Source organism: Klebsiella sp. D5A, assembly GCF_001620885.1.
GTDB classification, from domain to species: domain Bacteria; phylum Pseudomonadota; class Gammaproteobacteria; order Enterobacterales; family Enterobacteriaceae; genus Klebsiella; species Klebsiella variicola.
Genome location: NZ_KV407481.1, coordinates 596,007 through 651,930 on the forward strand (window position 1 = coordinate 596,007; position 55,924 = coordinate 651,930).

Here is a 55,924-nt window from a genome sequence, read left to right on the forward strand (position 1 = left end):
CTATTGTCTGCTCAACCAGCATCACCGCGCCTTGCAGTAGATCAAGCGGTTCGAAACCAGCGACCACTAAAGGACGATGATAGTCGCTGGCGATAAAGCCGTAGGCTTCGGTGCCGATCACCATACTGACGTGGCCCGGGGCGAGAAAGGCGTCGATACTGTTGTCCGGCTGATCCAGCAGGCTGCGCAGGGTCGGCAGCAGGGTGATGTGCTGGCAAAAAAAGTAGAAGTTATCGACGTTGCGCTCCCGCGCCTGACGCAGGGTGAGGGCGGTGGCGGGCATGGTGGTTTCGAAACCGAGGCCGAAAAAGACCACCTCACGCTGCGGGTTTTGCTGCGCCAGCCGCAGGGCGTCCATCGGCGAGTAAACGATGCGGACATCGGCGCCGCGGGATTTCGCCTGCAGCAGCGAGCCGTTTTTACCTGGCACGCGCATGGCGTCGCCGAAGGTGCAGAAGATGACCCCCGGACGGCTGGCAATCTCAATGCAGGCATCGATGCGCCCCATCGGCAGGACGCACACCGGGCAGCCTGGCCCATGAATAAATTCGATATTCTCCGGCAACAGCTGGTCGAGCCCGAATTTAAAAATGGCATGAGTATGGCCGCCGCAGACCTCCATGATGCGTAGCGGTCGCGCGGCGGTGTGCGGCAGCAGACGCGCACGCTGCTGAAGATGCGCCACCAGCTGCATCACCTGTTCGGGGGCGCGGTATTCGTCAACGTAACGCATTATCGCTCCTCGCCATACAGCAGCGCGCCGACGTCCGGCTCCACATCGAACATATTTTGCAGCGCCTCGAGAGTGTCGCGCGCTTCGGCTTCATTGATCACGCTCATGGCGAACCCAACGTGCACCAGCACCCACTGGCCGAGACGCGTCTGACCCTGCTCGTCAACGGCGCCCACCAGCGTCAGGTCGACGTCGCGCTGAATGCCACAGACTTCCACCTTCGCCAGCACGCCGTCGATGGCGCAAATTTGTCCCGGAATGCCTATGCACATCGCTGCGTCTCCAGCCAGGTGAGCCACTGCTCCATGCCTTCGCCGCTGGTGGCCGAGAGGAGAATAATCTCAATATGCGGATTGACCTCACGGGCGCAGGCCAGGCACTTCTCAACGTCGAAATTGAGATACGGCAGCAGGTCGACTTTGTTGAGCAGCATCAGGCTGGCGGCGGCAAACATATGTGGATATTTCAGCGGCTTGTCTTCGCCTTCGGTGACCGACAGCACTGCCACCTTATGGCGTTCGCCAAGATCAAAGCTGGCCGGGCAGACCAGGTTGCCGACGTTTTCGATAAACAGAATGCCGTGGTCAGCCAGCGGCAGGCGCGGGGCGGCGTCGGCGATCATCTGGGCATCGAGATGGCAGCCTTTCCCGGTATTGACCTGAATCGCCGGGGTGCCGGTGGCGCGAATGCGGGCGGCGTCATTGACCGTTTGCTGATCGCCTTCAATCACCGCGCAGTCGGCGCGTCCTTTCAGCCGGGTGAGGGTTTCGGTCAGCAGGGTGGTTTTACCGGAGCCGGGGCTGGAAACCAGATTCAGCACCAGCTGCTGTTTCGCCGCAAAGCGTGCGCGGTTGCGCGCCGCCAGACGGTTGTTTTTATCCAGCACGTCGATCTCCACTTCCAGCATCCGCCGCTGGCTCTGCCCCGGGGCGTGAGTCCCAGCTTCGCCATGGCCGTAATGCAGGTCGCCCTCTGGCGTGCGGGTGGGGGCGAAGTGATCGGTTTTGACACCGGTGATGGTCATCGTCTGGCGTGGGGCGGGCGCGAAGGGGGCGCTGCGGAACGCGGAATGCGGGTTTCGTTCGTCTCCTTCAATATAGAGGTTGCCTTCGCCACAGCCGCATGTTGTACACATAGTTTACTCCAGTTCTAAACGCTGAATCTGTAAGCCGTCATCCGCCACGATCTGTAGCTGGTCGTTATTGCAGAGCGGGCAGCGGCGGACGTGCTGCGAGACAAGATGGACGTACTGCTGGCAGCGTTCGCACCAGCATTCAGCCTGTTGTTCGGCGATATGCAGTTCGCACCCCTCCGCCAGCGTGCCCCGGCAGACCAGCTCAAAGCAGAAGGTCAGGGCGCTGGCTTCCACACAGGAAAATGCGCCGACCTTGAGCCACACGCCGGTCACCCGTCGCGCGCCGGCCTGCTGCGCCTGTTGTTCAATAATTTCCAGCGCCCGCTGGCTGAGGGTGATTTCGTGCATAGTCGCCTCCGTATCGCAATGCGCCTTGTATGCAATAACGATGCCAGAATGAAATCGTCGTGGCCGTCGATGTCGATGTCGACGCCCCGGGGCTGTCATCGACATGTCGCGTCGGCAGGGATGAATACAAAAACATAGTTAAATCAATTAAATAAAACCTGGCATGAAAAATGCTTAGAGGGTGCATCTCATGCAACGGAGAAACCGATATGACTATTTGGGAAATAAGTGAAAAGGCGGATTACATCGCCGACCGCCACCGGCAGCAGCAGGAGCAGTGGCACATCTACTGTAACTCGCTGGTTCAGGGGATCACCTTGTCGAAGGCCCGCCTGCATCACGCGATGAGCTGCGCGCCGGATAAAGAGCTGTGCTTCGTGCTGTTCGGCCATTTTCAGGTGTTTGTCGCGCTGGCGGAAGGCTTTAACAGCCACACCATCGAATACTACGTCGAAAACAAAGGCGGCGGTGATAAGTACCTGATTGCTCAGGCCACGCTGGCGGCAGATGGCACGGTGGACGGGCGGATCAGCAACCGCTCCCGCGACCAGGTGCTGGAGCACTATCTGGCGATTATCGCCACCGTCTATGACCGTCTGTATGACGCCATGGAGCAAGACCAACCGGTGGATTTAAGCCATCTGGCCCTGACCCACTGATCGCGAGGTGTCGACACGTGTCGAAAATGACACCTGCGCAACCTGATTTCGTCAAAAATGACTTTCACCCGAGGATGACCCGGTGAACCGTTTTGTAATTGCTGACTCCACTGTCTGTATCGGCTGCCGCACCTGCGAAGCCGCCTGCTCTGAGACGCATCGCCAGCACGGCCTGCAGGCTATGCCGCGGCTGCAGGTGATGCGTAATGAAAAAGAATCGGCACCGCAGATGTGCCACCACTGCGAAGATGCCCCCTGCGCCACCGTCTGCCCGGTTAACGCCATCCAGCGCGTCGATGGCGCCGTCCAGCTCAACGAGAGCCTGTGCGTAAGCTGCAAACTGTGCGGCATCGCCTGCCCGTTTGGCGCCATCGAATTTTCCGGCAGCCGTCCGCTGGATATTCCGGCCAATGCCAATACCCGACTGGCGCCCCCCGCGCCGCCGGCGCCGGCCCGTGTCAGCTCGCTGCTCGACTGGGTGCCCGGCGTGCGCGCCATTGCCGTGAAATGCGACCTCTGCCACTTCGATGACCAGGGCCCGGCCTGCGTGCGGACCTGCCCGACCAACGCGCTGCTGTTGGTGGATAGCCGGGATATCGCCCAGGCCAGCAAGCGTAAACGCCAGCTGACCTTTAATACCGACCTTGGCGACTTGTCGCTGTTCCAGGCGCAACAGGGGGAGAGGGAATGAGTGTAATGGGATTAGTCAATCAGGCGGTAATGTGGTACGCCGCCAGCGCCGTGCTGGCCTTTGTGTTTGCCATGCGTAAACCGCTCAGCGGCGCTATTGCCGGGATCGGCGGCGCGGTGGCCAGCGCCATGCTGGTGGTTGCCGGCGGCGCAGCGCTCTTGATGCCGGAACGGATCCACGGCGGCATGCTGCAGTTTCTGCATCTGACGATGCGGGTGGGCGGTGTCAACGCGCTGTGGCTGCTGGCCATCGGCCTGTCGGCGCTGCCGGTGTCATTGTTCAATATTAGCTGGCATCGCCATCCGCAGGTGAAGGCCAACGGCCTGCTGGTCAACCTGCTGCTGGCCGCCGCCACCTGCGCGGTGGTGGTGACCAATATCGGTTCGCTGGTGGTGATGGCGGAGATCATGGCGCTCTGCGCGGCGTTTCTCACCGGCTGCGCCGCCTCCGGTAAGCTGTGGTTTGCCCTGGGGCGTCTCGGCACGTTGCTGATGGCCTGGACCTGCTGGCTGGTGTGGTCGACCTACGGCACCCTCGAGCTGGCGCAGATCAACCTGCAGGCGGTGGATATGATGCAGAACCCGCTGCTGTGGCTACCGGGGCTGGTGGGTTTCGCCCTGCTGGCCGGGGCGATCCCGCTGCACGGCTGGGCGCCGCAGGCTCACGCCGGGGCCAGCGCGCCAGCCGCCGCGCTGTTTTCCACCGTGGTGATGAAGGTCGGTCTCTACGGCATGCTGACCGTCTCGCTGGCCGGCGGTGTGCCGCCGCTGTGGTGGGGCGTCATGCTGCTGGCGCTGGGGATGATCACCGCCTTTATCGGCGGGCTGTATGCCCTGATGGAGCATAACATTCAGCGTCTGCTGGCCTATCACACCCTCGAGAACATCGGCATCATCCTGCTGGGGCTGGGCGCCTTTGTTACCGGCGTGGCAACCCGCAACAGCACGCTGATGGTGCTGGGTTTTATCGGCGGTATGTATCACCTGATTAACCACAGCCTGTTCAAAACCACGCTGTTCCTCGGCGCCGGGGCGGTGTGGTTCCGTACCGGCCATCGCGATATCGAGAAGCTGGGCGGCATCGGTAAAAAAATGCCGTTGATCTCCCTCGCCATGCTGGTAGGACTGATGGCAATGGCGGCCCTGCCGCCGCTGAACGGCTTCGCCGGCGAGTGGGTTATCTACCAGTCCTTCTTCAAAATGAGCACCGGCGACCTGTTTATTGGCCGTCTGCTGGGGCCGCTGCTGGCCGTCGGCCTGGCGATCACCGGCGCACTGGCGGTGATGTGTATGGCGAAAGTCTATGGCGTGACCTTCCTCGGCGCGCCGCGGACGAAAGAGGCGGAAAACGCCACCTGCGCCCCCTGGCTGATGACCCTGAGCGTAATACTGGCGGCGGTCTTCTGCCTCGTTGGCGGCATCGCCGCGCCGTGGCTGCTGCCGCTGGTGAGCGGCGCCTTCCCGGTGCAGGCTCAGGTATCGAGCGTGGTATCGCAGCCGATGATCGCGCTGCTGCTTATCGCCTGCCCGCTGCTGCCGTTCCTGCTGATGATCTTCTTTAAAGGCGATCGCCTGTCGGCGCGCTCGCGCGGCGCGGCGTGGGTCTGCGGTTACGACCACGAGCAGTCGATGGTGGTAACGGCCCACGGCTTTGCCATGCCGGTGAAAGAGGCCTTTGCGCCGTTGCTGAAGCTGCGTCACTGGCTGAACCCGGTGCGTCTGGTGCCGGGCTGGCAATCGGCCTCGGCGCCGGCGCTGCTGCGCGGGATCGCGCTGGTTGAGCTGGCGGTGCTGGTGGTGATTGTCATTTCGCGAGGAGCCTGAGAATGAGTCTGTTAATTGCATTGCTACAGGCGCTGGTGCTGTTTGCCGTCGCGCCGCTGTTGTCCGGGATCGTTCGCGTCGCCCGCGCGCGGCTGCATAACCGCCGTGGACCGGGGGTACTGCAGGAGTATCGCGATATCCTGAAACTGCTGAGCCGCCAGAGCGTGGGCCCTGACGCCTCGGGCTGGGTGTTTCGCCTGACGCCGTACGTCATGGTGGGCGTGATGCTGACCATCGCCACCGCGCTGCCGGTGGTGACGGTGGACTCCCCGCTACCGGTGCTCGGGGATCTCATCACCCTGATCTACCTGTTCGCCATCGCCCGTTTCTTCTTTGCTATTTCCGGTCTGGACACCGGCAGCCCGTTTACCGCGCTGGGCAGCAGTCGCGAAGCGATGCTCGGCGTGCTGGTGGAGCCGATCCTGCTGCTGGGCCTGTGGGTGGCGGCGCAGGTCGCCGCCTCGACCCATATCAGCACCATCACCGATACCCTTTACCACTGGCCGGCGGCGCACAGCATTCCACTGATTCTGGCGCTGTGCGCCTGCGCCTTCGCCACCTTTATCGAGATGGGCAAACTGCCGTTCGATCTGGCGGAAGCGGAGCAGGAGCTGCAGGAGGGCCCCCTGTCGGAATACAGCGGCAGCGGCTTTGGCATCCTGAAGTGGGGCATCAGCCTCAAACAGCTGGTGGTGCTGCAGATGTTTGTTGGGGTCTTTTTCCCGTGGGGCCAGATGACCAGCTTCAGCGTCGGCGGCCTGCTGTTGGCGCTGGTGGTCGCTGTCGTCAAGCTGGTAGTCGGGGTGCTGATTATCGCGTTGTTTGAAAACAGCATGGCGCGTTTGCGTTTTTGTGCCACCTCCCGCGTCACCTGGGCCGGGTTTGGTTTCGCCTTTTTAGCTTTCGTCTCCTTGCTGGTGGCGTGATTAAGAGAGTTTGAGCATGTCTGAAGAAAAAATCGGTCAACACTATCTTGCGGCGCTGCACCAGGCCTTTCCGGGCGTGGTGCTGGACGAAGCCTGGCAGACCAAAGACCAGTTAACTATCACCGTGAAGGTCAACTACCTGCCGGAAGTGGTGGAGTTTCTCTACTACCAGCAGGGTGGCTGGCTGTCGGTGCTGTTCGGCAACGATGAACGTAAGCTCAACGGCCACTACGCGGTCTATTACGTGCTGTCGATGGAGCAGGGCACCAAATGCTGGATCACCGTGCGCGTGGAAGTGGACGCCAACAAACCGGAATACCCGTCGGTGACGCCGCGCGTCCCGGCGGCGGTGTGGGGCGAGCGCGAAGTGCGCGATATGTACGGCCTGGTGCCGGTCGGCCTGCCGGACGAACGTCGTCTGGTGCTACCGGACGACTGGCCGGACGAACTCTATCCGCTGCGCAAAGACAGCATGGACTACCGCCAGCGCCCGGCGCCGACCACCGACGCGGAAACCTACGAGTTCATTAACGAGCTCGGCAGCAAGAAAAACAACGTGGTGCCGATCGGCCCGCTGCACGTCACCTCTGATGAACCTGGCCACTTCCGCCTGTTCGTTGACGGCGAGAACATTATCGATGCCGACTACCGCCTGTTCTACGTCCATCGCGGGATGGAAAAGCTGGCGGAAACCCGCATGGGCTATAACGAAGTGACCTTCCTGTCGGACCGGGTGTGCGGCATCTGCGGCTTCGCCCACAGTACCGCTTACACCACCTCGGTGGAGAACGCGATGGGCATCGTGGTGCCGGAGCGGGCGCAGATGATCCGCGCCATTCTGCTGGAGGTGGAACGCCTGCACTCGCACCTGCTGAACCTCGGTCTGGCCTGCCACTTTACCGGCTTTGACTCCGGCTTTATGCAGTTCTTCCGCGTGCGCGAAACCTCAATGAAGATGGCGGAAATTCTCACCGGCGCGCGTAAAACCTACGGCCTGAACCTGATCGGCGGGATCCGCCGCGACCTGCTGAAAGAGGACATGATCCAGACCCGTCAGCTGGCGCAGCAGATGCGCCGCGACGTGCAGGAGCTGGTGGATATGCTGCTCAGCACGCCGAATATGGAACAGCGTACCGTCGGTATTGGCCGTCTGGATCCGGAAATCGCCCGCGACTTTAGTAACGTCGGCCCGATGGTGCGCGCCAGCGGCCACGCCCGCGACACCCGCGCCGACCACCCGTTTGTCGGCTACGGCCTGCTGCCGATGGAAGTCCACAGCGAGCAGGGTTGCGACGTAATATCTCGCCTCAAGGTGCGGATCAACGAGGTTTATACCGCGCTGAATATGATTGATTTCGGTCTCGATAACCTGCCGGGCGGCCCGCTGATGGTGGAAGGGTTCACCTATATTCCGCACCGCTTCGCACTGGGCTTCTCCGAGGCGCCGCGCGGCGACGATATCCACTGGAGCATGACCGGCGACAACCAGAAACTGTACCGCTGGCGCTGCCGGGCGGCGACCTATGCCAACTGGCCGACCCTGCGCTATATGCTGCGCGGCAACACCGTTTCCGATGCGCCGCTGATCATCGGCAGCCTCGACCCGTGCTACTCCTGTACCGACCGCATGACCGTTGTCGACGTACGCAAGAAGAAGAGCAAAGTGGTGCCGTACAAAGAGCTGGAGCGCTACAGCATCGAGCGTAAAAACTCGCCGCTGAAATAAGGAATCGCCATGTTTACCTTTATTAAAAAAGTTATTAAGACCGGCACCGCGACGCACGCCTACCCGCTGGAGCCGATGCCGGTAGACAAAAACTTTCGCGGCAAGCCGGAGCATACGCCGCAGCAGTGTATCGGCTGCGCGGCCTGCGTGAATGCCTGCCCGTCGAACGCCCTGATGGTCGAGACCGATCTGACCACTAATCAGCTGGCGTGGCAGTTCAACCTCGGGCGCTGCATCTTCTGCGGCCGCTGTGAAGAGGTGTGCCCGACGGCGGCGATTAAGCTGTCGCCGGAGTATGAGCTGGCGGTGTGGAAGAAAGAGGATTTCCTCCAGCAGTCGCGCTTCGCTATCTGCCACTGCCGGGAGTGCCAGCGTCCGTTCGCGGTGCAGAAGGAGATCGACTACGCCATCGCGCTGCTCAAGCATAACGGCGATACCCGCGCCGAGCTGCACCGTGAAAGCTTCGAAACCTGCCCGGAATGCAAGCGCCAGAAATGCCTGGTGCCGTCCGATCGTATTGAACTGACCCGCCATATGAGGGAGGCCAGCTGATGAGTACTTTACTTGGCCCGCGCGATGAAAACGGCATACCCGTGCCGATGACGGTGGATGAATCCATCGCCAGCATGAAGGCCTCGCTGCTGAAGAAGATTAAACGTTCGGCCTACGTCTACCGCGTCGACTGCGGCGGCTGCAACGGTTGCGAAATCGAAATTTTCGCTACCCTTTCGCCGCTGTTCGACGCTGAACGCTTCGGGATTAAAGTGGTGCCTTCGCCGCGCCATGCCGATATCCTGCTGTTTACCGGGGCGGTGACCCGCGCCATGCGCTCCCCGGCGCTGCGCGCCTGGCAGTCGGCGCCGGATCCGAAGATCTGTATCTCCTACGGTGCCTGCGGCAACAGCGGCGGCATCTTCCACGACCTGTACTGCGTCTGGGGCGGTACCGATAAAATCGTACCGGTCGATGTCTATATTCCGGGCTGCCCGCCGACGCCCGCCGCCACCCTGTACGGCTTTGCCATGGCGCTCGGCCTGCTGGAGCAGAAAATCCATGCTCGTCTGCCAGGCGAACTCGACGAACAGCCGACCGAGCTGCTGCATGCCGATATGGTGCAGCCCCTGCGGGTGCGCATCGATCGCGAAGCGCGGCGTCTGGCGGGCTATCGCTATGGCCGGCAGATTGCTGACGACTATATGCGTCTGCTCGGCCAGGGCGACAGCCAGGTGCTGCGCTGGCTGGAGGCGGAGAAAGATCCGCGTCTGACCGAGATCGTCACCCATCTCAACCAGGTGGTCGAGGGGGCGCGTATCCGATGAGCGAGACGGTGGTGTTCAGTCAGCTGAGCCGTAAATTTATTGATGAGAACGACGCCACGCCGGATCAGGCGCAGCAGGTGGTCTATTACAGCCTGGCGATTGGCCACCACCTCGGCGTCATCGACTGTCTCGAGGCGGCGCTGAGCTGCCCGTGGGACGCGTATCTGGCATGGATCGCCACCCTTGAGGCCGGGAGCGCCGCGCGGCGCAAAATGGAGGGCGTGCCGAAGTATGGCGAAATCGTCATCGACAGCAGCCATGTGGCGATGCTGGCCAACGCCTTTGATAAAGCGCAGTCCGCGCAGACCCCGCAGCAGCAGGCGTGGAGTAAAACGATGCTCAGCATGCTGCATGATATTCACCAGGAGAGCGCCATCTATCTGATGGTGAGGAGATTACGTGACTGACGTTTTACTCTGTGTTGGCAACAGCATGATGGGCGACGACGGCGCCGGCCCGCTGCTGGCGGAGATGTGCGCGGCGAACCCGGCCGGCCAGTGGGTGGTCATCGACGGCGGCAGCGCGCCGGAAAACGACATCGTGGCGATCCGTGAATTACGCCCCGAACGCCTGCTGATTGTCGATGCCACCGATATGGGCCTCAACCCCGGTGACATTCGCGTCATCGATCCCGACGATATCGCCGAGATGTTTATGATGACCACCCATAACATGCCGCTCAACTATCTGGTCGATCAGCTGAAAGAGGACGTCGGCGAGGTGATTTTCCTCGGCATTCAGCCGGATATCGTCGGTTTTTATTATCCGATGACCCAGCCGGTAAAAGAGGCCGTTGCCCGGGTGTACCAGCAGCTGGCAGACTGGCAGGGCCAGGGCGGCTTTGCCCGGCTGGAGGCCGCAGACGATTAACCCAGCGGCGAACCGGGCTCTCCGCCGGCGCACGACTGACCTGCCGGGAGCCCCGTTCCCGGCGGCGCCAGCTCAAGATTCTCTATCACTAATTTCCCGGGCGACACCGAGACTCTGACCTGCGTGCCGACCGGAAACCCCGCCTGCTCCAGCCAGTCGCCGTTCAGGTTCAGGGCTGCGTGGCGGGTGTAGCGCCGCGTCTCCCGCGTTTTGCGGTCTTCATGGCGTTTTCTGACATATCCCACGGTTAACTGGCGAATGGCCCTGGCTATCCCTCTGGCTGCGGTAGTGTGCTGTGCGCTCATGATGTGCTCCTTGCTGAAGATACCCCTGTAAAAGTACTGGATAAAATACCAGTTATTGTGAACAGGAGGCAAACCAGAAACTGGAATCAGGCTCGAGAAAAAAGCATGTAATAGATGCAACAGAAAGCAGACGCCCGTCCCCCGTTTATCGCGGGGAATGGGCGCGCGTGGGCGAGGACGCTTAGTCGAGATCGGCGCCGTTGCTGGCTATCACCTTCTGGTACCAGAAGAATGACTTTTTACGCTTACGCGCCAGGGTGCCGTTGCCGGCATCGTCGCGATCGACATAGACAAAGCCGTAGCGCTTGCTCATCTCGCCGGTTGACGCCGAGACCAGATCGATGCAGCCCCAGCTGGTGTAGCCCAGCACCGGAATACCGTCTCCGATAGCGTCGCGCATTGCCCTGATGTGCTCGCGCAGGTAGCTGATGCGATAGTCGTCATTGATGTCGCCATTGGCATCGATCTCATCGCGGGCGCCAAGCCCGTTTTCCACCAGGAACAGCGGTTTCTGATAGCGGTCGTACATCATGTTCATGGTGATGCGCAGGCCCAGCGGGTCGATGCCCCAGCCCCATTCGCTGGCCGGGATGTGCGGGTTCTTCAGCGACTTGACGATATTGGCGGCGTTGGTATTGCTGGCGTTCATCTCCGCCGAGGCGCAGCGCGACGCATAGTAGCTAAAGGAGACGAAATCGACGGTGTTTTTGAGGATCTCGTCATCGCCCGGCTGTTTCGCAATCGTGACCCCTTTTTCCCGGAACACCCGCGCGGCCCACACCGGATAGGCGCCGCGCGCCTGGACGTCGATAAAGAACAGATTTTCGCGGTCCTTCTCCAGCGCCATCCACACATCTTCCGGCTTGCAGGAGTAAGGATAGAAATTGCCGCCCGCCAGCATGCAGCCGACCTGATTTTGCGGGTTAATCTCATGGGCGATTTTTGTCGCCAGCGCGCTGGCCACCAGCTCGTGATGCGCGGCCTGGTACTTCACCTGCTCCTGATTTTCACCCTCTTCAAACACCAGCCCGGCGCCGGAGTAGGGGCTGTGCAGCATGATGTTGATTTCATTGAAGGTGAGCCAGTATTTCACCAGACCGTCAAAAGCTTCAAAGCAGGTGCGGGCGTAGTGGCTGAAAAAATCCACCATTTTGCGGTTGCGCCAGGAGCCGTACTCCATCACCAGATGCATCGGCACGTCGAAATGACACAGCGTGACCAGCGGCTCGATACCGTGCTTTTTGCACTCCTCAAACAGTGAGCGATAGAAGGCGATGCCCTGCGGATTCGGCTGTTGCTCGTCGCCGCGCGGGAACAGGCGGCTCCAGGCGATGGAGGTTCGAAAGACGCTGAACCCCATCTCGGCCATCAGGGCAACATCTTCTTTATAGCGATGGTAAAAATCGATCGCCTCATGGCTGGGGTAAAATTCGTCTTCACGCAGCGTAAAGCGCTTCTCCAGGCCTAATTTTACCGGCAGGCGGTGAGCGCCGTGGGGGAGGGTATCCACGGTGGTCAGCCCCTTACCGCCTTCAAGATAAGCGCCTTCAGACTGGTTGGCGGCCAGTGCGCCGCCCCATAAAAATCCCTGTGGGAAACTCGCCATGCATTACCTCATTATCAATTGTGTGTTCAGGCGTGGGATGCCTGGGCCCGGGCCTGGCGCGCTCTGGCGTCGGCAGCGGCCTGTTCAACGGGAATATCTTCAAAGCCGAGGATCAGCGTCAGGGCAAACGACAGCACCACCGACAGCGCCATCACGCCAAATACCCAGACGATAGTCATCGGATTGGCTGGATCGAAAAACTGCACGCTGGTAAACAGCCCTGGCGCCGCCATCGAATGGCTGGCCAGACCGGCGATTCCCGCCACCGCGCCGCAGATAAAGCCGCTGATTAAGCTGGCGATCAGCGGGCGCTTCAGGCGCACCGCCACGCCGTACAGCGCCGGTTCGGAAATCCCGGCCAGAATCGCCGATGCCGCGGCGGCCAGCGCCGTCTGGCGCAGCTCCGGGTTTTTGGTTTTCCACGCCACCGCCAGCGACGATCCGCCCAGCGACAGGTTGGCGCCGATCTCCGATGGCATCACCATGCCCTCTTTGCCGGTTTCGGCGATGGTCTGAATGATGGTTGGCGTAAAGACGCGGTGCATCCCGGTCATCACCAGCAGTGGCCACAGCCCGCCCATGATCGCCACCGACAGCCAGCCGAGATAGCTGTGGATCGTATACACCAGCGCGGAAATGGCGCTACCGATCCAGATGCCCAGCGGGCCAATCAGCAGGATCGCCAGCGGGGCGGCGATCAGCACGATCAGCATCGGCTTAAGGAAGTTTTTCGTCACCGCCGGGGTAATGCGATCCACCCAGCGCTCGATATACGACAGGCACCAGGTCATCACCAGCGCCGGGATCACTGTATAGGTGTATTTCACCGCGGTAACCGGAATAAAGGCGAATTCAACGTGTTCGCCCTGGGCGGCTTTGGCCATCAATTCGATAAACCCGGGATGCACCAGCACCCCGGCGATGGCGATAGCCAGCGACATATTGGTTTTGAATTTCACCGCCGCGGAGGCGGCCACCATCAGCGGCAGGAAGAAAAACGCGCCGTCGCCGATAAGCGTCAGGAGGGTCAGCGTCGGTGAGCCTTTCGGCAACGCGCCGCTCATCTCGAGGATCATCGCCAGCAGCTTGACCATCGATCCGCCGATAATCGCCGGGATCAGCGGCGACATGGTGCCGATCAGCGCGTCAAGGATCCCGGCGCCGATGCGTTTCAGGGTTAGCGGCGCTTTGCCCTGCGGCTCAGCCGGGCGCAGGTCGCCAGGCAGCAGATTCACGACCTCGCGGTAGGCCTGGGAAACGGTATTGCCGATGATCACCTGGCATTGGTTATCGCTGCGCACAACGCCGAGTACCCCGGTCAGGCCTTTCAGGGTGGGGCTATCGACCTTTTCGTCGTCTTTGACCACGAAGCGCAGACGGGTCATGCAGTGGGTCACGGCGGCGACGTTATCGACTCCGCCGATTGCCTCGACTATCTGTTGCGCCAGGGCTGCATAATTTTTCGACATCGGATTTTATCCTGTTTATCAATAGGGTACTGATCTGCTACCGCGCCGCATCGCCGGGCGATACCATGTTTATATAGGAAACCGGTTCCACAAAATCATGGTGAGTTTCATTTGATTGCGCAAGGAATAAAAAAAGATGATCTCAATTTTGTGATTTTGATCGCGAAGCGTCGCCGTGAGCCGGATCGCGGTGGTGAACAGGGGAATGCTGTAAAAGCGGGAAACGTGCAGTACACTGCCTGCAACTTTTGCAACAGGAAGAATCACATGGCAACGATGCTGGAGGTCGCAAAGCGCGCGGGGGTATCGAAGGCAACCGTTTCGCGGGTACTGTCGGGCAACGGCTATGTCAGTCAGGAGACCAAAGACCGGGTGTTTAAGGCAGTGGCGGAGAGCGGCTATCGGCCTAATCTGCTGGCGCGCAACCTGGCGACCAAAACGACGCAAACCCTGGGCCTGGTGGTGACCAACACCCTGTACCACGGCGTCTATTTCAGCGAGCTGCTGTATCACGTGGCGCGGATGACGGAAGACAAGGGACGACAGCTGATCCTGGCCGACGGCAAGCACAGCGCGCAAGAGGAGCGGGAGGCGATCCAGTACCTGCTGGACCTGCGCTGCGATGCGATCATCATCTACCCGCGCTTTCTCACCGTTGACGAGATGGACGAGATCGTCGAGAACCACTCGCAGCCGATCATGGTGCTTAATCGCCGCCTGCGCCGCCACGCCAGCCACTGCGTCTGGTCCGATCAAAAAGCCTCGGCGATGCGGGTGGTGGAGCGGCTGATTGCGCTTGGCCATCGCGATATCGCCTTTATTACCGGCTCCCTTGACTCACCCACCGGCGTCGAACGCCTTGCCGGCTACAAAGACGCGTTGGCTGGCCACGGCATCGCCCTGAACGAGGCGCTTATCGCGGAGGGGCGCTGGACGCCGGAAACCGGCGCGGCGGCGGTGGAGAGCCTGCGTCAGCGCGGGGTGACCTACAGCGCGCTGGTGGCGAGCAATGACGATATGGCGATCGGAGCGATGAAGCAGCTTCACCAGCTGGGCGTTAAGGTTCCGGATCAGGTCTCGGTGGTGGGGTTTGATGATATTGTGCTGGCGCCGTATATGGTGCCGTCGCTCGCCAGCGTTCGGGTACCGGTGACGGAGATGATTAAAGAGAGCATCAATCGGCTGATATTTATGCTGGATGGTGGGGAGTTCAACTTTCAGCAGAGCTTCCCCGGGGCGCTAATTGAGCGTGATTCACTGGTGGCGGGTCCCTGTGCCTGACGTCGTCAGCTGTCATCGTCACTACTGACGATGACAGCAAATGTTCGATTTAATTCTCTTAACTATCAATGATATAAAAACTGGAACGTATTATGCATACTCCGGCGCCTAACCTTCTTACTGCTGGAGAAATGGATGAACCGTTTCATTATCGCTGATGCGAGCAAATGTATCGGCTGTCGCACTTGCGAAGTGGCCTGCGTGGTGTCCCATCAGGAACATCAGGATTGCGCCGCCCTGACGCCTCACACCTTTCAACCGCGTATTCACGTGATCAAAGGGGTCAATGTCTCCACGGCGACCGCCTGCCGTCAGTGTGAAGACGCCCCCTGCGCCAACGTCTGCCCGAACGGCGCCATCAGCCGCGATAAAGGCTTTGTCCATGTGATGCAGGAGCGCTGCATCGGCTGCAAAACCTGCGTTGTTGCCTGCCCGTACGGGGCGATGGAGGTGGTGGTGCGCCCGGTGATCCGCCATAGCGGCGCCGGACTGAACGTCGTGGCGGAAAAAGCCGAAGCCAACAAGTGCGACCTCTGCTTCCACCGCGAGAGCGGCCCGGCCTGCATGGAAGTCTGCCCGACGCACGCCCTGGTGTGCGTTGACCGCAACAAGCTGGAGCAGATGAATATCGAGAAACGTCGCCGTACGGCGCTGGCCTGGTAAGTCGTGGCATGAACGGGGTGCAAATCCGCATTCGCGGTAAAGTGCAGGGGGTGGGGTTCCGCCCCTTTGTCTGGCAGCTGGCCCGGACGCAGGCCCGCTGCGGCGATGTCTGTAATGACGGTGACGGCGTCCTCGTGCGGCTGGCCGGGGGCGACGATGGTTTTACTGCCGCTCTGGCTGACCACTGCCCGCCGCTGGCGCGTATCGACAGCACCGACTGCACCCCTTATTGCTGGACGGCCACGCCGAAGGATTTCACCATCCGCGAGAGCGGGGCGGGATGCATGCGCACTCAGATTGTGCCCGATGCCGCGACCTGTCCGGCGTGCCTCGCGGAGATGAACGATCCCCGGGCGCGCCGCTACCGCTACCCCTTTATCAACTGCACCCACTGCGGGCCGCGGTTAACCATTATCCGCGCCATGCCCTACGACCGGCCTTTCACCGCAATGGCGCCGTTCCCGCTCTGTTCCCCTTGTGAGGCGGAGTTCCGCGATCCTGCGGATCGCCGTTTTCACGCCCAGCCGGTGGCCTGCCCCGACTGCGGGCCGCGCCTGGAATGGCGGGCAGAGGGGGAAACGCTGAACAGCGAGGCGGCGCTGCAGGCGGCCATCACGCGGCTGGCGGCAGGCGACATCGTGGCGATAAAAGGCATCGGCGGCTTTCATCTGGCCTGCGATGCCGGTAATCCTACTGCCGTTGCCACGCTGCGGGCGAGGAAACACCGTCCGGCGAAACCGCTGGCGGTGATGTTGCCGTCAGCGGCGGGCTTACCCGCCGACGCCGCGGCGCTGATGGGCTCCCCGGCGGCGCCCATCGTACTGATTGCTAAAGCGCAGGTCTCCGGCCTGTGTGACGAGATTGCGCCAGGACTTGCGGAAGTAGGGGTGATGCTGCCGTCTAATCCGCTGCAGCATTTGCTTCTGCAGGCCCTGGCGCGCCCCATCGTCATGACCTCCGGCAACCTTAGCGGCCGTCCGCCGGCGTTAAGTAATGCTCAGGCGCTCAACGACTTAGCCGACATTGCCGACGGCTTTCTCTTGCATAATCGCGACATCCTGCAGCGAATGGATGATTCGCTGGTGCGGTCAAGCGGTGAAATGCTGCGCCGCGCCCGGGGCTACGTCCCGGATGCGCTGCCGCTGCCGCCGGGGCTACAAGACATCCCGCCGCTACTGGCTCTCGGCGCGGATATGAAAAATACCTTCTGCCTGGCGCGCGGCAGCGAAGCGGTGCTGAGCCAGCACTTTGGCGATCTTGGCGAGGAAGGCGTTGAACAGCAGTGGCGCAGCACCCTGCAACTGATGCAAAGCATTTACGCGTTTGTGCCGCAGCGGGTGGTGGTTGATGCCCATCCCGGCTATCGTTCAACGCAGTGGGCGGCGTCCCTGTCGCTGCCGGTGGAGACGGTGCTGCATCACCATGCTCATGCTGCGGCGTGCCTGGCCGAGCACCACTGGCCGCTTGACGGCGGCGACGTTATCGCCCTGACCCTCGACGGCATCGGCATGGGGGAGAATGGCGCGCTGTGGGGCGGGGAGTGCCTGCGGGTTAACTATCGCCAGTGCGAACATCTTGGCGGGTTGCCGGCCGTGGCGCTGCCGGGCGGTGACCTGGCGGCGCGCCAGCCGTGGCGAAATCTGCTGGCTCAGTGCCTGGCCTTTGTCCCTGACTGGCAGGATTATCCGCAGACCGCCCCCCTCCGCCAGCGCAACTGGCCGCTGCTGGCGCAGGCCATCGATCGCGGCATTAACGCGCCGCGCGCCTCGTCCTGCGGACGGCTGTTTGATGCCGTCGCCTGTGCGCTGGATTGTGCGCCGGAGAGCCTGAGCTATGAAGGCGAAGCAGCCTGTCGGCTGGAGGCGCTGGCCGCCAGCTGCCCCGGCGTCAGCCACCCGGTTACGCTGCCGTGGCGCGACGACGTGCTGGACTTAGCAACCTTCTGGCGACAGTGGCTGAACTGGCAGGCGACCCCGGCGCAGAAAGCCTGGGCCTTCCATGACGCCCTGGCCTGTGGGCTGGCGGCGATGGCCCGCGACTGCGCCACTGCCCGCGGTATCGAGACGATGGTCTGCAGCGGCGGGGTGCTGCATAATCGCTTGCTGGCGGCGCGATTGACCTTTTATCTGGCGGATTTTACTCTGCTGTTTGCGCAGCAGTTGCCGGCCGGCGACGGCGCAATCGCATATGGTCAGGCGGTGATCGCCGCCGCCCGCGGGCAGGCTCAAGGAACACAACAATGATAATGACAGTTTTACGCCAGCAGCCGCGCGCTGCGGGACTGGTGTTGGGGTTGATCGCGGCGAACTTACTGGCCTGGTGCTGGGCGCTGCAGGCCTTTGGCGACAGCGGCGCGCTGATGGCCGCCAGCCTTCTGGCCTGGGGCTACGGTCTGCGCCACGCGGTGGATGCCGACCACATCGCGGCGATTGATAACGTGACCCGCAAAATGATGCAGCAGGGGCGGCGGCCTTTCGCCGTCGGGGCCTGGTTCTCGCTGGGCCACTCATCGATTGTGGTATTGGCCTCGGCGGCGATTGCCGCGACCGCCACGGCCTTCAGCGCGCAGATGAGCTGGCTGCATGACACCGGTAGCGTCATCGGCACCGCCGTGTCGGCCCTGTTTTTACTGGCGATGGCTTTTATCAACCTGGTGATTTTACGCAGCGTGTGGCGCAGCTTTCGGGCGTGGAAGCGCGGTGAGAAAGTGAGCGACGAAATCGTCAGCGGCGGCGGGGTGATGAGCTGGCTGTTTGGCAAAACCTTCCGTCTGGTCAGCCGCAGCTGGCAGATGTACCTGGTCGGCTTCCTGTTCGGCCTCGGTTTTGATACCGCTACCGAAATCGGCGTGCTGGGTATCTCCGCCGCCGGCGCGTCGAGCGGGATTTCCGTCTGGTCGATTATGGTCTTCCCGGCGCTGTTCGCCAGTGGTATGGCGCTGGTGGATACCCTCGATAACGTGCTGATGGTCGGCGCCTACGGCTGGGCGTTCAGCAAACCGCAGCGCAAGCTTTATTACAATATGACCATCACCGGCACCTCGGTGGTGGTGGCGCTGTTTATCGGCGGCCTGGAAGCGCTGGGCCTGCTAATGGATAAGTTTGCGCTCAGTGGCGGGATATGGCGCTGGGTGGGGATGTTAAACGATAACCTTGGCGATGCCGGATTTGTGGTGGTCGGGTTGTTTGTCGCCTGTTGGGCGCTGTCGGTGCTTAACTACCGCTGGCGCGGCTACGACAATCTGGCGCGTTAGCTGCAGCATTTTCCCGGCTAAGGCGTTTACGCCGCAAGCCGGGAAAACCATCAACTCACCAGCTGTTTGAGCAGCGCAAAGGCTTCCTTCATTTTGTCTTCACTCACCACAAAGGCGCGCAGCTGGTTTTCGGCATCCACGCCTTTCGCTACCAGCCCCTCTTTGGCGGCTACGATATTCCACGTCAGATCGTCGCGGCGGGTGTCGCCGGCCAGATGCAGCGGCAGATCCGGGGTTTTCACTTTCACCAGCATTGGCGGCAGCTTGAGTTCCCCCGCCTGCGCCAGCAGGTTTTTACTCAGGCACATGGCGCTGAGTAAAATCGGCTGCAGGAACGGCAGTACCGTACCGTTGATTTCCGCACAGTCGCCGAGCGCATAAATCGCCGGGTCGCTGGTTTGCAGTTGATTATTGACCACCACGCCGCGGTTAATCTGCAATCCGGCATGGCGCGCCAGCGACGTTTCCGGGCGCAGGCCGGCGGCGGCCACCACCGCATCGACGGTTATCGCGCGCTGGCGGTCGAGACTGACGCGAATGCCGTCGGCGGTTTGCTCTAACCCCTCAAGCTGCGCCTTGAGCATCAGATGTACGCCCATCTCGGTAAGCCGATGCTGCAGGCGGCTACTGGCCTCCGGCGGCATCAGCGCCGCCAGCACGCTGGCTGAGTTATCGACCACCGTTACCGCTTTACCGGCGCGGCAGAAATCCATCGCCAGTTCGCAGCCAATCAGGCCGCCGCCGACGATCAGCACGCGCTTCGCGTCGTGCAGCTGGCTCTGCGCCGCGCCATATTCGCGCTGGCTGTTCAGCGTCAGCATCAGCTCGCGTCCCGGCACCGGCGGGATAAACGGCGTCGCCCCGGTGGCCAGCACCAGTTTGTCATAGCGCCACTGGTTATCCTGGCTCTTCACTAACCGTTTTTCGGCGTCGATATCGCTCACCCAGGTATGGGGAAACAGACGCAGATTATACTGCTCGGCGAACTCGCCGGCGCTTTGCAGGGTCAGATCGTCGGCCTTCTGCCCGCGGCTGATGACATGGCTGAGGTCCGGTTTGTTGTATTCATCCATGCTATCGGCGGCGATTAAGGTCAGCGGGATTTGCGTATCCTGCTTACGGATATTTTTCACCAGCTGGCGGGCCGCAAAGCCCGAGCCGATGATGACGATGCCATCACTCATTTTGCCTCCGTCGCCAGTACGTCAAAGACATCTTTGCCAAGAGAACACTCTGGGCAGAGGAAATTGTCCGGCACTTCACTCCACGGCGTACCCGGCTGGACATCCTGGTTAGGTTCGCCTTTTGCCGGGTCATAGACCCACTGGCACACGCTGCACTGCATCATGGGGCCGAGATCGGCGGCCGCGGCGGCGGCACAGGCGCAATCCTGTGGTTCCGGCGTTGTCGCTGCTTCAGCAACCGGCAGCGGCGAGAGGGCCCACTGACGAGCGATATCGCGTCCGTGTTGGCGGCACAATTCCAGCGCGTCGATATCCGGGCGCCATTTGGCTTTCAGGCTCAGCGACATCTCAAAGCCGGCATCCTGCAGGCGGGTGGAGAGGCGGTCTACCGCGCCGCCGCTCCAGCCGTGCGAGCCAAAGGCGCTGGCGCGTTTATTGCGAAAACGCAGCCCGGTCATCTCTTCCACCAACCCGGCGATTTTCGGCATCATCACGTTGTTCATGGTGGAGGTGCCCACCAGTACGCCTTTCGAGCGGAAAACGTTGGTGAGAATGTCGTTTTTGTCGCTGCGGGCGACGTTGAAGATTTTTACCGCTACCCGCGGGTCGACTTCAGTGATCCCCTGAGCGATAGCATCCGCCATCATGCGGGTGTTGTTGGACATGGTGTCGTAGAAAATCGTGATGCGATCTTCCTGATAATCCGCCGCCCACTCGAGGTATTTCTCGACGATTTGCGTCGGGTTATCGCGCCAGACCACGCCGTGGGAGGTGGCAATCATCTCCACCGGCAGGTTGAAACCGAGGATCTCGGTAATTTTTGGCGTCACCAGACGGCTAAACGGCGTCAGGATGTTGGCGTAGTAGCGCTGGCACTGTTCGTACAGTTCAATCTGGTCCACTTCATCGTTGAACAGGTGTTCGTCGCAGTAGTGCTGGCCGAAGGCGTCATTGCTGAACAGCACCGCATCGCCGGTCAGGTAGGTCATCATGCTGTCAGGCCAGTGCAGCATCGGCGTTTCCACGAAGATCAGCTGTTTACCATTACCGATATCGAGAGTATCGCCGGTTTTCACCACGTGGAAGTTCCACTCCGGATGATGATGGTGGCCGTTGATCGAGTCGATGGCGTTGGCGGTGCAGTAAATCGGCGTATCCGGGATCTGCATCATCAGCTCAGTCAGCGCGCCGGCATGGTCCTCTTCGGCGTGGTTAATGACGATGTAGTCGAGGTCGGCGAGATCGATTTCGCTGCGCAGGTTCTGCACGAACTCGCGGCTGAATTTATGATCGACGGTATCAATCAGCACGTTTTTCTCTTCGCGGATGAGATAGCTGTTGTAGCTGCTGCCGCGCAGCGTTTTATATTCGGTGCCGTGGAAATCACGCACTTCCCAGTCACGTTGGCCAACCCAAAGAATGTTATTTTTAACCGCAATAGACATAGCAACCTCAATCAATACAGTGTGTTTAAACTCAGTTGACTGGCTTATATCAAGTTGCATGCCAACTTTTTAATTCATTGATAATTGGCTATTTTTAATTTTTTCTGATTTTGGTTGCTGTCAAAATGACAATGGCTAAAATAGTCGATATGACAATGCGTGTTGTCAAAATGACAATGGAGCGGCAATGAGTTTTTCCGTCGACGAGCTGGCGAGAATCGCCATTGATTTACAAAGCGATATTGGTCACACCGACCGCTTTTCGCGCCTGATTACTACCCTGCGGCAGATCCTCGGCTGCGATGCCTCGGCGCTGCTGCGCTATGAGGCGCATCAGTTTGTGCCGCTGGCGATCGATGGCCTGGCGCAGGATGTGCTTGGTCGGCGCTTTGCCCTGGAAGGACACCCGCGGCTTGAGGCGATTGCGCGTGCCGGGGATGTGGTGCGCTTCCCGGCGGATAGCGACTTGCCCGACCCCTATGACGGGCTGATCCCCGGTCATGAGAGCCTGAAGGTTCACGCCTGCGTTGGCCTGCCGCTGTTTGCCGGGCAGACGCTGATTGGCGCGCTGACTCTTGACGGCATGGATGCCGACCGTTTCGATAGCTTCAGCGATGAAGAGCTGCGGCTGATTGCCGCGCTGGTGGCTGGCGCCTTGAATAACGCGCTGCTCATCGCCCGCCTTGAGGCGCAAAATGTGTTGCCGGTGCAACCGGTGAATGACGCGCAGCCTGAGCGTCAGGAGATTATCGGCCTGTCGGCGCCCATGCTGCAGCTGAAAAAAGAGATCGATATCGTCGCCGCCTCGGATTTAAACGTGCTGATCAGCGGCGAAACCGGCACCGGGAAAGAGCTGGTGGCGAAGGCGGTGCACCAGGGATCGCCGCGAGCCGCCAATCCGCTGGTCTATCTCAACTGCGCGGCGCTGCCGGAAAGCGTGGCGGAGAGCGAGCTGTTTGGCCATGTGAAAGGGGCGTTTACCGGGGCTATCAGCAACCGTAGCGGTAAATTTGAGATGGCTGATAACGGCACCCTGTTCCTTGATGAAATAGGCGAACTGTCGCTGGCGTTGCAGGCGAAGCTGCTGCGCGTGTTGCAGTATGGCGATATTCAGCGCGTCGGCGATGACCGCAGCCTGCGGGTCGATGTGCGGGTGCTGGCGGCGACGAACCGCGATCTGCGCCAGGAGGTGGTGGAAGGGCGCTTTCGCGCCGATCTGTACCATCGGCTGAGCGTCTTCCCGCTGTCGGTTCCGGCGCTACGCGAACGGGAAAACGATGTGGTGCTGCTGGCGGGCTATTTCTGTGAGCAGTGCCGCCTGCGGATGGGGCTGGCGCGGGTCATTTTGGCTGAGGCGGCGCGAAACAGGCTGCAGCAGTGGTCCTGGCCGGGCAACGTGCGCGAACTGGAGCATGCTATTCACCGGGCGGTGGTGCTGGCGCGGGCCACCCAGGCCGGTGATGAAGTGGTACTGGAGCCGCAGCATTTCCAGTTTGCGGTGACGGCGCCGATGTTGCCGACTGAGACGGCGGCAGCGTCACCCGCGATAGAGAAGGTCAATCTACGCGAGGCGACTGACTCTTTTCAGCGAGAAGCGATTAGCCGCGCCCTGGAGGCGAACCAGCGCAACTGGGCGGCGACCGCCCGTGCGCTGGAACTGGACGTCGCCAACCTGCATCGGCTGGCGAAACGACTGGGGCTTAAAGGATCCCTGCCTGGTAAAAGTTCTGCAGGTTGATGGCGCCGACCAGTTGGCCGTTTTCATCCACGACCGGCGCGGCGCTGATTTTGTGTTTCATCAGCCGCTCTTTGGCTTCCACCGCGCGGCTTTCCGCCTGCAGCGTTACGCCGTTGCGGGTCATCGCCCGAGTGACGCTATCGTTGAGCGTACCGCCAGCAACCAGCCAGCGGCGCAGGTCGCCGTCGGTGAAAACGCCCTGCACGCGGTTGGTTTCATCGCAGACCGCCACCAGGCCGAGCCCGGTTCGGCTGAGTTCAAGCATGGCGTCCATGACGTTGGCCCCGGCATCGACCCGCGGCACTTCTTCGTCGCGGCGCATCAGGTGATGCACCTTATTCAGCAGACGCGCGCCGAGGGCGCCCGCCGGGTGGGAACGGGCGAAATCTTCTTCATTGAAACCGCGCGCCTGCATCACCGCCATCGCCAGCGCGTCGCCCAGCATCAGGGTGTTAACGGTGCTGGAGGTCGGCGCCAGATGCATCGGACAGGCTTCGCGCTCCACGGCGATATCCAGCACCGCTTTCGCCGCCAGCGCCAGCGGCGAGGTGGATTTGCCGGTCATCGCCAGCAGAGGAATGGATTTCTCTTCCAGCCGCGGCACGATGAGATCCAGCTCTTTTGCGCTACCGGAGTAGGAGATAAACAGCATCACGTCGCGGCTATCGAGCATACCGAGATCGCCGTGCAGGGCTTCCGCCGGATGGACGAAAAAGGCCGGGGTGCCGGTGCTGGCGAAGGTTGCCGCCAGCTTTTTACCGATGTGGCCGGATTTACCGATACCGGAGACAATCAGTTTGCCCTCGCAGTGGATGATGGTTTCCGCCGCGCGGATGAAGTCGTCGCCCAGGCGTTCCGGCAGGCGGCTCGCCTCCTGCAGCTCAAGCATCAGGGTCTGGCGTCCGGCCTCTAACAAAAAGTTACTCATGATGTTCTCCAGTAATAATGACTTCAATACCTTTGGCTTCCAGCGCCCGCTGGAATTCAGGGTCAATATCGGCATCGGTAATCAATTTATCCACGCGTTCAAGGCCGCAGACAATGTTGGGACTTTTACGGCCAAACTTGGATGAGTCGGCCATCAGGATCACTTCGCGGGCGGCGTTACACATCGCCTTACTGACGGTATAGACCTCGTTAAAGGTGGTGACGCCCGCCACCAGATCGATGCCGTCGGTGCCCATAAACAGCTTGTCGAAGCTGAATTGTTCGAAGGCGTTTTCCGCCAGCTGGCCGTGGAATGAAGCCGATTTTTTACGGAAGGTGCCGCCCGGCATCAGGATGGTCTGCTCGTTATCGAACTCGGAAAGGGCGTTGACGATATGCAGGCTGTTGGTCATCACCGTGATGTTATTGAAGCGGCTCAGCAACGGCACCATTTGCAGCACGGTACTGCCGGCGTCGAGGATAATTGAATCGCCATCGTGGATGTAGCGTACGGCGGCCTCGGCAATCTGCGCTTTCTTGTGGGTGTTGATCAGCGTCTTGTGGTCGATAGGCGGGTCGGCCTCGTCTTTATTCAACACTACGCCGCCGTAGGTGCGGATGACGGTCCCGGCATTCTCCAGAATCACCAGATCCTTGCGGATAGTGGTGCCGGTGGTGTCGAAGTGTTGCGCCAGCTCTTCGACCGAGCATTTGCCCTGCGATTGCAGGTGCTCGAGAATGGCTGCCTGGCGCTGACGTGGTTTCATAGGCGTTGTATCCTGCGTTTAAGTTTCGAAGTGATAATTTCGCAAGATATTAACTTTCACAACGAAATTATGCATGTTTCGGATTAAGCGCTAATGATAGTGCATTCTGACAGAGCGGATCATTGGGAAAGATCACATCAGGCTGCAATTCCTCGAGATGTTTACCGCTAAGCGTGGGGATTTTTTGCGGACTGGCGAAGACGGTGAGGCCCTTCATCAACAGCGTATCGCAAATACGATCGTTTTCATCGACGGCGATAGCGACAATCGCGCGTGGTTTAAAGCGCCCGGAGGAACGGCCGACGCCAACGCGGCCCTGCTGGCAAAGGCTATCAAAAGCGCGATTGAAGCGGCGAATTTGCCAGCCGCCGAAAGCCAGCTGAGTCAGCCAGGCGATAGCGGCGACGGTGATTAATGCGGTAACCATAATGTCTCCTGAAAGTGGGGTACCGGGTACAACCCGGGTACCGTTTTTTGTCGGGTGGCGGCTAGCGCCTGACCCGACCGACATTTTTGTAGCCCGGATAAGCGCAGCGCCATCCGGGAACCTTTTAAAACATCACCTGGCCGCCGGTAACGTTAATTGACTGCCCGGTGCAGTACGACGCCTGCGGGCTGGCGTAAAACATCAACACGTTCAGCACATCCTGGTAATCGCAGCCGCGTTTCAACGGCACCTTATCGATGTAGTACTGCTCGACTTCGCTCTCATCAATGCCGAGCTTGGTGGCATACTGCGGCAGCAGCGACTGGAACATCGGCGATTTCAACAGATTGCCGAGCATCAGCGAATGGACGGTAATACCGTACTCCGCCAGATCCAGCGCCAGCGACTGGGTCAGCCCGACGCCGCCGAACTTCGCCGCGCTGTAGCCGGAGTTGTGCTTACTGCCCACTTTGCCGGACTTCGAGTTGATCTGAATGATGCGACCTTTAATGCCATCGCGGATCATCAGCCGCGAGAACTCGCGGGCGCAGAGGAAATAGCCCACCAGGTTCACCTGCAGCGAGCGGTCGAAATCCCCCAGCGCGAAGTCGCTAATAAACGCCGCTTTGGCAATCCCGGCGCTGTACACCAGCAGATCGACGCGCGTGAAAATCTCATCCACCCCGTGAGCCAGGGCAGTGACGCTGGCTTCGCTGGTGGCGTCGGCGCCGAAGCCGTATGCCGTGCCTTCGCCATATTCAGCGTTGATCTCCTGGGCGACGCGGCTGGCTTTTTCACTTTGAATATCGACCACCGCCACGCGGTACCCCTCGGCGGCCAGACCGCGGCACAGAAACTCTCCTAAGGTTTGTCCGCCACCAATGACAACAGCAACCTGATTCATCTTTCTCTCCTTCTAAGCAACAAATTTCAGTACGCAGCCGGTCGCGATAGCATCCGGCACCGGGCCGGCGACGTGAACGGTTCCGGGAAACTCCGCTTCACGATGGCCGTCGAAGCGCAGGGTGATGTGGCCCAGCTCGCGCAGGTTTTGTTCGGCGACCTCGCCGACGGCGGTCACCGGATAACGCCTGTCGCCGAGCTGCAGCTCTGCGCCCGGCGTCAGGGGGCCGGCAAGCTCGCCGTGGTTGTGAATAAAGCAATACTCTTCGATATCCGCCGGGGCGCCCTCGCGGAAGGTGATCAGCATCTGCTCTTCCAGCGCCATCGTCGCGCAGGCGCCGATGCGGGTAATGGTGGTGTGGTAAATGACGGTCATCTTCAGGAACCTCTTACTGGTAAATAAATCCGGAAACGAACCACGCGATCAGCACGGTTGGCGCGCCGGTGAGGAAGCGGCTGACCAGCACCGACGGCACGCCGACGCGCACGGTATCCTGACGGGCCTCGGCCAGCGACAGGCCTACCGGGATAAAATCGCAGGCGGCCTGAGCGTTAATGGCAAACAGCGCGGGCAGGGCGAGGTGCGGTGGAATGTTGCCAAGGCCGATCTGGACGCCGATCAGCACGCCGATGACCTGGGCGATAACGGCGCCGGGGCCGAGAAATGGCGACAGCAACGGGAAGGAGCAGATCAGCGCCAGGGTCACCAGCCCCAGCGGATGGCTGGCAAGCGGCGCCAGGCCGTGGGCAATCCAGTCGCCGATGCCGGAGGCCATGATGATGCCGATCAGCGCCGAGACGAAGGCCATAAACGGCAGAATGGTTTTCAGCACCGTGTCGATGGTGTCGCGTCCGGCCTGGAACAGCACCGCCACCACCGAACCCATCCCCATCCCGACCTTAGCCAGCAGGCCGTCGCTCTGTTCGGTGATCTTTTTGCTGGCGTCATAATCGCGTCCCGCGGCAGGGAGTGGTTGCGCTGCCGTCTCGCCGCTATCTTCCAGCAGTTTGATGTTCTCTTCTTTCACCCCGGAGACGTAAATATCCTCGACGATATACTGCGCCAGCGGCCCGGATTTACCGGTGGCGTGGATGTTGATGGTCGGAATACGGCGCTTCGGGTAGAGGCCGCAGCGCAGGGTGCCGCCGCAGTCAATAATGGCGATGCCAATTTCGCTTTCCGCCGGTTCACCCTCTTTAAATCCATCAACCGCCTGCCAGCCGGTCAGGCTGGCGATGCGGTCAACGATCGCCGGTCGGGTGCCGGCGGTGATATAGACGATCTTTTTGCCCTCGACGACGTCGAGTTCAAGGGGGCCGCCCCAGCCGCCGGTGCCTTTCTCAATACGAATGCGGGTCATGATGTCGCTCCTGACAGATGCACTTTCCGGGCAAGCTGAATCGCCATTTTTTTCTCGAAAATAGAGGTGGTCAGGTCGGTGATCCAACCGCGGAAGAAGTTGGTTACCAGGCCAACCAGCAGGTAGCTCACCGCCAGGGGACCAAGCGGCAGGCCAAGCGTGGTGAGGCCGTTGGCGATGCCGAGATAAACAAACAGCTCGCCGGGGTTGATGTGCGGAAACAGCCCGTTCATCGAATGACAGCTATAGGAGGCCGCCGCGTAGTAGCTTGGTTTGTACTTCTCTGGCATAAAGCGGCCAAGGCTTAAGGTCATGGGGTTGCAGAAGACAAAGGTACCGATGCAGGGCAACAGCAGGTAACGGGTAAGCGGGTTGCCGGCGCAGCGCTGCGCCAGCTTTTCGATCCGCTGCTGGCCGATAAAGTTGATCAGCGCGTTCATGATCACCAGCAGGCTGATCAGTAAGGGGAGGATCCCGGTCACCATGCCGGTAAATACCTCGCCGCCTTTCTGAAACAGGCCGATAAACCACTCCGCGCCGTGGGTAACGACGTCAATCATTGTTCTCTCCTTCAGCGTGTTATTTTTCTTGCTAACTGCAGGCTGATTTTAATCATTTTGAAAGGTTTTAAAGTGTTAAATAGATCGCAAAATGAAAGATAAATATTTTATTTTGAAAGTTTGAAGGCAAGAGGATGAAACGATGAGGCGCATGGCAGTATGTAGGGAAGGGGCGATGAAGGACTATTTTGTCTACAAACGGATTGTCGCTTTCTTGTTGGTCGTCGCATGCTTTACCATAATTATCCCTTGCTGAATTTGTTAAACGGAATTCCCATGTTGAAGCGTCGCTATCTGGCTTTACTTCCCCTTTGTGTGCTCCTCGCTGCCTGCAGCAGCAAACCCAAGACCCCCGCGGAAACGGAGATGGCGAGTGGAACCGGCGGCTTTTTGCTGGAACCGCAGCATAACGTGATGCAGATGGGCGGCGACTTCGCCAACAACCCGGCGGCGGCGCAGTTCATCGATAAGATGGTGGCGAAGCACGGCTTCGACAGACAGCAGCTGCAGGAGATCCTGTCGCAGGCTAAGCGCCTGGATTACGTCCTGCGGCTGATGGATCGTCAGGCGCCGACCGGCCTGCCGCCGACCGGGCCGACCGGCGCCTGGCTGCGCTACAAGAAACAGTTTATTACCCCGGATAATGTGCAGAACGGCGTGGTGTTCTGGAACCAGTATCAGGATGCGCTGAACCGCGCTTATCAGGTTTATGGCGTGCCGCCGGAAATCATCGTCGGCATTATCGGCGTGGAGACTCGCTGGGGTCGGGTGATGGGCAAAACCCGCATCCTTGATGCGCTGGCGACCTTGTCATTTAGCTACCCGCGCCGCGCTGAATACTTCTCGTCGGAGCTGGAAACCTTCCTGTTAATGGCGCGCAGCGAAAGCGACGACCCGCTGGATCTGAAAGGTTCTTTCGCCGGGGCGATGGGCTACGGCCAGTTTATGCCGTCCTCCTATAAGCAGTATGCGGTCGATTTTAACGGTGACGGCCATATCAACCTGTGGGACCCGGTGGATGCCATCGGCAGCGTGGCCAACTACTTCAAACAGCATGGCTGGGTGAGCGGCGATCTGGTGGCGGTGCAGGCGCTGGGCCAGGCGCCGGGGCTGGAGAATGGTTTCAAAACCAAATACAGCGTGTCGCAGCTGGCGGCGGCGGGGCTAACCCCAACCCAGCCGCTGGGTAACCATCAGCAGGCCAGTCTGCTACGGCTGGATGTCGGCACCGGCTATGAGTACTGGTACGGGCTGCCGAACTTCTACACCATCACCCGCTATAACCACAGCACCCACTACGCGATGGCCGTCTGGCAACTGGGCCTGGCGGTTTCTCAGGCCCGTGGCGGGTACTGATTTTCATCCGGCTGACAGATTCCGCGCCTCCCCGGATAGCGGCGCGTACCGCCTTATCCGGGCTACGGTCTGGTATCCGGTTGGTAGCCCCGGTAAGCGCAGCGCGACCGGGGGAGAGTTCAATGACAGCTTGTCGCCCATCGGCAACACTGCGGCTACGTTACTGACAGATTCCGCGCCTCCCCGGATAGCGGCGCGTAGCGCCTTATCCGGGCTACGGTCTGGTATCCGGTTGGTAGCCCCGGTAAGCGCAGCGCGACCGGGGGATGACGCCGGGGAGGCCGCGCTTAACCTCTCGTTTTTTCCCGCCCGCATGCCTCTTGTTGACCTTTGTTACATTTCTGCCCACTGACACTGATTTACATTCTTTTTTTGCTTCTGTATTGTTATGTTATAACATTAAAAGAGGTGAAATATGTTCACATCAGTTTTTATGGCATCCGGCGCGACGCGCGCGACCATCGCAGGCGTGCTGCTGGTGGCGCTATGGTTAGCGACCTGGTGGGCGGTGGCGCTGCCATGATTGAGCTGGAGCAACTGGTCGCTGGCTATGACGGGGTGGCGATCACCCCACCGTTGAGCGGGATGATATGCCCCGGCAGCCTGACAGCAATCGTTGGCCTCAATGGCTGCGGAAAATCAACGCTGCTGAAAACGCTCGCCGGGTTTCTACCACCGGTCAGTGGCCGCCTGCGCTGGCAGGGGAAACGGCCGGTGATTGGCTGGCTGGCGCAGCGCCATGCCCTCGAGTCGCAGTTTCCTCTCAACGTGCAGGATGTGGTGAGTCAGGGCGCATGGCCCGGCGTGTCGCTGCTACGCGGTCTGGGCGGCGATACCCGGCGACGTATCAGCGCGGTGCTGGAGCGGGTCGGGCTGGCGGGTCTGGCGAAATCGCCGATTGAGGCGCTCTCCGGCGGCCAGTTTCAGCGCATGTTGTTTGCCCGGGTGATGGTGCAGCAAGCGCCGCTGGTGATGCTCGACGAGCCCTTCACCGGCATCGACGAAGCGACCTGCCGGGAACTGATGGAATTGATCCTCGAGATGCATCAGCAGGGGCAGACCATCCTGGCGGTGCTGCATGATAACCAGCGGGTGGCCGACTTTTTCCCCGAGACGCTGCTGCTGACTTCCCAACGCGCCTGCTGGGGCGTCACCCGGGCGGTACTTCCGGCTTTCAGTCATGCGAGGTCGGCATGATCTGGCACACCTTCTTTCAGCCTTTTATTGAATTTGGTTTTATGCGCCGGGCGCTGGTGGTGTGTCTGGCGCTGTCGCTGAGCACCACCATGCTGGGCGTCTTCCTGCTGCTGCGGCGTATGAGCCTGATGGGCGATGCGCTGTCGCACGCCATTCTCCCCGGGGTGGCGGTGGGGTATCTGCTGAGCGGCATGTCGCTGCTGGCCATGACCCTGGGCGGCTTCATCGCCGGCATCGTGGTGGCGCTGGTGGCCGGGTGGGTGAGCCGGCGGACACCGTTAAAAGAGGACGCCAGCTTTGCCGGATTTTATCTGGGATCGCTGGCTCTGGGCGTCACCCTGGTGTCGCTGCGCGGCTCCAGCGTCGACCTCCTGCATCTGTTATTTGGCTCTATTCTGGCGGTCGATCGTGACGCGGCGCTATTTGTCAGCGGCGTCGCCAGCCTGACGCTGCTGTGCATTGCGCTGTGCTACCGCGGTCTGGTCAGCGAGGCGTTCGACAGCGCCTGGCTGCAGGTGAACCACCCCCGCCTTCCCGCGCTGCTGCATGGACTGTTTCTGGCGCTGCTGGTGCTTAATCTGGTGGCGGGGTTTCAGGTACTCGGCACGCTGATGGCGGTAGGGGTGATGATGCTTCCGGCGGTTGCCGCGCGCTGCTGGGCGCGAACGCTGCCGGGCATTCTGCTGCTGGCGGCGCTCTCCGGCGCACTCTGCGCCTGGCTGGGATTAAGTCTCTCCTGGGCGGCCAGTCTTCCCGCCGGGCCCGCCATCGTGCTGACCGCCAGCGCGCTGTTTTTTATTTCGCTGTTTTTTGGCACGCATAGCCGGCTGCTGATCGGCTGGCGCAAATTGATGGGGTAAGGAAATGATGAAACGTAGTGCAATGGTTGTGGCGCTGGCTTTGGGGCTGATGGCGCAGGGGGCGATGGCAAAAACGCTGAACGTGGTAAGCAGTTTTTCGGTGCTGGGTGATATGGTGAAGCAGGTCGGCGGCGAGCATGTCCATGTCGAAACGCTGGTCGGCCCGGACGGCGATCCACACACCTTCGAGCCCTCGCCGAAAGATAGTGCGCTGCTCAGCAAGGCCGACGTGGTGGTGGTCAACGGCCTGGGGCTGGAAGGGTGGCTGGATCGTCTGATTAAGGCCTCTGGTTTTAAGGGCGAGCTGGTGGTGGCCTCGAAAGGCGTCAAGACCCATACCCTTGATGAGGATGGCAAAACGGTGACCGATCCCCACGCCTGGAACAGCGCGGCGAACGGTGCGTTGTATGCGCAGAATATCCTCGATGGTCTGGTGAAAGCCGACCCGGAAGATAAAGCGGCGTTGACCAGCAGCGGCAAGCGCTATATCGAGCAGTTGACGAATATCGACGGCTGGGCGAAAGCGCAGTTCAGCGCCATTCCGCTGGCAAAGCGCAAGGTTCTGACCAGCCATGACGCCTTCGGCTATTTTGGCCGCGCTTACAATGTGACATTCCTCGCGCCACAGGGGCTCTCTTCAGAGAGCGAGGCCAGCGCGGCGCAGGTGGCGGCGCTGATTAAGCAAATCAAAGCCGATGGCGTCCATACCTGGTTTATGGAGAACCAGCTTGACCCGCGGCTGGTGAAGCAAATCGCCAGCGCGACAGGCGCCCAGCCGGGGGGCGAACTCTATCCGGAGGCGCTCTCCGCACCGGGTGGCGTCGCGGATAGCTATGTGAAAATGATGCGTCATAACGTGGCGCTGATCGCCGCCAGCATGAAGTAATCGTGCGATTTATCATCCCGGCATCGCCGGGATGATTCATTTTGGATGTCCCCTCGTAAATTCCACACCTCGTCCCCATATCTCTGTGGAAAGTGCTATCTTTGATGGCCTCTTTATCCAGACCAAAGCGGGGCGATAATGACCGATTCAGAATTAATGCAGCTAAGCGAGAAGGTGGGCCGGGCGCTGAAGGCGCGCGGTGCGACGGTGACCACGGCGGAATCCTGCACCGGCGGCTGGATAGCGAAAGCGATCACCGATATTGCCGGCAGCTCAGCGTGGTTTGAACGCGGCTTTGTGACCTACAGCAACGAAGCCAAATCGCAAATGATCGGCGTTAGCGAAGCGACGCTGCGGGACAACGGCGCAGTGAGCGAACCGGTGGTGGTCGAGATGGCGATCGGCGCACTGCGCGCGGCGCGCGCGGACTATGCCATCTCCGTTAGCGGCGTCGCCGGGCCGGATGGCGGCAGCGACGAAAAGCCGGTCGGCACGGTGTGGTTTGGTGTCGCCAGCGTGAGCGGGCAAGGCGTGACGCGGCGCGAATGCTTTGCCGGAGACCGCGAAGCGGTGCGTCGTCAGGCGACGGCCTATGCGCTCAATCTGCTCTGGCAACAATTTCTACAAAACACTTGATACTGTATGACCATACAGTATAATTGCCTCAACTGAACAAATATTAACGGCGAAGCGAACACGCTTCACCCTGCATGATTAGGAGTAACAATGGCGATCGACGAAAACAAACAGAAAGCGTTGGCGGCTGCACTGGGCCAGATCGAAAAGCAATTCGGTAAAGGCTCCATCATGCGCCTGGGTGAAGACCGTTCTATGGACGTAGAAACCATCTCCACCGGCTCGCTTTCTCTGGATATTGCGCTCGGCGCCGGCGGTCTGCCAATGGGCCGTATCGTCGAGATCTACGGGCCGGAATCTTCCGGTAAAACCACCCTGACGCTGCAGGTTATCGCCGCAGCGCAGCGTGAAGGTAAAACCTGTGCGTTCATCGATGCCGAACACGCGCTGGACCCGGTCTATGCGCGCAAACTGGGCGTGGATATCGACAACCTGCTGTGTTCTCAGCCTGATACCGGTGAACAGGCGCTGGAAATCTGTGACGCGCTGGCGCGCTCTGGCGCGGTTGACGTTATCGTCGTCGACTCCGTCGCGGCGCTGACGCCGAAAGCGGAAATCGAAGGCGAAATCGGCGATTCTCACATGGGTCTCGCGGCGCGTATGATGAGCCAGGCGATGCGTAAGCTGGCGGGTAACCTGAAGCAGTCCAACACGCTGCTGATCTTCATCAACCAGATCCGTATGAAAATCGGCGTAATGTTCGGTAACCCGGAAACCACCACCGGCGGTAACGCGCTGAAGTTCTACGCCTCCGTGCGTCTGGACATCCGTCGCATCGGCGCGGTGAAAGAGGGCGACAACGTCGTCGGCAGCGAAACCCGCGTCAAAGTGGTGAAGAACAAGATCGCCGCGCCGTTCAAACAGGCTGAATTCCAGATCCTCTACGGCGAAGGCATCAACTTCTTCGGCGAGCTGGTTGACCTGGGCGTGAAAGAGAAGCTGATTGAGAAAGCGGGCGCCTGGTACAGCTACAACGGCGACAAAATTGGTCAGGGTAAAGCGAACGCGATCACCTGGCTGAAAGAGAACCCGGCGGCGGCGAAAGAAATTGAGAAGAAAGTTCGCGAACTGCTGCTCAACAACCAGGACTCTACGCCGGACTTCGCCGTTGACGGCAACGACGCAGAAGAAACGGAACAAGATTTCTGATATCGTCTAACAGAGTGATAAAGGGCTGCTTATGCGGCCCTTTTGCATTTTTTAGATTATTGAGGTGCCTGTGACTGAACCTTCATCACGCCGCTCCGGCTACGCCCGCCTGCTGGACCGCGCTATCCGCATTCTGGCCATGCGCGACCACAGCGAACAGGAGCTGCGGCGCAAACTGGCTGCACCAGTAATGAGCAAAAATGGCCCCGAGGCGCTGGACGTCACCCCCGAAGAGCTGGAGCAGGTGGTTGCCTGGTGTATCGAAAACCGCTATCTCGACGATCACCGTTTTGTCGGCCAGTTCATCGCCAGCCGGAGCCGCAAAGGCTATGGTCCGGCGCGCATTCGTCAGGAGCTCAGCCAGAAAGGGATTGCCCGCCAGGACGTTGAACAGGCGATGCGCGAATGTGATATCGACTGGGTGAGCCTTGCCAGGGAGCAGGCGCAGCGTAAATACGGCGAACCGTTACCTTCCGCCTTTACTGAAAAAGTGAAAGTTCAGCGATTCCTGCTTTACCGCGGCTACCTGATGGAAGATATCCAGGAAATCTGGCGAAATTTTGCAGATTGACCCATCGGGGATTTTACTTCGCCGTAAAGAAAACTTATCTTATTCCCACTTTATTCCGTCGGGCCGCTGGTTGTGACAGTACAGACAGCGTCCAGGGCGATTATTCCTTATACACAAAATCATTCAAGCTGCATCAGGGCGGCAAGAGAGAACATCTTCTGGAACGCACGTCAGTTCGGTGCCGGGAGAGCAAGCGCAGCCAGGACAGAGGCGACTTGAAGGATGACGTGTAGCTTGATTTCAGGATAATTATGAGCAAGAGCACCGCTGAGATCCGTCAGGCGTTTCTCGACTTTTTCCATAGTAAGGGACATCAGGTAGTTGCCAGCAGCTCCCTGGTACCGCACAACGATCCAACCCTGCTGTTTACCAACGCCGGGATGAACCAGTTCAAGGATGTCTTCCTTGGCCTCGATAAACGTAATTACTCGCGCGCGACCACCGCGCAGCGTTGCGTGCGTGCGGGTGGTAAACACAACGATCTGGAAAACGTCGGTTACACCGCGCGTCACCACACCTTCTTTGAAATGCTGGGCAACTTCAGCTTTGGCGATTACTTTAAACAGGATGCCATCAAATACGCATGGGAACTGCTGACCGGTGAAAACTGGTTCGCCCTGCCGAAAGAGAAGCTGTGGGTTACCGTCTACGAGACCGATGACGAAGCGTTCGACATCTGGGCTAACGAAGTAGGCGTTCCGCGCGAGCGTATCATCCGCATCGGCGACAACAAAGGCGCGCCGTTTGCTTCTGATAACTTCTGGCAGATGGGCGACACGGGTCCGTGCGGCCCGTGCACCGAGATTTTCTTCGACCATGGCGATCACATCTGGGGCGGCCCTCCGGGAAGCCCGGAAGAAGACGGCGACCGCTACATCGAGATCTGGAACATCGTCTTCATGCAGTTCAACCGTCAGGCTGACGGTACCATGGAGCCGCTGCCGAAGCCGTCCGTTGATACCGGTATGGGGCTGGAGCGTATTGCCGCCGTGCTGCAGCACGTTAACTCCAACTATGATATCGACCTGTTCCGCGATCTGATCGCCAGCGTGGCGAAAGTCACCGGCGCGACCGACCTGACGAACAAGTCGCTGCGTGTGATTGCCGACCACATTCGCTCCTGTGCATTCCTGATTGCTGACGGCGTGATCCCGTCGAATGAAAACCGCGGCTACGTGCTGCGTCGCATCATTCGTCGTGCGATCCGTCACGGCAACATGCTGGGCGCGAAGGACACCTTCTTCTGGAAACTGGTTGCCCCGCTGATCGCCGTGATGGGTTCCGCCGGTGAAGAACTGAAACAGCAGCAGGCTCAGGTTGAGCAGGTACTGAAAACTGAAGAAGAGCAGTTCGCCCGTACTCTGGAGCGCGGACTGGCGCTGCTGGATGAAGAGCTGTCGAAGCTGAAAGGCGACACGCTGGATGGCGAAACGGCCTTCCGTCTGTACGACACCTACGGCTTCCCGGTCGACCTGACGGCGGACGTCTGCCGCGAACGCAACATTAAAGTTGACGAAGCTGGCTTTGAGGCCGCCATGGAAGAGCAGCGCCGCCGCGCGCGCGAGTCCAGCGGTTTCGGCGCTGACTATAACGCGATGATCCGCGTTGACGGAGTCTCTGAATTTAAAGGCTACGATCATCTGGAGCTGAACGGCAAAGTGACTGCGCTGTTTATCGACGGTAAAGCGGTGGATAGTGTCAGCGCGGGCCAGGAAGCGGTAGTGATCCTCGACCAGACCCCGTTCTATGCGGAATCCGGTGGCCAGGTGGGCGATAAAGGCGAACTGAAAGGCGCAGGCTTCTCCTTCGCCGTCAGCGACACGCAGAAGTACGGTCAGGCCATTGGTCATATCGGTAAAGTCGCCAGCGGTTCCCTGAAAGTGGGCGACGCGGTGCAGGCCGATGTGGACGAGGCTCGCCGTCAGCGTATCCGTCTGAACCACTCCGCGACGCATCTGATGCATGCGGCGCTGCGCCAGGTGCTCGGCACCCATGTGGCGCAGAAAGGCTCGCTGGTTAACGATAAAGCGCTGCGCTTTGACTTCTCGCATTTCGAAGCGATGAAGCCGGAAGAGATCCGTGCAGTCGAAGATCTGGTCAATGCGCAGATCCGTCGTAACCTGGCTATCGAAACCAACATTATGGATATCGATGCCGCGCGCGCATCCGGCGCCATGGCGCTGTTCGGCGAGAAATACGATGACCGCGTCCGCGTGCTGCAGATGGGCGACTTCTCCACCGAACTGTGCGGCGGGACTCACGCGGCGCGTACCGGTGATATCGGCCTGTTCCGCATCACCTCTGAGTCCGGTACCGCCGCTGGCGTGCGCCGTATCGAAGCGGTAACCGGCGAAGGCGCGATAGCCATGCTGCACGCGCAGAGCGATCAGCTCAGCGATATCGCACAGCTGCTGAAGGGCGACAGCCACAATCTCGGCGAGAAAGTTCGCGCCGCGCTGGAGCGTACCCGTCAGCTGGAAAAAGAGCTGCAGCAGCTGAAAGAGCAGGCTGCGGCGCAGGAGAGCGCAAACCTCTCCAGCAAAGCGGAAGAGATTAACGGCGTTAAGCTGCTGGTCAGCGAGCTGGCCGGCGTGGAGCCGAAGATGCTGCGTACCATGGTTGACGATCTGAAGAACCAACTGGGTTCGACGGTTGTGGTGTTGGCTACGGTCGCAGACGGTAAAGTTTCCCTGATTGCCGGTGTGTCTAAGGATGTGACAGATCGCGTGAAGGCAGGGGAGCTGGTTGGTATGGTCGCTCAGCAGGTGGGCGGTAAAGGGGGCGGTCGTCCGGATATGGCGCAGGCCGGTGGTACCGATGCGTCTGCTCTCCCTGCAGCGTTAGCCAGTGTGAAAGGCTGGGTCAGCGCAAAACTGTAATAACTATAAACGCCTATACCCTAAATAATTCGAGTGGCAGGAAGGCGGCGACGCAGCGAATCCCCAGGAACTTACTCAAGTAAGTGACTGGGGTGAGTGAGGAAAGCCAACACACAGGCAACTTGAAGTATGGCGGGTATAGGTGCCGTAACCTCGGGGAAACGGCACCTTGCGTCATAAGTACTGATAACGATAAAGTCGGGTTGAAATTGTGTATATCGGCTAAACTTAGGTTTAACAGAATGTGATGCCATGACTGCCTTATACCGCAAGGTATTTGTCATCGCTTACTTTTTGGCGTTATATGATGGATAATGCCGGGATACGAGAGACCCGACTCTTTTAATCTTTCAAGGAGCAAAGAATGCTGATTCTGACTCGTCGAGTTGGTGAGACCCTCATGATTGGAGATGAGGTCACTGTGACAGTTTTAGGGGTGAAGGGTAACCAGGTTCGTATTGGCGTAAACGCCCCTAAAGAAGTATCTGTTCACCGTGAAGAGATCTACCAGCGTATTCAGGCTGAAAAATCCCAGCAGTCCAGTTACTAAGGTTTCCGCGCCTCGCTGTTCAGTGAGGCGCATCCCTTCCCGCCGTTATTTTTGCCTTTTTCACTTTTTCCCCTGCGCAATACCGGTTTTCATCACCCTTTGCCGCTTTGGCTGTTTGGCGTTATGCCTGCGTCAGGTCTGATTTCCTGTTGATAAATTGCCCTTTTTGCCGTTTTTGCACGCGAATTGCGTGCGAAGTGTGCAAACGAAAAAAGGTCTCGAAAAAGTGTTTGACTTATAAGTACCAGAAAGTAATATGTGCGCCATCGCAGCGACGAAGAGCAGAAACAAGTTCTTCGAAGCACTCGAAAGAGGCGTGTGTGGTGAGGTGGCCGAGAGGCTGAAGGCGCTCCCCTGCTAAGGGAGTATGCGGTCAAAAGCTGCATCCGGGGTTCGAATCCCCGCCTCACCGCCATTTTGCATCCGTAGCTCAGCTGGATAGAGTACTCGGCTACGAACCGAGCGGTCGGAGGTTCGAATCCTCCCGGATGCACCATCTTCTTTCTGAATTAAGAGAGAAGAACGCTGTGAAAGCAGCGGCCCGCAGTGCGAGGCATAATCGAGTCACTCTACCGATTAGGCCATCATACTCAGTGTGGCAGGTGTTAGTTGTGACACTGACGCGTAGTAAAGCAAGTTTCCCGATGCATCCGTAGCTCAGCTGGATAGAGTACTCGGCTACGAACCGAGCGGTCGGAGGTTCGAATCCTCCCGGATGCACCATTCTTTGATAAGAATGGCAAATCGCGAAATTTGATATCAGAATTACAGCAGTAATCCCGATGCATCCGTAGCTCAGCTGGATAGAGTACTCGGCTACGAACCGAGCGGTCGGAGGTTCGAATCCTCCCGGATGCACCATATTCTCCTTGATAACAGCGACGATGTTGTTTTATGGTCTGCGAAATTATGGCCAGCACCAGGGAGGATAACGTTGCGTAAGCAACGGCCCGTAGGGCGAGGCGCAGCCGAGTAATCCTCCCGGATGCACCATATTCTCCTTAGTAACAGCAACATTGTTGTTATCTGGTTTGCGAAACCATCGTAAGTGCCAGGAGAGTAACCTCGCAGTAAAATAGCTTTCCCGATGCATCCGTAGCTCAGCTGGATAGAGTACTCGGCTACGAACCGAGCGGTCGGAGGTTCGAATCCTCCCGGATGCACCATATTCTCCTTAGTAGCAGCGACGATGTTGTTGCATGGTCTGCGAAATTATCGTCAGCACCAGGAAGGATAACGTTGCGTAAGCAACGGCCCGAAGGGCGAGGCTTAGCCGAGTCATCCTCCCGGATGCACCATCTTCACTCTTTACTCTCTCCTCACCATCCCTATAACCTCGTTTTCCATCACCGGTTTCATACTGACTTTTTTTATTGGCAAGCCGCGCTTTCCACTATAATTTATCCTTGTATATCAGCGTTATCAGGCTGAGTTAAATGCAAGGAGAGAAATCCATGAAATGGTTCAAAGCAATACCTGCTTTTTGCGCGACGCTGCTGGTGGCGACGGCCCTTACTGGCTGTGCCGGTTCGTCCACCAAAGAAAGCACCGGCGGTTACATTGACGATACCGTGGTGACCACTAAGGTGAAAACGGCGCTCTTTAACGATAAAGATATCAAGTCCTCAGAAATCAGCGTCCAGACCTTTAAAGGCCGCGTGCAGTTGAGCGGGTTTGTCTCCTCTGCGGAAAGCGCTAAACGTGCGGTGGAAGTCACCCGTCGGGTGCAGGGCGTGCGTATGGTCGAGAACGATCTGCGTATTAAATAAGACCCACTACCCGGTTTTTGCCTGAAGGCGCCTGAGGGCGCCTTTGTCGTTTGAGCCGCTGGCCGCGACAACGACGGGCTTTTGCGATAGAGTAACTATTCATTAACCGGTTGGTGAGAAGACAATGTACGAAGGTTACGCAGGACTGATCTTTGATATGGATGGCACCATTCTCGATACCGAGCCGACCCATCGGCAGGCATGGAACGAGGTGTTGGGCCGCTACGGTATGCGTTTCGACGAACAGGCGATGGTCGCGCTCAATGGCTCACCAACCTGGCGGATTGCCCAGGCGATTATTGAACTCAACCAGGCGGATCTCGATCCACATCGCCTGGCGCAGGAAAAAACCCAGGCGGTTAAGGCGATGCTGCTGGACAGCGTACGCCCGTTGCCGCTAATTGAGGTGGTCAAGGCGTGGCATGGTCGTCGCCCGATGTCGGTGGGTACCGGCAGCGAAAGCGCCGTCGCCGAGGCGCTGCTGGCGCACCTGGGCCTGCGTCATTACTTCTCTGCGGTGGTGGCGGCCGATCATGTGGTCAACCATAAACCCGCGCCCGATACCTTCCTGCTGTGCGCCGAGCGCATGGGCGTCGCGCCGGAAAAATGCGTGGTCTTCGAAGATGCCGACTTTGGTCTGCAGGCGGCGAAGCGTGCAGGCATGGACGCTGTTGACGTGCGTTTGCTGTGAGCGACGCGCTGTCACTCACCTCGCTGTTTGCCAGTAGCTTTTTAAGCGCCACGCTGCTTCCCGGTAATTCGGAGGTTGTGCTGGTGGCTATGCTACTTGCAGGGGTCAGTCATCCATGGTGGTTAGTATTAATAGCAACAATCGGCAATAGCCTTGGAGGGGTAACTAACGTTATTCTGGGGCGCTTGTTTCCGCTGCGCAAAACCTCGCGCTGGCAGGAGCGGGCGGCTGGCTGGCTTAAGCGCTACGGCGCGGTCACGCTCTTACTGAGCTGGGCGCCGGTTGTCGGCGATTTACTGTGTTTGCTGGCGGGATGGATGCGCATTTCCTGGGGACCGGTACTCTTTTTCTTATGCCTTGGTAAGGCGCTGCGCTATATCGTTATTGCAGCAGCGACGCTTCAGGGTATGACGTGGTGGCACTAATTGGACTGATAGTTCATCCATTACAATTATGCTTATTCAAACGATTTCGACAGGCGGGAGGTCAAATTGATCCCGGACGTATCACAGGCGCTGGCCTGGCTGGAAAAACATCCGCAGGCTCTGCAGGGTATTCAACGTGGTCTGGAGCGGGAAACGCTGCGCGTGAACGCAGACGGCACCCTTGCAACGACCGGTCACCCTCTGGCGTTAGGCTCAGCGCTGACGCATAAATGGATTACCACCGATTTTGCCGAAGCTTTACTCGAGTTCATTACGCCGGTGGATGGCGATATTGAGCATATGCTGACCTTTATGCGCGATGTCCATCGCTATACCGCGCGTCAGCTGGGCGACGAGCGGATGTGGCCGCTGAGTATGCCATGCTATATCGCTCCCGGTCAGGATATTGAGCTGGCGCAGTACGGCACCTCAAACGTGGGGCGTCTGAAAACGCTGTATCGCGAGGGGCTGAAGAACCGCTATGGCGCGTTGATGCAGACTATCTCCGGCGTGCACTATAACTTCTCGCTGCCGATGGCGTTCTGGCAGGCGAAGTGTGGCGTGGAAGACGTCGAAAGCGGTAAAGAAGCTATCTCGGCGGGCTATTTCCGCTCGATTCGTAACTACTATCGTTTTGGCTGGGTGATCCCTTATCTGTTCGGCGCCTCGCCGGCGATTTGCTCCTCGTTCCTGCAAGGGAAACCGACGACGCTGCCTTTTGAGGAAGCGGGTAATGGTATGTACTACCTGCCGTACGCCACCTCGCTGCGCCTCAGCGACCTCGGTTATACCAATAAGTCGCAAAGCAATCTCGGAATTACGTTTAACGATCTGCATGAGTATGTGGCAGGATTGAAGCGGGCGATTAAAACGCCGTCGGAAGAGTACGCTAAAATCGGGCTGCAGAAAGACGGCAAGTATCTGCAGATCAACAGCAATATCCTGCAGATTGAAAACGAACTCTATGCGCCGATCCGTCCGAAACGCGTGACCCGTCGGGGCGAAACCCCGTCCGATGCGCTGCTGCGCGGCGGCATTGAGTACATTGAAGTGCGTTCGCTGGATATCAACCCGTTCTCGCCGATCGGCGTTGACGCCCAGCAGGTGCGTTTCCTCGATCTGTTTATGGTCTGGTGCGCGCTGGCCGACGCGCCGGAGATGAGCAGCGATGAGCTGCTGTGCACTCGCACCAACTGGAATCGGGTGATTCTGGAAGGGCGTAAGCCGGGCTTAACGCTGGGGATTGGCTGCGAAAGCGCGCAGTTCCCGCTGGCTCAGGTGGGCAAAGATCTGTTCCGCGATTTACGCCGCGTGGCGCAGACCCTTGACAGTATCCACGGTGGCCAGGCATATCAGCAGGTCTGCGACGAGCTGCTGGCCTGCTTTGACGATCCGGAATTAACCTTCTCAGCCCGCATTCTGCGTTCTATGATTGAAGAAGGGATTGGCGGCACTGGCCGTGCATTGGCGGATCGCTATCGGACGCAGCTGCGGGAAGAGCCGCTGGAGATCCTGAGCGAAGCCGATTTCATCGCCGAGCGCGAGGCATCGGTGGCGCGGCAGAAGAAAGTGGAAGCGGAAGACAGTGAGCCGTTCGAAGCGCTGCTGGCACGACACGCGTAGCCGCTGACGATACAAAAGAAAAAGGCCACATCAATGTGGCCAAACTTTCATCTCTGATTCAGGGATGATGATGATAATAAATGCGCGTCTTTCATATACTGAGACTCGCGGCTGAACAAAGAGTTCATTTTATTTTAAAAAAAATCACTCCCGGAGGTGACGAATGCCGTTGTTAGATAGTTTCACAGTCGACCATACCCGAATGGAAGCCCCAGCGGTGCGTGTCGCGAAGAAAATGAACACGCCGCATGGCGATGAAATCACCGTTTTCGATCTGCGCTTCTGCGTGCCGAACCAGGAAGTGATGCCGGAACGCGGTATCCACACCCTGGAGCACCTGTTCGCGGGCTTTATGCGCGATCACCTGAACGGGAATGGCGTGGAAATTATCGACATTTCGCCAATGGGCTGCCGCACCGGGTTCTATATGAGCCTGATTGGTACACCGGACGAGCAGCGCGTCGCTGACGCCTGGAAAGCGGCGATGGCCGATGTGCTGAAGGTGAAAGATCAGAACCAGATCCCGGAGCTCAACGTCTACCAGTGCGGAACCTATACCATGCACTCGCTGGAAGAGGCCCAGGACATCGCTCGTCATATCATTGAGCGCGATGTACGCATCAACAGCAACGACGAACTGGCGCTGCCGAAAGAAAAACTGCAGGAACTGCACATCTAGTGCTTCCGCCACGGCCCGACGCCTGTCGCCGGGCCGCTCTCCTGACGCCGCCATGACGACCACCACGACTTTCTCCTTTCAGCACCGCCCGCTGGTGCCTTTTGCCCATGATTATGCCCACGGTGACCAGGAAGACTGGCATCAGCATGACTGCGCCCAGCTGCTGCATATTTTAAGCGGCGTGGTGCGGGTCGCGACACCGGCAGGTTACTGGGTGGTGCCTCCCGGGCGCGGCGTCTGGCTGCCGGCGGGAACGCCGCACGCGCTGCGTATGACCGGCAACGTGGCGGCGCGCACCCTGTTTATCGATCCGCTGGCGCGCGCCGATCTCCCGGCGGGTTGCCAGATCGTACAGATCACGCCGCTGCTGCGGGAACTGATCGTCTCATCCCTGGGACTGGCCGAGTGCTATGCCCCCGCCAGCCGTGACGAACGGATTTATGAGCTGATCCTCGATGAGATCCGCGGGATGGCGATCCTGCCGTTTGGCCTGCCGGAACCGCAAAGTGACACGCTGCGTCGGCTGTGCCAGCAGGTACGCGAGGCGCCGGGCGAAGCCTGGAGCAGCGGCCATGCGGCAAAGGTGTGCAGCATGAGTGAGCGAACCCTTAACCGCCATTTTCAGCAGCAGACTAGCCTGACGTGGAGCGAGTGGGTGCGCCGGGCGAAGCTAATGGAAGCGCTGATTCGCCTGGCGCAGGGTCACTCCGTGCTGCGGGTGGCGCTGGAGCTGGGCTACGGCAGCCACAGCGCCTTCAGCGCCATGTTTCGTCGGGTGATGGGCGTCGCCCCCAGCGACTATTTTCGCCCTTCGACCTGATCGGCGACGCTGATCGCATTGCACAATGCCTGCAGCGAAGCGCGCGCCACGTCATTATCAATACCCACTCCCCAGTAGCTTTCACCTTGTGGAAAAACGCAGCGGATATAGGCGACCGACCGACTGTCGCTGCGCGCGCCAAGGGTATGCTCATGGTAGTCCTTGATCATAAACGGTTGTCTGAGCAGCGCGCTGAGGCCGCTGGCGGCGGCCGACAGCAGGCCGTTGCCCTGGCCCTGCAGGCGTCGGGTTTCGCCGTGGTGTCGCAGCGTCGCCTGCAGCGAAAGCTGGCCATCCTGTTGGCTGGCGCTCTGATAATCAAGCAGCGTCAGCGCAGGCTGCGCCAGCAGGCCGTAGCGCGTGCGGAACAGCTGCCACAGCGCGTGGTGGGTCATCTCTTTGCCGTCGCTATCGGTCACCTGCTGTACATGCTGACTGAAGTCCTGCTGCAGCCCGCGGGGCAGCTTGAGACCATGGTTTTGTTCGATAAGCCAGGCGCTGCCGCTTTTTCCCGACTGGCTGTTGACGCGGATCACCGCCTCATAGCTACAGCCAATATCCTGTGGGTCAATGGGCAGGTAGGGCATCTGCCACGGATCGCCTGGCTGACGGGCATCAAACCCTTTTTTGATGGCATCCTGATGGGAGCCGGAGAAGGCGGTATAAGCCAGACTTCCCGCCCACGGGTGGCGTGGGTGAACGGGGATCTGGTTGCAGTTTTCCACCACCTCCACCACCCGGTTCATCTGCTCGAAGCGAAGCTCAGGGTCGATGCCCTGGCTGTAGAGATTCATGGCCAGCGTCACCAGGCAGACGTTGCCGGTGCGTTCGCCATTGCCAAACAGGCAGCCTTCCACCCGATCGGCGCCGGCCATCACCGCCAGCTCGGCGCTGGCGACACCGGTCCCGCGGTCGTTGTGCGGGTGCACGCTGATGCAGACCTCGCCGCGGCGGGAGAAGTGGCGGCAAAAATACTCGATCTGATCGGCATAGACGTTGGGGGTGTTCACTTCCACCGTCGCCGGCAGATTGACGATCATCGGCCGTTCGGCGCAGGGCTGCCAGACGTCCGCCACCGCCTCGCAAATCTCAAGGGCAAACTCGGGTTCGGTAAAGCAGAAGGTCTCTGGTGAGTATTCGTATTGCCAGCGGGTCTCCGGCTGTTGTTCGCATTGCTGGCGGATAAGTCGGGTGGCGCGGGTCGCCAGGGCGATCACTTCGGCTTTATCCATCCCGAAGACCAGCTCGCGAAACAGCGGCGCGGTGGCATTGTAGAGGTGGACGGTGGCCTGGCGGGCGCCGCGCAGTGCCTCAAAGGTGCGCAGGATCAGCGGATCCCGCGCCTGGGTCAGCACCTGGATGGTGACATCTTCCGGGATGCGCTGCTCGTCGATCAGCTGGCGGACGAAGTTGAAATCGGTTTGCGAAGCGGAAGGGAAGGCGACCTCAATCTCTTTAAAACCGCACTCCAGCAGCAGATCCCAGAACTGCAGTTTGCGGGCGCTGTCCATGGGCTCCGCCAGCGCCTGGTTGCCGTCGCGCAGGTCGGTCGACAGCCAGCGCGGGGCGTGGCTGATTTGCCGGTCGGGCCAGCGGCGGTCGGGCAGGGCAATCGGCGGATAGGGACGGTACTTTTCAGCAGGATGGCTCAGCATAGTGTTCTCCTTAATGGTCAGCCTTTATCCTGCCCGAGCACCGGGTGGCGAGCTTTCGCAAACGAGACAGAAACTAGCGAGAATTGGACAATCTGACGCCATAAAAAAGGGACCCGCAGGTCCCTTAGTCTGATGCTTAGTGTGCGCCCCCGCCGCCGCCGCCGGCACTGAATGGCGGCCTGGCGAACCACACCAGGCTGAGCAGAAGAATAAAGATCCCCGCCGAAACCCAGAAGATTTCGTTGGCGGAGATAATCAACCCCTGGTTGGTTATCTGCTGCGCTATCCAGCCGGAAGCCTGCTGCTGGGTCATTCCCATGCCCTGCAGCTGATCGTACATCTGCTGGGCGTTGGGGTTGAACGGCGTCACCGACTCGGTGAGCTGCGCATGGTGCAGCGCCTCACGGTTGGTCCACATGGTGGTGGTGATCGAGGTCCCGATGGAGCCGGCCAGAGTTCGGGTAAAGTTTGACAAGCTCGACGCCGCCGCCAGCCGCTCCGGCGGCAGGCCGGAGAGGGTGATGGTGGTCAATGGCATGAAGAAACAAGCCACCGCGAAGCCCTGGATAAACTGCGGCCACGCCGATGCACCAAAGTCCATACCCGGTTCAAAGGTCCACGCGCGCCAGTAGAAGCAGACGGCATACATAATAAAGCTGAAGGTGACCAGCCGACGCATATCGAGCTTATGGGCAAAGCGGCCAATAATCGGCGACAGAATGACCGGGATCACCCCCACCGGCGCCGACGCCAAACCGGCCCAGGTAGCGGTGTAGCCGTAGACCTCCTGCAACAGCTGCGGCAGCAGTACGATAGCGCCGAAGTAGAGCATATAGGCCAGGCTGATACACAAACAGCCGATGGTGAAGTTGCGCGACTTAAACAGCGACAGGTCGACTATCGGGTTATCGTCAGTCAGCTCCCAGACAATCAGGAAGCTTATCGCCACCACCGCCACGATGGTCAGGATGATAATCTCGTTGGAAGCGAACCAGTCGAGCTCTTTACCGCGGTCGAGCATCACCTGCAGGCTACCGATACCGATAATCAGCAACGCCAGCCCGACGCCGTCGATACGTCGCTGTTCGGTACGGGTTTCGCGCCCGCGCAGGGTTTGCAGCGTCATGATCACCACTGCGATACCAATCGGCACGTTGATGAAGAAGATCCAGCCCCAGTGGTAGTTATCGCTGATATAGCCGCCGAGAATCGGGCCACAGATCGGCGCGACGATCACGGTCATTGACCACAGGGCCAGCGCAATAGAACGCTTCGCCGGTGGGTAGTTGCTGAGCAACAGGCTCTGCGACAGCGGGATCAGCGGACCGGCGACGATCCCCTGAATGACGCGGAAGAAAATCAGCATCGTCAGGCTGTTCGACACCCCACAGGCCCAGGAGGCGATAGCGAATGCCACCGTCGACCAGACGAAAAGCTTCACCTCGCCGACGCGCTTCGCCAGCCAGCCGGTAATGGGGATGGAGATGGCGTTGGCCACCCCGAACGAGGTGATGACCCACGTCCCCTGGCTCAGCGACGAGCCAAGGTTACCGGCAATGGTTGGGATCGCCACGTTGGCGATCGTGGAGTCCAGCACCTGCATGAACGTCGCCAGCGACAGCGCAATGGTCATAATGACCAGTTGCGCGCCTTCGAGCGGTTTTTGCTGTTGCATTACGCTCACCCCGAATTATCCGGCGTTGGCCTGAATGATCTCGTCGATCAGTTTATTAACCGGCTCAAGCGCGATTTCGCGGGCATTGCTCTCGTAAACCGGGGAGCTTCGCACCTGGCTGGCCAGCATTTCGCCATCGCGATCGGTGGTGTTGACTTCCACCAGCGTGGAGAGGCCGATGCGCAGCGGGTGTTCCGCCAGCTGTTTTTCGTCCAGCTCGATACGGACCGGCAGGCGCTGTACCACTTTGATCCAGTTACCGGTGGCGTTCTGCGCCGGCAGCAGGGAGAAGGCGCTGCCGGTGCCCATATCGAGGCCGACCACTTTGCCGGTGTATTTCACGTCATCGCCATAGATGTCGCTGATCACGGTGGCCGGCTGGCCGATGCGCATGTGCGCCAGCTGGGTCTCTTTAAAGTTGGCGTCGATCCACAGGTTGGTCGCCGGGACCACCGCCATCAGCGGCGTGGTGGTGCCGATCTGCGCCCCAGGCTGTACCGAGCGACGGGAAACGTAGCCGCTAATCGGACTGACGATTTGCGTACGCTGCAGGGCCAGCCAGGCGTTACGTACTTCGGTGGCCGCCTGCAGCACCGCCGGCTGCTGTTCCAGTTTGGTGCCCAGCACGATCGCCTGGTTGGCGTTGTATTGCTGGATTGCCACGTCGAGTTCGGCCTGCGCGCTGGCGACGGTGTCGCGGGCGTGCTGCAGCTCTTCGCGACCGATCAGGTTCGCGGCGCCCAGCGGAATGCGGCGGTTCAGGTCAGCCTGCGCCTGGGCGAGGGCGGTCTTTTTGACGTCGATGTTCGCCTGCAGCTGCTTGCTGTTGATCATCTGCTGACGGGTCTGACGCACGCTGGCGGCCAGCTGCGTTTTGGCTTTCTCAAACGCCTGCTGGGCATCGGTCTGATCGAGCGTCACCAGCGGATCGCCTTTCTGCACGTAGTCCGTGTTGTCAGCCCAGACTTTGGTCACGCTGCCTGAGACCTGGGCCATAATTTGTACCTGGTTCCCTGCCACGTAGGCATCGTCGGTCTCTTCGTAGTGACGCAGTACCAGAAACCAGTAAATCCCATATGCCACGGCAATAATAATAAAGAGCAATGTCAGCAACAGGAGTGCGCCTTTGCGCTTTCCTTTTTTGCTGCCTGGTTGCTGCGGGGTTTGGCTCTCCGCATTTGCGCTCATGTTATTCTCCACGATCTTATTATTTCACATCGGCTGAGCCGACCTGTTTATCAGAAAGGCCAGCAGAGATCTGCTGGCCTGGCTGTTTTCCTTGCAACGTAAAAATGGGCTGAGCGACGCCGCCCTTAGCGTAGAGAGTCCGCCAGCACGCCTTCTTCTTCCATCTGGTCAAGGCGGCTCAGGAGTTTGCGGGTGATATGTTCGAGCTGATCTTTTTCGCTGGTGCTGAGTGAAGACCACAGCTGATGCAGGCAGTTATGCTGCGGTGGCAGGACTTCACGCAAAAACTGATGGCCCTTTTCGGTCAGTTGCAGATGCAGACAGCGGCGATCGTTATCGCTCTCGCGACGTTCAATCCAGCCGCGTTTTTCCAGTTCATCAGCGATACGGGTGGCGTTGGTACGCGACGAGCCCAGCGCGCAACTCAGCTCGGACGGCTGGATGCTGTGGTTTTCCTGTGACTCCAGCGTAATCAGCGCCATAAATAATGTCTCGTTAATTCCCTGCGCTTTGAGCATTTTATTGCGATTTTCCAGCAGCTTACCTTGCATATGCATGCAAAGACGAGTTAACAGGATCTCCTGGAACGGGAAATCTTCATGGCGGCTGGCGCGGAATTTGAGCATTTGCTCAATGGGAGTAAACGAACTATCCATTTGGGTATGACCTCATTAATTACAGCCGATATAATAACTATTGTGACAAATAAATCAAATGAATTATTGACTAAAATTGATACGTAAAGCTTAGAGTCCGCTGGTGATTTTCCATGCCAGACCGTAGGCCAACGCCGACAGCAGCGTCGGGACAATAATGCTGCGGGTTTTCCAGAAGGCGGCCCCCAGCACCAGGAAGCCGATCAGCGTCGGCGCCAGGCGATGGGCATCGGCGAGGATCTCCGGCACGCTGGAGACCACCAGCAGCGCGCAAATCGAGGCGATGCCGATGGTATCCAGCAGCACGCTGACCGGGCCACGGCGGGCAGGCCGGGCATGGCCGGCGCGCAGGCGCAGGGGAAGATAGCGAAACAGATAATTCACGCTGCCGACTATCACCCCGAGCAGAAGGACTTCACTGTTCATCCGGCATCCCCTTAAGCATGGCCTGGACCAGCGCCGTCAGACACCCGCAGACAATCCCGGCGAGGATGGCCGCCGGAATGGAAAATAACAAAATGCCACCCAGCGCGCCTGCCAGGGCTGCCGTGACGCAGAGTGACTGCTGGCGCTGGAATGAGGCCAGCAGGAAGCTCATAAACAGCGCCGGCAGCATAAAGCCGAGCGCGGCCTCCACCGCGGGATAATCCACCAGCAGGCCGTTGCCGGACCAGGCGCCGGCCAGCGTGCCGCATACCCACGATGCCCAGGAAGTAAAAGCGAGACCGAGCATCCAGTTTTCGCTCCAGCGGCGGTTATCGCGAACCAGCCTGGCGGTGGCCGCGGCGAAAACCTCATCGGTCAGGCCAAAGGCCCAGAGGGCGGTTTTCTTTTTATCCAGCGCTGAGCGAATGCGGCTGCGCAATGAGGGACCATACAGCACGTGGCGGACATCCATCGCCATCACCGTCAGGGCGGCGACCCACAGCGAACTGCCGGCGGCCAGCATGGCGGTGATCACAAACTGGCTGGCGCCGGCGTAAATAATGCAGGAGAAAAACACGCTTTCCAGCGGGGTGAATCCCAGCCGGGTGGCGTTCAGTCCGAAGGCGAAAGCCACCGGCAGGTAGCTGATAACGATGGGGAGACTGTCTTTGATGCCTTCGCCGACGGTGGCGACACGTTCAGGTAAGGCACAGGTTAAGGGCGCGGGGTTTTCCATATGAATAACTTATCGCTGGATCCATGTGAAGGTGACAAATTGACCGATGGGTCCACCTTAACAGAGCGCGACGCGCCTTAACACTATGGAAATTCCTGGAATCCGCTTTTCCATACTCTGTGCTGCGAGCAACGAGGGAAAGGGAGCCCGGATAAGACGGAGCGCCTTATCCGGGAGGCAGGGTTACTACTGCGCGGCGAGCGCCGCTTTCACCCAGCTGTCGAACAGCGGCTGGTGGGCTTTGATCCAGCCATCGACATGACCGTTAATGTCGGCTTCGGAAGCATGGCCTTCGTGCATCATCGCATTCTCGGCGTTGATGTCGGCGATCGGCAGCTTCATGACGCTAAACAGGGTGGCGGCGGCCGGATTTTTCTCGGCCCAGGCTTTGTTGGCGACGATGTGCATCGTGTTCACCGGGAAGCCATAGTTGGCGCCGTTGGCCAGTTTGGTGTCGATGTTTTTCTGCTCGCCCGGCAGGGAGGAGAACGGCACCTGCAGCCAGACGACGTCTTTGCCAGGTTTCAGCACGTCGCTGACCCAGTACGGCGTCCAGGTGTAGTAGAGCACCGGTTTACCCTCCTTATAGCGGGCGATGGTGTCAGCCATCATCGCCGCGTAGTTGCCCTGGTTATGGGCGACGGTTTTGCTCAGGCCATAGGCGTCAATCTGGTGGTTAATCACCGCTTCGCAGCCCCAGCCTGGCGTACAGCCGGTGAGATCCGCTTTACCGTCGTTATTGGTATCAAACAGTTTGGCGATCTGCGGATCTTTAAGCTGATCGATGGAGGTGATGTGGTACTGCTCGGCGGTTTTTTTATCGATCAGATAGCCCTGGGCGGCACCTGAGACATACACCCCTTTACGATAGAATTTGTTATCACCGCCCGCCGCGGCGTACATGTCATCGTGCAGCGGCTGCCAGTTGGTGGCGATAAAGGTGGTATCCCCGGCGGCAATCGAGGTATAGGCAACGTTATAGTCCACTTCGCTCGGTTTCTCGACGGTGTAGCCAAGCTTCTCCAGCGCGCGACTGACCAGCAGGGTCTGGAAGGTCTCTTCCGAAATAGTGCTCTGGGCAGGCTTCACGGTAATCCCTTTGCCCGGCAGGTCGGCGGCGAAGGTGCTGGTGGCGATCAGGGTGGCAAAGGCGGCGGTGGCCATCATCGTACGATGTCGCATGGTGGTTCCTCTTATTGTTTAACGGGAAGAGCGACCCCCCGGCCTCGGCTGGTGCCGGGGAGCGGCGCTGTTATCGACTTATCGACAGAAAGGGCGAGTGATAAGCCCCAGTGGGCCGGTGGTGTACCAGCGGCGGTTGCCGCGACTGCGGGCGTCGCGACCGACGGCCTGGGTGAGGCGGTCAAGAATAATCGCGAGGATCACGATCCCCACTCCGCCGACGGTGGCGAGACCCATATCCAGGCGGCCGATGCCGCGCAGCACCATCTGGCCAAGACCGCCGACGGCGATCATCGAGGCGATCACCACCATCGACAGGGCCAGCATCAGCGTCTGGTTTACCCCGGCCATGATGGTGGGCATCGCCAGCGGCAGCTGAACCTTAAACAACAGCTGGCGCGGGCTGGCGCCAAACGAGCGCGACGCTTCGATCAGATCCGCGGGCACCTGGTTTATCCCGAGAATTGTCAGGCGGACGATCGGCGGCAAGGCGAAGATAATCGTCACTACCACGCCGGGCACGTTGCCGATGCCGAACAGCATCACGATCGGCACCAGGTAGACGAAGGCCGGCGTGGTCTGCATGGCATCGAGCAGCGGGCGGATAATTTTCGCCGCCCGCGGGCTGCGCGCCAGCCAAATACCCAGCGGCAGGCCGATAACCATGCAGAACAGCAGGGCGGTGAGGACCAGCGCCAGGGTGACCATCGCCTGCGACCAGGCGCCGATAGCGCCGATGGCAATCAGCGAAACCAGGGTGGCGACCCCCATGCCGAGGCTGGAGATCTGCCAGGCGATCAGCGCGAAGACGATAATCGCCACCGGCGCTGGCATCCCCAACAACAGCTGCTGGAAGGCGCTGAGGATGTAGTCGATCGGCACGCGGATCCCCTGGAATAGCGGACGGAAGTGCAGCACGATCCAGTCGATAGCGTGGGTGACCCAGCTGTCGAGCGGGATCAGCGTTTTATGGAACGGGTCCATGATGTTGAACGATTCCGGCTGCGGCGCGGGCGCGCTGTGCAGCCAGTCGGCGCCGCCGCCGTTGGCCGGCGCGGAAGTAGAGGCGCCACCCCAGGCATCGGCGGCCTGCGCAGCGCTGTCGGTTGCCGGGGCGCTGTCCCACGGATTAGTTTGATCAGCCATGATTCACCCCCTCGCGATCTAAAGCCTGGAGCAGCATTCGTTTGGAAATGATGCCAATGTATTGTTGTTCTTCATCCACCACCGGGACGGCGCACGGGGCGTGGCCGACGTGGGAGAGCAGATCGCTGAGCGGCGTTTGCGCCTCCACCGCCAGCGGGGCGTCAATCAGCGCCGCCTCGATCCCCTGGCCGACGCTGAGCGCGGTTTTCAGAGAATCGATCGAGACAATCCCGACAAAGCGATTTCCGCGTTCGATGACATAGCCATATTCCCGGTCTTCATCCTGTAATAATTTCAGCGCGGAGCGGGGGCCAAAACCTGGGGTTTTACGAATCAATCCAACCGGGCTGCGGCGGGCAATATCTTTGGCGCTGAAGACCTGGCTAATATCCACGCCGCGGAAGAAGGTGCGCACATAATCATTGGCCGGATTATTCAGTATTTCATCCGGCGTACCGACCTGGACCACTTCGCCATTTTGCATAATGGCAATGCGATCGCCAATTCGCATGGCTTCATCAAGGTCATGGGAAATAAAGACGATAGTGCGTTGATGCTTAGCCTGTAATTTGATGAGCTCATCCTGCATTTCGGTGCGAATGAGCGGGTCGAGCGCGGAGAAGGCTTCATCCATTAACAGAATATCGGGATTAATCGCCAGCGCGCGAGCTAAACCGACGCGCTGACGCATCCCGCCGGAGAGTTCATCCGGCCAGGCGTGGGCATAATTCTCCAGCCCCACCTGCCGCAGCGCCTCCCGCGCTTTTTGTTCTCGTTCGGCGGTCGGGACGCCGGCCAGCGCCATGCCAAACGCCGTGTTGTCGAGCACGCTCATGTGTGGCATCAGCGCAAAGGACTGAAAAACCATCGCAATTTTCTTGCGACGCACCTCGCGCAGCTCGGCGTCCGACATTTTGGCGATATCGACTCCGTCAATCAGCACCTGGCCGCGGGTGGGTTCAATCAGGCGATTGAGAAGGCGAACCATGGTGGATTTCCCCGAGCCGGAGAGCCCCATGATGACGAATATCTCGCCTTCTTCAATGGCCAGACTGGCGTCTTTGACGCCAAGCGACAGCCCCGTTTTTTCCAGTATTTGCGCTTTGTTGAGTCCTTTCTCAATATATTTGAAAGCCCGGTTTGGGTGCTCGCCAAATATCTTATAAAGATTTTTGATTTCTAATTTAATTGCCATGCAATAGAGAAGTTCCTGTTATTTGTTTATTGCGATACGATACCCGATGGTGATTATGATCTTTTTACACCCTAACATACTCAGATTCTGTGACAACCCTCAATGGCAAACTCTCGGCAAAATGGCGTGAGGGATAGGGTGGCGCAGCCCCCGTGATATAAGGGCTGAGCGTCAATTTGTTGTGGGTAATATTTTTTGATTATCTCTGGATAATTCGACTGAAATGGACCAGTTTTCTGTTAAATATGACGGAGTGATGACGGTTATGCGATGGAGAGAATATTTGGCAGATCAACCCACTTTTCTGCGAAATAGATCACCAGGAACCAGCCCGCCATATTCCTGGTGAAAGTATGGTTAAAAGTCCCAATCGTCGTCGGCGGTTTCTTCCGTTTTGCCTATCACGTACGAGGAGCCGGAGCCGGAGAAAAAGTCGTGGTTTTCATCGGCGTTAGGCGACAGCGCGGCGAGGATCGCCGGGTTAACCGCTGCCATCTCCGCCGGAAACAGCGCTTCATAACCGAGGTTCATCAGCGCTTTGTTGGCGTTGTAGCACAGGAAAGCGCTGACGTCGTCAAACCAGCCGCTCTCGCCGTACAGTTCCCGACTGTAGGCCAGCTCGTTGTCGTAAAGATCCATCAGCAGATCGAGGGCGAAATTTTTCAGTTCTTCGCGCTTTCCGGGGCTGACGATCTCCAGTCCTTTCTGATACTTGTAGCCAATGTAATAGCCATGCACCGCTTCATCGCGAATGATCAGACGGATCAGATCCGCGGTATTGGTCAGTTTTCCCCGGCTGGAGAAGTGCATTGGCAGCCAGAAGCCGGAGTAGAAGAGAAAGGATTCGAGGAACACGCTGGCGATTTTTTTCTTCAGCGGCTCGTCGGCCTGATAGTAGCCCAGCATCAGTTGCGCCTTGCGCTGCAGGGGTTCGCAGCTTTCACTCCAGGCGAAGGCGGCATCCACCTCTTTGCTGTGGCACAGCGTGGAAAAAATGGAGCTGTAAGAGCGGGCATGAACCGCTTCCATAAAGCTGATGTTCGACAGCACCGCCTCCTCATGCGGGGTCAGCGCGTCCGCCATCAGCGCCGGCGCGCCGACCGTGTTCTGAATGGTGTCGAGCAGCGTCAGCCCGGTGAAGACGCGAATGGTCAACTGCTGCTCCGCCGCGCTGAGGGTTTGCCAGGCGGGAATGTCGTTCGATAGCGGCACTTTCTCCGGTAGCCAGAAGTTGCTGGTGAGACGATTCCAGACCTCAAGATCTTTGTCGTCATCAATGCGGTTCCAGTTGATAGCGCTGATGCGCGTTAAATGGGTCATCCTGTTCTCCTTACAGTGCGCAGGACACGCAGCCTTCAATTTCAGTGCCTTCCAGCGCCAGCTGGCGCAGACGGATGTAGTAGAGGGTCTTAATGCCTTTCTTCCAGGCGTAGATTTGCGCCTTGTTGATATCGCGGGTGGTGGCGGTATCCGGGAAGAACAGCGTCAACGACAGCCCCTGATCGACGTGGCGCGTCGCCTCGGCGTAGGTGTCAATGATCTTCTGGGGCCCTATCTCGTACGCATCCTGATAAAGGGCCAGATTGTCGTTATTCATAAACGGCGCGGGGTAGTACACCCGCCCGGTCTTCCCCTCTTTGCGGATCTCAATCTTCGAGACGATCGGATGAATGCTGGAGGTGGCATGGTTGATGTACGAGATCGACCCGGTGGGCGGCACCGCCTGCAGATAACGGTTATAGATGCCATAGCGCATGACATCGTCGCGCAGCTGGCGCCAGCTTTCCCGGTCGGGCAGGGGGATACCGGCGCGGGCGAACAGTGCGCGCACCCGTTCGGTTTTCGGCTGCCACTC

Annotated in this window: 56 protein-coding genes and 5 tRNA genes (2 of these 61 only partly in view); 34 read left to right on the forward strand and 27 right to left on the reverse strand. The window is 59.4% G+C overall.

The features are described from left to right. The 4 genes in view from hypD to hypA are tightly spaced (at most 3 nt apart) and all read right to left on the reverse strand, a layout consistent with a single transcriptional unit that may run on beyond the window. On the reverse strand, positions 1-733 hold the 5' portion of the coding sequence (hypD, locus tag AS136_RS02900; protein ID WP_012967355.1) for a hydrogenase formation protein HypD. Its footprint begins 389 nt before the window's first position; the window shows 733 of its 1,122 coding nt (coding positions 1-733); the start codon lies at positions 731-733; its stop codon lies off the left edge, out of view. Further along, positions 733-1,005 carry a HypC/HybG/HupF family hydrogenase formation chaperone gene (locus AS136_RS02905; RefSeq protein ID WP_022064696.1) on the reverse strand — a complete coding sequence of 91 codons (273 nt, stop codon included), beginning with the start codon at positions 1,003-1,005 and terminating at the stop codon, positions 733-735. Before AS136_RS02905 ends, hypD begins: the two co-directional genes overlap by 1 nt. After that, positions 996-1,868 (reverse strand): hydrogenase nickel incorporation protein HypB, encoded by an 873-nt coding sequence (hypB, locus tag AS136_RS02910; RefSeq protein WP_008806186.1) that lies wholly within the window; start codon positions 1,866-1,868, stop codon positions 996-998. The genes AS136_RS02905 and hypB overlap by 10 nt, the downstream gene beginning before the upstream one ends. A 3-nt stretch (positions 1,869-1,871) precedes the next feature. Next, positions 1,872-2,216 carry a hydrogenase maturation nickel metallochaperone HypA gene (hypA, locus tag AS136_RS02915; RefSeq protein ID WP_012540763.1) on the reverse strand — a complete coding sequence of 115 codons (345 nt, stop codon included), beginning with the start codon at positions 2,214-2,216 and terminating at the stop codon, positions 1,872-1,874. A 209-nt stretch (positions 2,217-2,425) separates the two neighbouring features. On the opposite strand from hypA, the gene hycA reads away from it, so the two are divergent. The 9 genes from hycA (at position 2,426) to hycI (ending at position 10,230) form a co-directional block, all read left to right on the forward strand. Beyond that, positions 2,426-2,875: a formate hydrogenlyase regulator HycA gene (gene hycA / locus AS136_RS02920; RefSeq protein WP_004205645.1), complete on the forward strand. Its 450-nt coding sequence runs from the start codon at positions 2,426-2,428 to the stop codon at positions 2,873-2,875. Between the two features lie 82 nt (positions 2,876-2,957). Continuing rightward, positions 2,958-3,566: a 4Fe-4S dicluster domain-containing protein gene (locus AS136_RS02925; RefSeq protein ID WP_012540764.1), complete on the forward strand. Its 609-nt coding sequence runs from the start codon at positions 2,958-2,960 to the stop codon at positions 3,564-3,566. After that, complete coding sequence (hycC, locus tag AS136_RS02930) at positions 3,563-5,389, forward strand: formate hydrogenlyase subunit 3 (protein WP_023323177.1); 1,827 nt, start codon at positions 3,563-3,565, stop codon at positions 5,387-5,389. The genes AS136_RS02925 and hycC overlap by 4 nt, the downstream gene beginning before the upstream one ends. 2 nt (positions 5,390-5,391) lie before the next feature. Beyond that, a complete protein-coding gene (locus tag AS136_RS02935) occupies positions 5,392-6,315 on the forward strand; it encodes a respiratory chain complex I subunit 1 family protein (protein WP_023323176.1) in 924 nt (307 codons plus the stop codon). A gap of 16 nt (positions 6,316-6,331) precedes the next feature. Continuing rightward, entirely contained in the window at positions 6,332-8,041 is a 1,710-nt protein-coding gene (hycE, locus tag AS136_RS02940) for a formate hydrogenlyase subunit HycE (protein WP_004151044.1), read from the forward strand. 9 nt (positions 8,042-8,050) lie between these two features. Beyond that, positions 8,051-8,593 carry a formate hydrogenlyase complex iron-sulfur subunit gene (locus AS136_RS02945; RefSeq protein WP_023323175.1) on the forward strand — a complete coding sequence of 181 codons (543 nt, stop codon included), beginning with the start codon at positions 8,051-8,053 and terminating at the stop codon, positions 8,591-8,593. Continuing rightward, positions 8,593-9,360 carry an NADH-quinone oxidoreductase subunit B family protein gene (locus tag AS136_RS02950; RefSeq protein ID WP_002914891.1) on the forward strand — a complete coding sequence of 256 codons (768 nt, stop codon included), beginning with the start codon at positions 8,593-8,595 and terminating at the stop codon, positions 9,358-9,360. The genes AS136_RS02945 and AS136_RS02950 overlap by 1 nt, the downstream gene beginning before the upstream one ends. Then, a complete protein-coding gene (locus AS136_RS02955) occupies positions 9,357-9,767 on the forward strand; it encodes a formate hydrogenlyase maturation HycH family protein (RefSeq protein ID WP_008806180.1) in 411 nt (136 codons plus the stop codon). Before AS136_RS02950 ends, AS136_RS02955 begins: the two co-directional genes overlap by 4 nt. Next, positions 9,760-10,230 carry a hydrogenase maturation peptidase HycI gene (hycI, locus tag AS136_RS02960; protein ID WP_023298125.1) on the forward strand — a complete coding sequence of 157 codons (471 nt, stop codon included), beginning with the start codon at positions 9,760-9,762 and terminating at the stop codon, positions 10,228-10,230. Before AS136_RS02955 ends, hycI begins: the two co-directional genes overlap by 8 nt. On the opposite strand, the gene AS136_RS02965 is transcribed toward hycI, so the two are convergent. The 3 genes from AS136_RS02965 to ascF all read right to left on the reverse strand — a co-directional run bounded on the left by AS136_RS02965 (position 10,227) and on the right by ascF (position 13,610). Beyond that, positions 10,227-10,535 carry a SymE family type I addiction module toxin gene (locus AS136_RS02965; protein ID WP_012967361.1) on the reverse strand — a complete coding sequence of 103 codons (309 nt, stop codon included), beginning with the start codon at positions 10,533-10,535 and terminating at the stop codon, positions 10,227-10,229. The genes hycI and AS136_RS02965 overlap by 4 nt on opposite strands. Positions 10,536-10,716: 181 nt before the next feature. After that, positions 10,717-12,141, reverse strand: coding sequence for a 6-phospho-beta-glucosidase (locus tag AS136_RS02970; RefSeq protein ID WP_008806177.1), 1,425 nt, complete (start codon positions 12,139-12,141; stop codon positions 10,717-10,719). Positions 12,142-12,167: 26 nt separating this feature from the next. Further along, a complete protein-coding gene (ascF, locus tag AS136_RS02975) occupies positions 12,168-13,610 on the reverse strand; it encodes a PTS cellobiose/arbutin/salicin transporter subunit IIBC (RefSeq protein ID WP_012540772.1) in 1,443 nt (480 codons plus the stop codon). Between the two features lie 267 nt (positions 13,611-13,877). Between ascF and AS136_RS02980 the strand changes: the two genes are divergently transcribed. From AS136_RS02980 to AS136_RS02995, 4 genes are all read left to right on the forward strand, one after another. Then, positions 13,878-14,891, forward strand: a complete 1,014-nt coding sequence (locus AS136_RS02980; protein ID WP_016161695.1) for a LacI family DNA-binding transcriptional regulator — start codon at positions 13,878-13,880, stop codon at positions 14,889-14,891. A gap of 135 nt (positions 14,892-15,026) precedes the next feature. Continuing rightward, on the forward strand, positions 15,027-15,554 hold the full coding sequence (gene hydN, locus AS136_RS02985; RefSeq protein ID WP_008806174.1) for an electron transport protein HydN: 528 nt from the start codon (positions 15,027-15,029) through the stop codon (positions 15,552-15,554). An 8-nt stretch (positions 15,555-15,562) separates the two neighbouring features. Beyond that, positions 15,563-17,797: a carbamoyltransferase HypF gene (gene hypF / locus AS136_RS02990; RefSeq protein ID WP_063266662.1), complete on the forward strand. Its 2,235-nt coding sequence runs from the start codon at positions 15,563-15,565 to the stop codon at positions 17,795-17,797. Next, a complete protein-coding gene (locus tag AS136_RS02995; protein ID WP_008806172.1) occupies positions 17,794-18,807 on the forward strand; it encodes a HoxN/HupN/NixA family nickel/cobalt transporter in 1,014 nt (337 codons plus the stop codon). The genes hypF and AS136_RS02995 overlap by 4 nt, the downstream gene beginning before the upstream one ends. Positions 18,808-18,857: 50 nt before the next feature. Here AS136_RS02995 and norW read toward each other — a convergent pair whose 3' ends face one another. After that, positions 18,858-19,991, reverse strand: a complete 1,134-nt coding sequence (gene norW, locus AS136_RS03000; RefSeq protein WP_023323172.1) for an NADH:flavorubredoxin reductase NorW — start codon at positions 19,989-19,991, stop codon at positions 18,858-18,860. Next, positions 19,988-21,436 carry an anaerobic nitric oxide reductase flavorubredoxin gene (gene norV, locus AS136_RS03005; protein ID WP_023323171.1) on the reverse strand — a complete coding sequence of 483 codons (1,449 nt, stop codon included), beginning with the start codon at positions 21,434-21,436 and terminating at the stop codon, positions 19,988-19,990. The genes norW and norV overlap by 4 nt, the downstream gene beginning before the upstream one ends. Positions 21,437-21,623: 187 nt before the next feature. Here norV and norR point away from each other — a divergent pair, with 187 nt between their 5' ends. After that, complete coding sequence (gene norR / locus AS136_RS03010; RefSeq protein ID WP_023323170.1) at positions 21,624-23,174, forward strand: nitric oxide reductase transcriptional regulator NorR; 1,551 nt, start codon at positions 21,624-21,626, stop codon at positions 23,172-23,174. On the opposite strand, the gene gutQ is transcribed toward norR, so the two are convergent. From gutQ to srlA, 7 genes are all read right to left on the reverse strand, one after another. Continuing rightward, positions 23,137-24,102: an arabinose-5-phosphate isomerase GutQ gene (gene gutQ, locus AS136_RS03015; RefSeq protein ID WP_008806164.1), complete on the reverse strand. Its 966-nt coding sequence runs from the start codon at positions 24,100-24,102 to the stop codon at positions 23,137-23,139. The genes norR and gutQ overlap by 38 nt on opposite strands. Next, the gene (srlR, locus tag AS136_RS03020) at positions 24,095-24,868 is read right to left on the reverse strand and encodes a glucitol operon DNA-binding transcriptional repressor SrlR (protein ID WP_008806163.1); all 774 of its coding nucleotides are present in this window, start codon (positions 24,866-24,868) and stop codon (positions 24,095-24,097) included. The genes gutQ and srlR overlap by 8 nt, the downstream gene beginning before the upstream one ends. A gap of 67 nt (positions 24,869-24,935) precedes the next feature. Next, the gene (gutM, locus tag AS136_RS03025; RefSeq protein ID WP_023323169.1) at positions 24,936-25,295 is read right to left on the reverse strand and encodes a transcriptional regulator GutM; all 360 of its coding nucleotides are present in this window, start codon (positions 25,293-25,295) and stop codon (positions 24,936-24,938) included. 124 nt (positions 25,296-25,419) lie between these two features. Continuing rightward, complete coding sequence (gene srlD, locus AS136_RS03030) at positions 25,420-26,199, reverse strand: sorbitol-6-phosphate dehydrogenase (RefSeq protein ID WP_008806161.1); 780 nt, start codon at positions 26,197-26,199, stop codon at positions 25,420-25,422. 12 nt (positions 26,200-26,211) lie between these two features. Continuing rightward, a complete protein-coding gene (gene srlB / locus AS136_RS03035; RefSeq protein ID WP_008806160.1) occupies positions 26,212-26,574 on the reverse strand; it encodes a PTS glucitol/sorbitol transporter subunit IIA in 363 nt (120 codons plus the stop codon). A 13-nt stretch (positions 26,575-26,587) separates the two neighbouring features. Continuing rightward, positions 26,588-27,559 (reverse strand): PTS glucitol/sorbitol transporter subunit IIB, encoded by a 972-nt coding sequence (srlE, locus tag AS136_RS03040; RefSeq protein WP_008806159.1) that lies wholly within the window; start codon positions 27,557-27,559, stop codon positions 26,588-26,590. Continuing rightward, positions 27,556-28,119 carry a PTS glucitol/sorbitol transporter subunit IIC gene (gene srlA, locus AS136_RS03045; protein ID WP_016161686.1) on the reverse strand — a complete coding sequence of 188 codons (564 nt, stop codon included), beginning with the start codon at positions 28,117-28,119 and terminating at the stop codon, positions 27,556-27,558. Before srlA ends, srlE begins: the two co-directional genes overlap by 4 nt. Before the next feature lie 276 nt (positions 28,120-28,395). On the opposite strand from srlA, the gene mltB reads away from it, so the two are divergent. The 20 genes from mltB (at position 28,396) to AS136_RS03145 (ending at position 44,210) form a co-directional block, all read left to right on the forward strand. Further along, positions 28,396-29,475: a lytic murein transglycosylase B gene (gene mltB / locus AS136_RS03050; RefSeq protein ID WP_012540785.1), complete on the forward strand. Its 1,080-nt coding sequence runs from the start codon at positions 28,396-28,398 to the stop codon at positions 29,473-29,475. A gap of 486 nt (positions 29,476-29,961) precedes the next feature. Continuing rightward, positions 29,962-30,672: a metal ABC transporter ATP-binding protein gene (locus AS136_RS03055; protein WP_012540787.1), complete on the forward strand. Its 711-nt coding sequence runs from the start codon at positions 29,962-29,964 to the stop codon at positions 30,670-30,672. Continuing rightward, on the forward strand, positions 30,669-31,532 hold the full coding sequence (locus AS136_RS03060; RefSeq protein ID WP_008806155.1) for a metal ABC transporter permease: 864 nt from the start codon (positions 30,669-30,671) through the stop codon (positions 31,530-31,532). The genes AS136_RS03055 and AS136_RS03060 overlap by 4 nt, the downstream gene beginning before the upstream one ends. Before the next feature lie 7 nt (positions 31,533-31,539). Further along, positions 31,540-32,418, forward strand: a complete 879-nt coding sequence (locus tag AS136_RS03065) for a metal ABC transporter substrate-binding protein (protein WP_063266663.1) — start codon at positions 31,540-31,542, stop codon at positions 32,416-32,418. A gap of 138 nt (positions 32,419-32,556) precedes the next feature. Next, on the forward strand, positions 32,557-33,054 hold the full coding sequence (gene pncC / locus AS136_RS03070; RefSeq protein WP_012540790.1) for a nicotinamide-nucleotide amidase: 498 nt from the start codon (positions 32,557-32,559) through the stop codon (positions 33,052-33,054). 90 nt (positions 33,055-33,144) lie between these two features. Next, complete coding sequence (recA, locus tag AS136_RS03075) at positions 33,145-34,203, forward strand: recombinase RecA (RefSeq protein WP_004205686.1); 1,059 nt, start codon at positions 33,145-33,147, stop codon at positions 34,201-34,203. Positions 34,204-34,273: 70 nt separating this feature from the next. Further along, on the forward strand, positions 34,274-34,774 hold the full coding sequence (gene recX / locus AS136_RS03080) for a recombination regulator RecX (protein ID WP_008806152.1): 501 nt from the start codon (positions 34,274-34,276) through the stop codon (positions 34,772-34,774). Between the two features lie 251 nt (positions 34,775-35,025). Further along, positions 35,026-37,653, forward strand: coding sequence for an alanine--tRNA ligase (gene alaS / locus AS136_RS03085; RefSeq protein WP_008806151.1), 2,628 nt, complete (start codon positions 35,026-35,028; stop codon positions 37,651-37,653). Between the two features lie 364 nt (positions 37,654-38,017). Continuing rightward, positions 38,018-38,203 carry a carbon storage regulator CsrA gene (gene csrA / locus AS136_RS03090; protein WP_000906486.1) on the forward strand — a complete coding sequence of 62 codons (186 nt, stop codon included), beginning with the start codon at positions 38,018-38,020 and terminating at the stop codon, positions 38,201-38,203. 322 nt (positions 38,204-38,525) lie between these two features. Beyond that, positions 38,526-38,618 (forward strand) — tRNA-Ser (locus AS136_RS03095). 4 nt (positions 38,619-38,622) lie between these two features. Further along, a tRNA-Arg gene (locus AS136_RS03100) sits at positions 38,623-38,699 on the forward strand. 150 nt (positions 38,700-38,849) lie between these two features. Beyond that, positions 38,850-38,926 (forward strand) — tRNA-Arg (locus AS136_RS03105). A 61-nt stretch (positions 38,927-38,987) separates the two neighbouring features. Further along, positions 38,988-39,064 (forward strand) — tRNA-Arg (locus AS136_RS03110). A 228-nt stretch (positions 39,065-39,292) separates the two neighbouring features. Continuing rightward, positions 39,293-39,369, forward strand: a tRNA-Arg gene (locus tag AS136_RS03115). Positions 39,370-39,657: 288 nt separating this feature from the next. Beyond that, entirely contained in the window at positions 39,658-39,972 is a 315-nt protein-coding gene (locus tag AS136_RS03120; protein ID WP_008806150.1) for a BON domain-containing protein, read from the forward strand. A gap of 124 nt (positions 39,973-40,096) precedes the next feature. Then, positions 40,097-40,663 carry a fructose-1-phosphate/6-phosphogluconate phosphatase gene (gene yqaB, locus AS136_RS03125; RefSeq protein WP_004174701.1) on the forward strand — a complete coding sequence of 189 codons (567 nt, stop codon included), beginning with the start codon at positions 40,097-40,099 and terminating at the stop codon, positions 40,661-40,663. Continuing rightward, on the forward strand, positions 40,660-41,088 hold the full coding sequence (locus tag AS136_RS03130) for a YqaA family protein (protein ID WP_008806149.1): 429 nt from the start codon (positions 40,660-40,662) through the stop codon (positions 41,086-41,088). Before yqaB ends, AS136_RS03130 begins: the two co-directional genes overlap by 4 nt. Positions 41,089-41,154: 66 nt before the next feature. Next, positions 41,155-42,711, forward strand: a complete 1,557-nt coding sequence (gshA, locus tag AS136_RS03135; protein ID WP_008806148.1) for a glutamate--cysteine ligase — start codon at positions 41,155-41,157, stop codon at positions 42,709-42,711. Positions 42,712-42,874: 163 nt separating this feature from the next. Continuing rightward, entirely contained in the window at positions 42,875-43,390 is a 516-nt protein-coding gene (luxS, locus tag AS136_RS03140; RefSeq protein WP_002914351.1) for an S-ribosylhomocysteine lyase, read from the forward strand. 52 nt (positions 43,391-43,442) lie between these two features. Further along, positions 43,443-44,210: an AraC family transcriptional regulator gene (locus tag AS136_RS03145; RefSeq protein ID WP_023323166.1), complete on the forward strand. Its 768-nt coding sequence runs from the start codon at positions 43,443-43,445 to the stop codon at positions 44,208-44,210. Here the strand turns inward: AS136_RS03145 and leuA are convergent. The 11 genes from leuA to nrdE form a co-directional block, all read right to left on the reverse strand. Then, the gene (gene leuA / locus AS136_RS03150; protein ID WP_008806146.1) at positions 44,189-45,865 is read right to left on the reverse strand and encodes a 2-isopropylmalate synthase; all 1,677 of its coding nucleotides are present in this window, start codon (positions 45,863-45,865) and stop codon (positions 44,189-44,191) included. The genes AS136_RS03145 and leuA overlap by 22 nt on opposite strands. Positions 45,866-46,001: 136 nt before the next feature. Further along, entirely contained in the window at positions 46,002-47,540 is a 1,539-nt protein-coding gene (gene emrB, locus AS136_RS03155) for a multidrug efflux MFS transporter permease subunit EmrB (RefSeq protein WP_008806145.1), read from the reverse strand. Positions 47,541-47,555: 15 nt separating this feature from the next. Then, a complete protein-coding gene (gene emrA / locus AS136_RS03160; protein WP_008806144.1) occupies positions 47,556-48,728 on the reverse strand; it encodes a multidrug efflux MFS transporter periplasmic adaptor subunit EmrA in 1,173 nt (390 codons plus the stop codon). 125 nt (positions 48,729-48,853) lie between these two features. After that, the gene (mprA, locus tag AS136_RS03165; RefSeq protein ID WP_002914337.1) at positions 48,854-49,384 is read right to left on the reverse strand and encodes a transcriptional repressor MprA; all 531 of its coding nucleotides are present in this window, start codon (positions 49,382-49,384) and stop codon (positions 48,854-48,856) included. A gap of 90 nt (positions 49,385-49,474) precedes the next feature. After that, the gene (gene ygaH / locus AS136_RS03170; protein WP_008806143.1) at positions 49,475-49,810 is read right to left on the reverse strand and encodes an L-valine transporter subunit YgaH; all 336 of its coding nucleotides are present in this window, start codon (positions 49,808-49,810) and stop codon (positions 49,475-49,477) included. Beyond that, on the reverse strand, positions 49,800-50,546 hold the full coding sequence (locus AS136_RS03175) for an AzlC family ABC transporter permease (protein ID WP_022065776.1): 747 nt from the start codon (positions 50,544-50,546) through the stop codon (positions 49,800-49,802). The genes ygaH and AS136_RS03175 overlap by 11 nt, the downstream gene beginning before the upstream one ends. A 186-nt stretch (positions 50,547-50,732) precedes the next feature. Then, on the reverse strand, positions 50,733-51,728 hold the full coding sequence (gene proX, locus AS136_RS03180) for a glycine betaine/L-proline ABC transporter substrate-binding protein ProX (protein WP_023323165.1): 996 nt from the start codon (positions 51,726-51,728) through the stop codon (positions 50,733-50,735). Positions 51,729-51,806: 78 nt separating this feature from the next. Next, on the reverse strand, positions 51,807-52,874 hold the full coding sequence (gene proW, locus AS136_RS03185; RefSeq protein ID WP_023323164.1) for a glycine betaine/L-proline ABC transporter permease ProW: 1,068 nt from the start codon (positions 52,872-52,874) through the stop codon (positions 51,807-51,809). Further along, the gene (proV, locus tag AS136_RS03190; protein ID WP_008806139.1) at positions 52,867-54,069 is read right to left on the reverse strand and encodes a glycine betaine/L-proline ABC transporter ATP-binding protein ProV; all 1,203 of its coding nucleotides are present in this window, start codon (positions 54,067-54,069) and stop codon (positions 52,867-52,869) included. Before proV ends, proW begins: the two co-directional genes overlap by 8 nt. A 357-nt stretch (positions 54,070-54,426) precedes the next feature. Beyond that, the gene (gene nrdF, locus AS136_RS03195; protein ID WP_008806138.1) at positions 54,427-55,389 is read right to left on the reverse strand and encodes a class 1b ribonucleoside-diphosphate reductase subunit beta; all 963 of its coding nucleotides are present in this window, start codon (positions 55,387-55,389) and stop codon (positions 54,427-54,429) included. A gap of 10 nt (positions 55,390-55,399) precedes the next feature. Further along, on the reverse strand, positions 55,400-55,924 hold the 3' portion of the coding sequence (nrdE, locus tag AS136_RS03200) for a class 1b ribonucleoside-diphosphate reductase subunit alpha (protein WP_023323163.1). 1,617 nt of this gene lie beyond the right edge of the window; only the last 525 of its 2,142 coding nucleotides appear in the window; the start codon falls outside the window, past its right edge — the gene reads right to left on this strand; the stop codon is at positions 55,400-55,402.

What these genes read in the sequence shown, in the direction of transcription:
- yqaB (WP_004174701.1), top strand. Translation starts at nt 40,097, where the DNA reads ATGTACGAAGGTTACGCAGGACTGATCTTTGATATGGATGGCACCATT.
- mltB (WP_012540785.1), top strand. Translation starts at nt 28,396, where the DNA reads ATGTTGAAGCGTCGCTATCTGGCTTTACTTCCCCTTTGTGTGCTCCTC.
- AS136_RS02950 (WP_002914891.1), top strand. Translation starts at nt 8,593, where the DNA reads ATGAGTACTTTACTTGGCCCGCGCGATGAAAACGGCATACCCGTGCCG.
- AS136_RS02965 (WP_012967361.1), bottom strand. Translation starts at nt 10,535, where the DNA reads ATGAGCGCACAGCACACTACCGCAGCCAGAGGGATAGCCAGGGCCATT.
- recA (WP_004205686.1), top strand. Translation starts at nt 33,145, where the DNA reads ATGGCGATCGACGAAAACAAACAGAAAGCGTTGGCGGCTGCACTGGGC.
- pncC (WP_012540790.1), top strand. Translation starts at nt 32,557, where the DNA reads ATGACCGATTCAGAATTAATGCAGCTAAGCGAGAAGGTGGGCCGGGCG.
- norV (WP_023323171.1), bottom strand. Translation starts at nt 21,436, where the DNA reads ATGTCTATTGCGGTTAAAAATAACATTCTTTGGGTTGGCCAACGTGAC.
- AS136_RS02970 (WP_008806177.1), bottom strand. Translation starts at nt 12,141, where the DNA reads ATGGCGAGTTTCCCACAGGGATTTTTATGGGGCGGCGCACTGGCCGCC.
- nrdF (WP_008806138.1), bottom strand. Translation starts at nt 55,389, where the DNA reads ATGACCCATTTAACGCGCATCAGCGCTATCAACTGGAACCGCATTGAT.
- AS136_RS03065 (WP_063266663.1), top strand. Translation starts at nt 31,540, where the DNA reads ATGAAACGTAGTGCAATGGTTGTGGCGCTGGCTTTGGGGCTGATGGCG.
- mprA (WP_002914337.1), bottom strand. Translation starts at nt 49,384, where the DNA reads ATGGATAGTTCGTTTACTCCCATTGAGCAAATGCTCAAATTCCGCGCC.
- proX (WP_023323165.1), bottom strand. Translation starts at nt 51,728, where the DNA reads ATGCGACATCGTACGATGATGGCCACCGCCGCCTTTGCCACCCTGATC.
- AS136_RS03175 (WP_022065776.1), bottom strand. Translation starts at nt 50,546, where the DNA reads ATGGAAAACCCCGCGCCCTTAACCTGTGCCTTACCTGAACGTGTCGCC.
- AS136_RS03120 (WP_008806150.1), top strand. Translation starts at nt 39,658, where the DNA reads ATGAAATGGTTCAAAGCAATACCTGCTTTTTGCGCGACGCTGCTGGTG.
- AS136_RS03060 (WP_008806155.1), top strand. Translation starts at nt 30,669, where the DNA reads ATGATCTGGCACACCTTCTTTCAGCCTTTTATTGAATTTGGTTTTATG.
- norR (WP_023323170.1), top strand. Translation starts at nt 21,624, where the DNA reads ATGAGTTTTTCCGTCGACGAGCTGGCGAGAATCGCCATTGATTTACAA.
- emrA (WP_008806144.1), bottom strand. Translation starts at nt 48,728, where the DNA reads ATGAGCGCAAATGCGGAGAGCCAAACCCCGCAGCAACCAGGCAGCAAA.
- norW (WP_023323172.1), bottom strand. Translation starts at nt 19,991, where the DNA reads ATGAGTGATGGCATCGTCATCATCGGCTCGGGCTTTGCGGCCCGCCAG.
- ascF (WP_012540772.1), bottom strand. Translation starts at nt 13,610, where the DNA reads ATGTCGAAAAATTATGCAGCCCTGGCGCAACAGATAGTCGAGGCAATC.
- alaS (WP_008806151.1), top strand. Translation starts at nt 35,026, where the DNA reads ATGAGCAAGAGCACCGCTGAGATCCGTCAGGCGTTTCTCGACTTTTTC.
- AS136_RS02935 (WP_023323176.1), top strand. Translation starts at nt 5,392, where the DNA reads ATGAGTCTGTTAATTGCATTGCTACAGGCGCTGGTGCTGTTTGCCGTC.
- gutM (WP_023323169.1), bottom strand. Translation starts at nt 25,295, where the DNA reads ATGGTTACCGCATTAATCACCGTCGCCGCTATCGCCTGGCTGACTCAG.
- proW (WP_023323164.1), bottom strand. Translation starts at nt 52,874, where the DNA reads ATGGCTGATCAAACTAATCCGTGGGACAGCGCCCCGGCAACCGACAGC.
- AS136_RS02945 (WP_023323175.1), top strand. Translation starts at nt 8,051, where the DNA reads ATGTTTACCTTTATTAAAAAAGTTATTAAGACCGGCACCGCGACGCAC.
- hypF (WP_063266662.1), top strand. Translation starts at nt 15,563, where the DNA reads ATGAACGGGGTGCAAATCCGCATTCGCGGTAAAGTGCAGGGGGTGGGG.
- leuA (WP_008806146.1), bottom strand. Translation starts at nt 45,865, where the DNA reads ATGCTGAGCCATCCTGCTGAAAAGTACCGTCCCTATCCGCCGATTGCC.
- AS136_RS03145 (WP_023323166.1), top strand. Translation starts at nt 43,443, where the DNA reads ATGACGACCACCACGACTTTCTCCTTTCAGCACCGCCCGCTGGTGCCT.
- srlE (WP_008806159.1), bottom strand. Translation starts at nt 27,559, where the DNA reads ATGACCCGCATTCGTATTGAGAAAGGCACCGGCGGCTGGGGCGGCCCC.
- hypB (WP_008806186.1), bottom strand. Translation starts at nt 1,868, where the DNA reads ATGTGTACAACATGCGGCTGTGGCGAAGGCAACCTCTATATTGAAGGA.
- AS136_RS02905 (WP_022064696.1), bottom strand. Translation starts at nt 1,005, where the DNA reads ATGTGCATAGGCATTCCGGGACAAATTTGCGCCATCGACGGCGTGCTG.
- srlR (WP_008806163.1), bottom strand. Translation starts at nt 24,868, where the DNA reads ATGAAACCACGTCAGCGCCAGGCAGCCATTCTCGAGCACCTGCAATCG.
- csrA (WP_000906486.1), top strand. Translation starts at nt 38,018, where the DNA reads ATGCTGATTCTGACTCGTCGAGTTGGTGAGACCCTCATGATTGGAGAT.
- luxS (WP_002914351.1), top strand. Translation starts at nt 42,875, where the DNA reads ATGCCGTTGTTAGATAGTTTCACAGTCGACCATACCCGAATGGAAGCC.
- hydN (WP_008806174.1), top strand. Translation starts at nt 15,027, where the DNA reads ATGAACCGTTTCATTATCGCTGATGCGAGCAAATGTATCGGCTGTCGC.
- ygaH (WP_008806143.1), bottom strand. Translation starts at nt 49,810, where the DNA reads ATGAACAGTGAAGTCCTTCTGCTCGGGGTGATAGTCGGCAGCGTGAAT.
- AS136_RS02995 (WP_008806172.1), top strand. Translation starts at nt 17,794, where the DNA reads ATGATAATGACAGTTTTACGCCAGCAGCCGCGCGCTGCGGGACTGGTG.
- AS136_RS03055 (WP_012540787.1), top strand. Translation starts at nt 29,962, where the DNA reads ATGGTTAGCGACCTGGTGGGCGGTGGCGCTGCCATGATTGAGCTGGAG.
- emrB (WP_008806145.1), bottom strand. Translation starts at nt 47,540, where the DNA reads ATGCAACAGCAAAAACCGCTCGAAGGCGCGCAACTGGTCATTATGACC.
- hypA (WP_012540763.1), bottom strand. Translation starts at nt 2,216, where the DNA reads ATGCACGAAATCACCCTCAGCCAGCGGGCGCTGGAAATTATTGAACAA.
- proV (WP_008806139.1), bottom strand. Translation starts at nt 54,069, where the DNA reads ATGGCAATTAAATTAGAAATCAAAAATCTTTATAAGATATTTGGCGAG.
- srlA (WP_016161686.1), bottom strand. Translation starts at nt 28,119, where the DNA reads ATGATTGACGTCGTTACCCACGGCGCGGAGTGGTTTATCGGCCTGTTT.
- hycC (WP_023323177.1), top strand. Translation starts at nt 3,563, where the DNA reads ATGAGTGTAATGGGATTAGTCAATCAGGCGGTAATGTGGTACGCCGCC.
- AS136_RS02980 (WP_016161695.1), top strand. Translation starts at nt 13,878, where the DNA reads ATGGCAACGATGCTGGAGGTCGCAAAGCGCGCGGGGGTATCGAAGGCA.
- hycA (WP_004205645.1), top strand. Translation starts at nt 2,426, where the DNA reads ATGACTATTTGGGAAATAAGTGAAAAGGCGGATTACATCGCCGACCGC.
- hycE (WP_004151044.1), top strand. Translation starts at nt 6,332, where the DNA reads ATGTCTGAAGAAAAAATCGGTCAACACTATCTTGCGGCGCTGCACCAG.
- srlB (WP_008806160.1), bottom strand. Translation starts at nt 26,574, where the DNA reads ATGACCGTCATTTACCACACCACCATTACCCGCATCGGCGCCTGCGCG.
- srlD (WP_008806161.1), bottom strand. Translation starts at nt 26,199, where the DNA reads ATGAATCAGGTTGCTGTTGTCATTGGTGGCGGACAAACCTTAGGAGAG.
- gutQ (WP_008806164.1), bottom strand. Translation starts at nt 24,102, where the DNA reads ATGAGTAACTTTTTGTTAGAGGCCGGACGCCAGACCCTGATGCTTGAG.
- AS136_RS02955 (WP_008806180.1), top strand. Translation starts at nt 9,357, where the DNA reads ATGAGCGAGACGGTGGTGTTCAGTCAGCTGAGCCGTAAATTTATTGAT.